The organism is Streptosporangium heterodermiicola (genome assembly GCF_051390675.1).
Lineage (GTDB): Bacteria > Actinomycetota > Actinomycetes > Streptosporangiales > Streptosporangiaceae > Streptosporangium.
Genome location: NZ_JBPJSR010000037.1, coordinates 1 through 55470, shown reverse-complemented (window position 1 = coordinate 55470; position 55470 = coordinate 1). Strand labels below are relative to the sequence as shown.

The following is a 55470-nucleotide window of genomic DNA, read 5'->3' as shown; positions in this document are numbered from 1 at the left end:
CTCGTTCCCGGCCGTCCCGCGATCCTTGCTCCTCGTGTCACCCGCCCGTCTCGCGACCCTCGACCGGTTACCTGCCTTTTCCGGTCATTCCGCGATCCCCGCCCGGTTTCCGGCGATTCCGCGAACGGCCCGCACGACACCCGCCCCACCCGTGAATCCGCCCTGACCTCTCCCTTCGAAGGCTCCCGCCCAGGTCCGCGCGGTGCCCCGGTCACCGGATCTTCCGGAAACCACCCCCCGCCCGCCGTATCCGGTGAAGAATCCGCCATGCCGTACCCGCCGACTCGGCACGATCATCGTCCGGGATCTGGTGGAATGGCGAGTTGTGAGTGGTCAGGACTGGCGGCTGATACGTCGTGAGGGTGCGGGGAGAGCTGTTGCCCCTGTGCTCGACGAGCACCAGCGGGCGGTGGTGGCCCATGAGAGCGGCCCGCTCCTCGTGCTCGCGGGGCCAGGCACCGGCAAGACCACCACGATCGTCGAGACCGTCGTCGACAGGATCGAGCGCCGGGGCGTCGACCCCGAGCGGGTGCTCGTCCTCACCTTCGGCCGCAAGGCCGCCGAGGAGCTGCGCGAGCGCATCACCGCCCGGATGCGCCGTACCACCCGCACCCCCCTCGCCCTCACCTTCCACAGCTACGCCTACGCGCTGCTGCGCCGCGAGGCCGTGCTCGCCGGAGGGCTGCCGCCACGGCTGCTGACCGGCCCCGAGCAGCTCCTGGAGATCCGCCGCCTGCTCCACGGCGAGCTGGAGGACGGCGCCGCGCACTGGCCCGACGACATGCACGAGGCGCTCAAGACGCGCGGCTTCGCCCAGGAGCTCCGCGACTTCCTGGCCCGCGCAGCCGAGCGCGGCCTCGACGGCCCCGAGCTGAGGGAGCTGGGCCGCAGCCACGGACGTCCGGACTGGACGGCCGCGGGGGCGTTCGCCGACCGCTACCAGGCCAGGTTCGACCTCGACCTCGAACCGGTCCTCGACTACGCGGAGCTGATCCGCGCGGCCGGGGCCCTGCTCTCAGACCCCGAGGTGCGGACCCGCGAGCGGTCGGCGTACGACGCCGTCTTCGTCGACGAGTACCAGGACACCGACCCCGCGCAGGAGTTCCTGCTGCAGCAGCTGGCGGGGGAGGGGCGCGACCTGGTCGCGGTCGGCGACCCCGACCAGTCGATCTACGGTTTCCGTGGCGCCGACGTCCGAGGGATCATGAACTTCCCCGACCGGTTCCGCGACGCCGGAGGCGCGAAGGCGCCCGTCGTCGCGCTGCGCGTCTGCCGCCGCAGCGGCCGTGACCTGCTGCGGGCCACCCGCCGCGTCACCGCCCGGCTGCCCGCCACCCCCGGCGGCGCCGCCCACCGCGACCTGCGCGCCCTGCCGGACGCCGAGCCCGGCGACGTACGGGTGCTGGTGGCCGACGGCGCCACCCAGGAGGCGGCGATCGTGGCCGACACGCTCCGCAGGGCGCACCTGCTGGACGGCGTCCCCTGGTCGCGGATGGCCGTGCTGGTGCGGTCGGCGACGCGCCAGGTGCCGCTGCTGCGCCGCGCCCTGGTCACCGCCGGGGTGCCGGTCGTGGTCGGCGGCGGCGAGGTGCCGCTGTTCCAGGAGCCGGGCGTACGGCCGCTGATCAGGCTCATCCAGGTGGCGCTGCACCCGGAGACCCTCGACGAGGGGGTCGCGGAGGAGCTGCTGACCGGGGCGCTCGGCGGCACCGACATGATCGGGGTGCGCCGCCTGCGCCGCGCCCTGCGGATCGCCGAGCACGAGGCACTCGCCAACCCCGGCGAGCACGACACAGACGGCACAGACGGCACAGACGGCGCGGACGGCGAGCACGACGAGGCCGAGACGGTGGACCGCGTCGCCGAGCGCGAGACCCCCGGCCCGCGGTCCTCGGGCGAGCTGATGGTCGCGGCGCTGAAGGACGCGCGGGAGCTGGTGAGGGTGGAGGAGCACGTCGCGAAGCCCGCCGAGCGGCTCGCCGGTCTCATCTCCGCCGCCACCGAGGCCGTACGGCAGGGCGGCACCGCCGAGGACGTGCTGTGGGCCGTCTGGCAGGCCACCGGCCTGGCCAGGAAGTGGACCGACGTCAGCCTCAGGGGCGGCGTCAGGGGCACCATGGCCGACCGCGACCTCGACGCCGTCGTGGCGCTGTTCGACCACACGGCCAGGTTCGTCGACCGGCTCCCGCACGCCGGGGTGGACGTGTTCGTCGAGGACCTGGTCGCCCAGGAGATCCCCGGCGACTCCCTCGCCGACCGTGCCCCCGACGGCGACACGGTCCGCATCCTCACCGCGCACCGCTCCAAGGGCCTGGAGTGGGACGTGGTGATCGTCGCGGGGGTCCAGGAGGGTGCCTGGCCGGACCTGCGGCTGCGCGGGTCCATCCTGAGCACCGACGACATGGTCGCCAGGGCCGAGGGCTCCGAGCACGAGAACCCGGCGGCCGTCTCCGCCGCACTCGCCTCCCAGCTGCTGGCCGAGGAGCGCCGCCTGTTCTACGTGGCCGCGACCAGGGCGAGGAAGAGGCTCATCGTCACCGCCGTGGGCGGCGACGACACCGAGGAGCGGCCCTCCCGCTTCCTCACCGAGCTCGTCCCCGGCTCGGCAGAGGACGCGGGCGTCGACGAGCGTTCCCGCTGGCTCAGCATGTCCGCGCTCGTCGCCGACCTGCGCTCGGCGGTCGCCGACTCCACCAGGCCGGAGCCGCTGCGCAGGTCCGCGGCCGAGCACCTGGCCAGGCTCGCCGCCTCCGGGGTGCCCGGCGCCCACCCCAACGAGTGGTACGCCCTCACCCCCATCTCCGACGACCGCCCGCTGAGCTGGCCCGACGACATCGTGCGCGTCTCGCCCTCGGCGGTGGAGAGCTTCAGCAAGTGCGGCCTGCGCTGGCTGCTGGAGACCTCCGTGGGCGCGGGCGGCACCGACGTGGCCCGGGGCCTCGGCACGGTCGTGCACGCGCTCGCCGTCCTCGCCGCGACGGGCATGCCCACCGAGGAGACCCTCGGCAAGCGCCTGGACGACGTCTGGCACGAGCTCGACTTCGGCGGCGTCTGGTACAACCGCAAGCAGCGCAGGGTCGCCGAGGAGATGATCTCCAAGTTCGTCCGCTGGCACGAGGAGAACCCCCGGGAGCTGGTCGGCCTGGAGGAGGCGTTCACGGCCATGGTCTCCGAGGGCGTGCAGATCAAGGGCAGGGTCGACCGGGTCGAGCGCGACGGCGACGGCCGGGCCGTGATCATCGACATCAAGACCGGCAAGAACGGTCCCAAGGACGCCGATCTCGAACGCCACCCCCAGCTCGGCGTCTACCAGCTCGCCGCGCTGCTGGGCGCCTTCCAGCGGCACGGCATGACCGAGCCGGGCGGCGCGGCCCTGGTCCAGGTGGGAGACGCGGCGGGCAAGAAGGCCGCCAAGGAGCAGACACAACCTCCCCTGGCGGACGACTCCGATCCCGGCTGGGCCCGCGACATGGTCGACACCGTCGCCATCGGCATGTCGGGCCCGTTCTTCCAGGCCAAGGTGAACGACGGCTGCCGCACCTGCGCCGTGCGGGCGAGCTGCCCGGTCAGCAAGAACGGAGATCAGGTGTGCTGAGCCGCACGACCCCGGGGGACACCCCGTGCTGAACCGCGTCACGCGTACGGGGAGCCCGCGCCCCGCGCCCGGCCGTGTCGCGCGTACGGGGGGCCGGAGTCCAGCGCGCGGTTGTGTCGTGCGTAGGGGAAACCTGAGCCCGGTGCCAGGTCGTGTCGTGTGCGCGGGGGGGCCGGGTCCGCGCCGCGCGGTCCGGCACGGGGGCGCCACGTGCTGAGCCCGGTCCAGCTCGCCGCCAAGCTGGGCATCCTGCCGCCGACCCCCGAACAGGCCGCCGTGATCGAGGCCGGTCTCGAACCGATGGTGGTGATGGCCGGAGCCGGTTCCGGCAAGAGCGAGACCATGGCCGGGCGCGTCGTCTGGCTGGTCGCCAACGGCCTGGTCCGCCCCGAGCAGGTGCTCGGCCTCACCTTCACCAGGAAGGCCGCCGGAGAGCTCGCCGCCCGCGTGCGCGAGCGGCTCAACGGCCTGGTCGAGACCAAACAGGTGCCCGCCGACCTGATGGAGGGCGAGCCGACCATCTCGACGTACCACTCCTACGCGGCCCGCCTGGTCACCGACCACGCCCTGCGCGAGGCGCTGGAGCCGACCATGCGCCTGGTCTCGCCTGCCGTCTCCTGGCAGCTCGCGGGGCGGGTGGTCAGCGCGTACGACGGGCCGATGGAGCAGGTCGAGTGGAGCCCGGCGACCGTCACCCGGGCGGTGCTTGAGCTGGCCGGTGAGCTGGCCGAGCACCTGCGCACCCCGCGGGACGTGCGCGACGTCGGCACCTGGCTCACCCAGCGGTACGCCCGGCTGCCCGGCACGCCCGTCAAGGACCAGCGCAGGCCGCTGGTCGTCCAGCGGGCGAGGGAGCAGCTGCTGCCGCTGGTCGAGGCGTACGACCGGCTCAAGCGCGGCAGGGAGGTCGTCGACCACGGCGACCAGATGGCGCTCGCCGCCCGGATCGCCGCCAAGCACGCCGACGTCGGCGAGATCGAGCGCGGGCGGTTCGCCGTGGTCCTCCTGGACGAGTACCAGGACACCAGCCACGCCCAGCTCGTCCTGCTGCGCGCCCTGTTCGGCGGTGGTCACCCGGTGACGGCCGTGGGCGACCCCTGCCAGTCCATCTACGGCTGGCGCGGCGCCTCCGCGGGCAACCTGACCCGCTTCCCCCGCGACTTCAGGACCGCGTCAGGAGAGCTCGCCCCGATCAACCGCCTGTCGGTCAGCTTCCGCAACGGCGACGCCGTGCTCGACGTCGCCGCCCGGCTCCAGCTGCCGCTGCGGATGGAGGCGAGGGAGGTGCCGGTCCTGGTGCCCGGCGGCAACCGGGTCGACCGCGGCCGGGTGGTGTGCGCCTTCCACGAGACCGCCGACGACGAGGCGGAGTGGATCGCCTCGGGCATCGCCAGGGTGCTGGGCGCGGAGAGCGCGCCCGACGGCATGCCCTGGGGAGAGGGCGAGCGCAAGCGGGCCAAGCAGAGCGCCTGGGGCGGCCCGCAGTGTCTCCAGCCGCACGACGTGGCGATCCTGGCGCGCAAGCGCTCGCAGTTCCCCGCGCTGCGCAGGGCGCTGGAGGCGCGCGGCATCCCGGTCGAGATCGTCGGACTGGGCGGCCTGCTCACCGTGCCCGAGGTGGCCGACATCGTCTCCACCCTGCGCGTCGTCTACGACCCGGGCGCCGGGGACGCCCTGGTGCGGCTGCTGTCCGGTCCCCGCTGGCGGATCGGCCCCGCCGACCTCAAGGAGCTGGGCGAGCGGGCCCGCGAGCTGAACCGGGAGACCCGCGAGGGCTCCTCGCCGGTGGCCGACCCGCTGGACCAGGTCGTGGCGGACATGGCCGAGGAACGCGGCAGCCTGGTCGACGCCCTCGACGAGCTGCCCGACCGCGCCGCGTGGCAGGACCTGTTCTCTCCCCTGGCCGCGGTGCGTCTGGTGGCGATGGCCCAGGAGCTGCGCGTGCTGCGCGCCCACACCGGCCAGCCGCTGCCCGACCTGATCCTGGAGATCGAGCGCACGCTCGGCCTGGACATCGAGGTGGCGGCCAGGGGGACCGCCGTCGGCCCGTTCGCCGCCCGCGCCGACCTCGACGCCTTCCTGGACGCCGCGGCCCGGTTCGCCGGGGACTCCGAGGACCCGACGCTGGGCGCGTTCCTCGCGTTCCTGAAGGCGGCCGACGAGGAGGAGAACGGGCTGGACGCCGGGCGGGTGGGCGAGAGCAACAGCGTGAAGCTGATGACCGTGCACGCCTCCAAGGGCCTGGAGTGGCCGGTCGTCGTGGTGCCCGGCCTGTCCCAGGCGCTGTCCAAGGCCGGGACGCTCACCGTCGGCACGATGTTCCCCGCCCGCGCAACGACCAGCCCGAAGTGGACGGAGAACCCCCGCAAGCTGCCCTACCCGCTGCGCGGCGACGCCTCGGACCTGCCGGAGCTGGCCGGGCTTACCAAGGAGGAGCTCGCCGACTTCGACGAGCGCTGCCGCGACCGCGACCTGCTGGAGGAGCGCCGCCTGGCGTACGTCGCCGTCACCCGCGCCCACTACCTCCTGATCGCCTCCGGCTACCGCTGGGGGACCGCGGCCAAGCCGCTGGAGCCGTCCGACTTCCTGGTGGAGATTCGCGAGACCTGCGGCCGGGTGGCCTTCTGGGCCCCGGAGGTGGAGGAGGGGGCGACCAACCCGCTCCTCGCCGAGCCCGCCGAGTCGGTCTGGCCGATCGCCCCGGAGGACGTCCGCTACGCGGCGGTCCTCGACGGCGCCACCATGGTCGAGGCGGCCCTGGCCGCCCTGGCGGGGGGCGGCGCGGCTCCCGCTCCCGCTCCCGCGACCGGGGGCGGGTCCGTGTATGAGGATGTCCCCTTCCCCGAGTTCCCCGGGGCCACGGAGGAACCCGACGAGGCGGACGTGCCCTTCCCGGACGACGAGAGTGCGCCTTTCCCCGGTGACCCGTGGGACGAGTCCTTCCCGGCGGACCTGGAGGACGAGGACGTGACTTTTCCGGCCGATACGCAGGAAGCGGGTGCTTTTCCCGGGGCGTCCGGAGCCGTGCCCACCCGGCGGAACGAACCGGCCGGGGCCGGCCCGGGAGCGGTGCCCGAGACGCTGCCCGAGACCGGGGCCGGGCCGGAGACGGTGTCCGAGACGCTGCCCGGGGAGGCCGGGGGGTCCGGGGCGGGGGCGGCGTTCGCGGAACCCGAGTCCGAGACCGAGCCCGGATCCGAGCTCGGAACCGAGCCCGAAGCCGGGTCCGGGTCCGGGTCCGGGTCCGGGTCCGAAACCGAAACCGAGCCCTGGGCCGGGTTCGAGGCCGAGGCCGGGGAGTCGCCCGAGCGGTGGCCGGTTCCCGTGGCCGACCTGCGGGGATGGGACCGGGAGCGGGCGAAGGCGTGGGAGCGCGACATCGAGCTCCTGCTCAGGGAGCGGGAGCTGAACCGGCGGCGCGGCAGCGGCCGGGTGGAGCTGCCCACCCACCTGACCGTGTCCTCCCTCGTCACCCTCGCCTCCGACGCCAAGGCGCTGGCCCGGCAGATCCGCCGCCCGGTGCCCAAGAAGCCCGCCCCGCTGGCCCGCAGGGGCACCTCCTTCCACCGCTGGCTGGAGGGGCGCTGGGGCCAGCAGCGGCTGATGGACGAGTTCGAGCTGCCCGGCGCGTCCGACGACTTCGAGGAGACCGACGCCCACCTCGACGAGCTGCGCGCCCGCTTCGAGGAGAGCGAGTGGGCGGGCAGGGAACCTTTCGACGTCGAGGTCCCCTTCGAGACCATGATCGCCGACCGGGTGGTCCGCGGCCGGATGGACGCGGTCTTCCAGGTCTCCGACGACCGCTACGAGGTCGTCGACTGGAAGACCGGCCGCCGCCCCAACGGCAAGAAGGCCGAGGCCGCCGCCTCCGTCCAGCTCGCCGCCTACCGGCTGGCCTGGTCCCACCTGGCCGCCGTCCCTCTCGACCGGGTGAGCGCGGCCTTCCACTACGTCCTGCTCAACGAGACGGTCCGCCCCGTCAACCTCCTCGACGAGCGCGGCCTCGTCACCCTCGTCGAGTCGGTCCCGGCCCTCCGCTGATCCGGTGCACCGCTCTTGGGCCGTGGATCAGCCCAGGGGCAGGGGGCGGCGCGGCACGGGCGCGGTGTGGATGAGGGACGTGGTCGTGTGGCCGTACGGGGTGAACAGGTCGAGGATCGGTTCGAGCTCCGCGACCGTCCGCAGGTGCATCGTGAAGTAGAAGCAGTCGTCGCCCGTCATCCGGTAGCACTCGACGATCTGGGGGATCTCCTTGGCGATCTTGGTGACGCGTTGCAGCTCGCGGACCGCCGGGCGGATCCTGACCATCACCGTGACGGGGAAGCCCACAGCCCGCGGGTCGATCTCGGCGCGATAGCCGGTGATCACGCCTGACTCCTCCAGCTGCCGCACCCGGTCGGTCACCGCGGGCGCCGACAGGCCGACCCGGCGGCCCAGCTCGGCGAAGCTCACCCTGGCGTCGACCTGCAGCTCGGTGAGAATACGAAGGTCGAGGGCGTCGATTCCCCTGGGTTCGTACGTCCGCTCGGGTCTGACCCTTCGATTCGCCATTCTCCTAAATTAGGGGCTGCTCGACGATGGGGCCATGCCGCTCAGGGGGCCTCGCGCCCTTCTCTCCGCGGTGCCCCCGTGGTCCTATTTCATGGGGAGCGCCGTCTTCCACTATCTCGGCCCGGCCTTCGCCGTGCTCCTGTTCGCGAGGCTCGCGCCGCTCGGGGTGGCGGGCCTGCGGATCTGGAGCGCCGCGCTCGTCCTCGCGCTCTGGCGCCGGCCCTGGCGGGTCCTCGCCCGCCTCGACACCGAGGGCCGGTACACGATCGTCGCCTGGGGCGCGGTGCTCGCGGGCATGAACGTCTGTTTCTACCTCGCGATAGCCCGTCTTCCGCTCGGTACCGTCGCCGCCATCGAGTTCCTGCCCGTCATCGCGCTGGCCGCGCTCGGCGCCCGTACGGTCCGCAACCTCGCGGCGCTCGTGGCGGCCGTCGGCGGCGTCCACGTGCTTGCCGACGTCCGGCTGGCCGGGGAACCGCTGGGTTTCGTGTTCGCCTTCGCCAACGCGGCGCTGTTCGCCGCGTACATCGTGCTGGCCCACCGCACGGCCCGGTCCCCGCGCGGCGTCGGCGGCGTCGACGGGCTCGCCGCCGCCATGCTCGTCGCCTCGGTGTTCGTCACGCCGATGGCCCTCCGGCAGGCCGCCCCCGCGCTGACCGACCCGGTCGCGCTCGCCGCCGGGATCGGGGTCGGGATCTGCTCGTCGGTGGTCCCGTACGTCTTCGACCAGCTCGCCATGGCCCGCATGGCCCGCTCCACGTACGCGCTGCTGGTGGCGCTGCTTCCCGCCACGGCCACGGTGATCGGCGTCGCGGTGCTCGGGCAGTTCCCCACGCCCGCCGAACTCGCCGGGGTCGCACTCGTCGTGCTGGCGGTCGTCCTCCACCGCGAGCGCCGAACCGACTCCTCCGAGGAGACCGCGTCCCCTGAGGAGACCGGGTTCCCCGAAGAGACCGGGTTCCCCGACGAGACCGGGTCCCCGGAGAAGGCCGGGTCTCCCGAGGGCGTGAGGCGAGACGCGAGCCGTGGAGCCGGGGGCGCCGGGAACGAAGGTCTCCCGGACCCGCTCCGGCACGACCCGCCCTGACCCGCCCTGACCCGCCACGGCCCGCTGCCCGTACCGGCGGTGGCCCGATCCCGTACGAGACGAGATCCCGAATTCCGACGACGACACCCGAGTCGAGGATTGTCCACGCCCGGAAGGAGGTTTACTCTCTGACTTGTTGACCAGATTTCGTAATTGGTCATCAAGTCACGGCGAGAGGTTCGAGGGTGGGGGAACGAACAGGGCAGGCCGACGGGCGCGCCGACCGGATTCTCGACGCGGCCGCCGAGCTGCTCGTGCGCCTCGGCTACCGGAAGGTGACGATCGAGGACATCGCCCAGCGGGCGGGCATCGGCAAGGGCACGGTCTACCTGCACTGGCGCACCAAGCAGCAGCTGTTCGAGGCCGTGCTCCTGCGCGAGTCCATCTCGTACGTCGAGGAGCTCCTCGACGGGCTGCGCCGGGATCCGGCGATGCTGCTGCCGCACCGTTTCGTGTCGGAGTCCTTCCTCATGGTCGGCGACCGGTCGGTGCTGCGGGCGTTGTCCGAGGCATACCTGCAGCAGAGGCAGCACAGGTTCGCCGACGCGTTCCTGCACAGCCAGGAGCTACTCGCCTCCGAGCGGTTCTACGGCCTGATGATCCGGCACGGCCTGTTCCGCGACGACGTGCCCAACCTGTCGTACACGCTGAGCGCGATGATGATGGGGTTCCACCTCAACGACGCCGCGGACCTGATGGGCGTCGAGGTGGACACGCGTGCCAGGGCCGAGTCGATCTCGTTCATCGTCAGGCACGCCTTCGAGCCGCCGGAGCCGCCGGACCCCGAGGAGCTGGCCAAGGCCGCCTCCGAGGTCATCGACGTCTTCGAGGCCCTGATCCCGCCCTACCGCACCTGGATCTACGCGTACGAACGCACGAACGAGCCCGGCTGATCCCGGACCCGTCCCGAAGAGAAAGGCAGACCATGACCACAATCGCCGACACATGGGGCCTGCACGAGGGGCACTTCTGGCTGCGCGGACGTCACCCGGACCAGCCGGTGGGCTTCGACGCCGCCACCGGGATGTGGAACGTCTTCGGCTACTCCGAGGCGTTGCGGATCCTCGGCGACCCGAAGACGTTCTCCTCCGACACCGGCCGCCTGCTGCCCAGCCTGGAGATGACCAGCGAGGGCATGCTGACGCAGATGGACCCGCCCGCGCACGGCAAGCTGCGCAAGCTCGTCAGCCACGCGTTCACCCCGAAGGTCGTCGCGGACCTCGAACCGCGGATCGCCGAGCTGACGCGCGAGCTGCTCGACGAGGTGGCCGACCCCGACCGCCTGGAGCTGGTGACCGACCTCGCCTACCCGCTGCCGGTCATCGTCATCGCGGAGCTCCTGGGGGTGCCCGGCAGCGACCGCCACCTGTTCAAGCAGTGGGTGGACAGGATGTTCGAGAACACCCAGCAGTTCTCCCTCGTCAACCAGAGCGAGGAGCAGGAACGCGGCATCACGGTCGCCATGGAGCAGTTCAAGCACCTCGCCGACTACATCGGCGAGCACGCCGACGACCGCAGGCGCCACCCGCGCGCCGACCTGCTCACCAAACTCGTCGAGGCGGAGGTCGACGGCGAGCGGCTCACCCAGGCCGAGGTGGTGAACTTCGCGAACATCCTGCTCGTGGCCGGGCACATCACCACGACCATGCTGCTGGGCAACACCGTGCTGTGCCTGGACACCCATCCCGAGCAGCTCGCCAGGACCCGCGAGGACCGGTCGACGATCCCCGCCGTGATCGAGGAGTCCCTGCGCTTCTTCAGCCCGTTCGCGACCCTCGGCCGGGTCACCAACGTCGACGTCGAGCTCGGCGGGCAGCACATTCCCGCCGACAAGCTGCTCATGGTGTGGGTCGCGGCGGCCAACCGCGACCCGAGGGAGTTCGCCGACCCCGACGTGTTCGACCCCTCCCGGACCCCCAACCACCACCTCGGCTTCGGCAGGGGCATCCACTTCTGCATCGGCGCGCCGCTGGCACGCCTGGAGGGCAAGGTCGCGCTCGACATCCTGCTCGACCGCTTCCCCCACCTGCGCACCGACCCGGACGAGCCGCCGAGGTTCATCCCGAGCCCGAGCATGACCGGGGTACGGCGGCTGCCGCTGCTCACCTCCGGTTCCTGAAAAAGCCTGTAGCGGGCTTTAGCGGGTCTTGACGGGCCCTGCGCTGCCCACAGGGACGCGTGCGGTCGTCGTGAGGGGCTCCCGTTCCTCACGGCGACCGTCGCCGTATCAGGCCAATGAGCGGTCATCCGTTACTCTGAGGGGCAATTCGGTACGAAACTATCCTGGGAAGCGGACGCACCATACCGGCGAACCCCTTATGTTGTGCAGTAATTGATCACAACAGAAGAGAACGCCACATGACCGACATCTCTGGCATCAATCCCAACGTGCCGCACCAGGCCAGGGTGTGGGACTACCTGGGCGGCGGCAAGAACAACTACGAGGCCGACAGGATCGCCGCGGAGTACATCCTGCAGAGCTATCCGCAGATGGAGAGCGTCGTGCGGCAGGCGCGCGCCTTCCAGGGCCGCGCCGTCCGGTTCCTCGTGAAGGAGGCCGGGATCCGGCAGTTCCTCGACGTCGGCACCGGGCTTCCCACCCTCGACCACACCCACGACGTCGCGCAGCGGGCGGACCCGACGTGCCGCATCGTCTACGTGGACAACGACCCGCTGGTGCTCACGCACGCCCAGGCGCTGCTCTCCAGCAGCCCCGAGGGGAGGTGCGACTACATCGAGGCCGACGCCCGCGATCCGGAGGCGATCCTGCGTGCCGCGGCCGGAACCCTCGACTTCGGCGAGCCGATCGCGTTGATGCTGTTCGGGGTGATGGGCACCATCTACGACAACGACGAGGCACGGGCCCTCGTCCGCCGGTTCCTGGACGCGCTGCCCTCGGGGAGTTACCTGGTGTTCGAGGACGGTACGAACGTGGTGATCCCGGACGCGGCCAAGGAGGTCGAGCAGCTCGTGGAGGAGGGCCGCACCTACGACTACCGGCTGCGGACCCCCGAGCAGATCGCCTGGTTCTTCGAGGGCCTGGAGGTGCTGGACCCCGGCGTGGTGTCGGTCTCGCGGTGGCGTCCCGAGCACAGCACGTGGGGGGCGCCGGACGAGGTGGACGCGTTCGGCGGAGTCGGCCGCAAGGCCTGACCGGTCTCGTACGCCCCGAGGGCACCGGCCGGGCACGCGCTGCCACGGCGCGAACGAAGACGTCCCGCGCCCGTGCCCACGCCCACGCTCGTGCCTGTGCCCGTGCCCGTGCCCACGCTCGTGCCTGTGCCCGTGCCCGTGCCCACGCTCGTGCCTGTGCCCGCGTCCGTGCCCGCGCTCGCGCCCCGTGCCCGCGCGGGCGTCACCCCCGTGGCGGCAGCTCTCCCGAACCGCGGACGACGAGCTCGACCGGCACGGTCACCCGCTGCCCCGGGCGCGCGGGATCCCGCAGCCGGGCGAGCAGGAGCTCCACCGCCGCGCCGCCGAGACGGCCGACGTCGTAGCGGACCACGGTGATCCCCGGGTTGAACACCCCCGCCATCTCGAAGTCGTCGAAGCCGACGAGGGCCGGGCGGGGGCCCGGGTGGTCGCGCAAGGCCTGGACGAGGCCGAGCGCGGCGCGGTTGTTGGTCGCGAAGAAGGCGGTCGGCGGATCGGGCAGCGCGAGCAGCCGCCGTACCTCCTGTTCGACCCGCCAGGGTTCGAACACGCCGGTCACGCACAGCGCCGGGTCCACGGCGACCCCGGCCGCGCCCAGTGCCGCGCGGTGCCCCTCGGCCCGTGCGCGCACCGAGCTCAGCGGGTCGTCGTCGGAGATCAGGGCGATCCGCCGGTGGCCGTACGCGAGCAGGTGCTCGGTGGCGATCCGGCCGCCCGCGCCGGCGTCGAGGAGGACGGCGTCCGTCTCCGGCATCCCCTCGGGCACGCGGTCGACGAAGACCGCGGTGAGCCCGCTCGCGACGTACTCCGCCAGCCAGGCGTGGTCACCGGCGGTCGGGACGATGACCATGGCGTCCACGCCCCGCCCGTACATCGTCTCGACGATCATGACCTCGCGGTCGGCCCGCTCCTCGTAGCTGCCGAACACCACCAGGGCCGCGTGCGCCGAGGCGGCCGACTCCACGGCCTTGGCGAGCCGCGAGTAGAACTCGTTGGAGATGTTCTCGATCACCAGGCCCAGGGTGAGGACGGAGCCGCCCCTGGCCAGCCGGCTGGCGGCCTCGTTGCGCCGGAAACCCAGCGTCGTGATCGCGTCCTGGACGCGCCGGACCACGTCCGGCCGTACGTGGGGCTCCTGGTTCACCACCCGGGAGACCGTCTTGAGGCTGACCCCCGCGTGGCGTGCGACGTCAGCCATCGTGGTCCTGCGAGGGCTCATCCCCATCCTTCTTCCGGACTGGTCGCGCTGATCTTCCGCACCATGTTGTACCTTGCGCAGTCATGTACGAACATGTCGACGACGACTGGATCTGCGGCCGGTACGGCGAGGACGAGCCCTGGACGCTCGGCGCGGTCAACCCGCCGGTCTTCGAGAGCTCCCTGTTCACCTTCCCGACGGCCGGGGCGCTGTCCGGGAGCCTCGCGGCCGAGGACGAGAACTACGTCTACTCGCGCGGCACGAACCCCACGGTGGACCTGCTCCAGCGCAAGCTCGCCGCGCTGGAGCGGGCGGAGCGGGCCAAGTGTTTCGGCTCCGGCATGGGCGCCATCGCCGCGACGATCTCCTCGCTGGTCTCCGCGGGCGACCACGTGATCGTGCTCGGGGCGGTCTACGGTCCGACCACCCAGTTCCTCCGCTATCTGGAGAAGTTCGGGGTGTCGCATACGACGGTGCACACCGATGATCCTGCCGCCCTTGATAGCGCTGTCAAGCCGAGCAGCCGGATGCTCTATCTGGAGTCGCCCTCGTACATGCGCTACGGGGTCATCGACATCCGCGCCTTCGCCGGGTGGGCGCGCGAGCGCGGCCTGACCACCGTGATGGACAACACCTGGGCGACGCCGATCTTCCAGAAACCCCTCACGATGGGGGTCGACCTGGTCGTGCACTCGCTGTCGAAGTACATCGGCGGCCACAGCGACCTCGTCGGCGGCGTCGTGGCGGGCCCCGCGCGCCTGGTCAGGCCGCTGGCGCTGACCGAGTACCAGCTGTACGGCGCCGTGCTGCCGGCCCACGAGGCGAGCAAGGCGATCAAGGGGCTGCGGACCCTGCCGATCCGGATGGCGGCACACCAGGAACGCGGGCTGCGGGTCGCGGAGTTCCTGGCCGAGCACCCCGCAGTCCGGGCGGTCAACCACCCGGGCCTGCCGGACCACCCCGGGCACGAGCTCGCGAGCGCCCAGATGACGGGCTTCTCCAGTGTCTTCAGCGTCGAGCTGGACACCGAGGACGTCGCCGGGGTGGGCCGGTTCGTGGACGCGCTGCGGCACTTCCGCATCGGTGTCTCGTGGGGCGGCTACGAGAGCCTGGTGAACGCCCCGGCGCTCACCACCCTGGACTCCGTGCGCGCGACCATGGAGATCCCGGTGGGACTGGTCCGTCTCTCGGTGGGCCTGGAGGACCCCGCCGCACTGATCGCCGATCTCGCGAACGCCCTGGAGAAGTCCTGACGGACCACCGGGGCTCCGTGGCATCCCCGTCGCCCAGGGCGGTGACAGCGTTGTCAGAAGCGAGACCGTGGTTTCGGTCTCGCCAGGACTCCCGGCAGGCGATCCGGTTCACCGGTGACGCCCGATCCACGGTCGCGGCGAGCGGTCGCGGCGACCGGGAGACTCCGCCCTCCATGGCGCGGAGGATGCCGGATCGTGGAGGGCCTGACGCCTCGGCGCGCGGGTCAGGGTGGGTCAGAGCAGGTCAGAGCGGGTCAGAGCTTTCGGCCCACTCCGACGTAGCCGATCGGGGCGCCCCGCTCGCCGAACAGGGGCGGCTCGGTGGAACGCCAGTCCTGGGGGAACACCAGGCCGGGCTCGGCCAGTTCGTAGCCGTCGAAGAAGCGGGTGATCTCGTCGTGCGTGCGCAGGCTCAGCGCCTCGGTGGCCCGCTTGTAGATCTCCAGCGCCTCCGGCGTGCTGTCGGGGCGGGCGTCGATCGCGTGGCTGAGAACGAGGTGACTGCCCGGCGCGCTCACCTCGCGCAGCCGCTGGATGATCTGGTACGCGCCCGCGCCGTCGGGGTTCTCGTCCGGGACGAAGTGCAGGATGGCGAGCAGCAGGAACGCCACGGGCCGGTCGAAGTCGACGTGCTCGCGCAACTGGGCCAGCAGCGTCTCCGGGTCGCGCACGTCGGCCTGCTCGACGGTGACGTTCTCGCCCTTCCCCAGGATCGCCCGGCTGTGCGCGCACACGACGGGGTCGTAGTCCACGTAGACCACGCGTGTGTCGGGCGCGACCTCGTGCGCGATCTCGTGCGTGTTGCCCCGCGTGGGCAGCCCGGAGCCCAGGTCCACGATCTGCCGGACACCCGACTCGACGACATGGCGTACGGCACGTGCGAGGAACGCCCGGTTCTCCTTCGCGGAGTCGCGGGTGTCGGGGAAGAGCTTCAGGATCTGCTCGGCCGCGGCCCGGTCGGCGGCGAAGTTGTCCTTGCCGTCCAGGTAGTAGTCGTACATCCGAGCGACATTGGGCACGTTCGGGTCGACCCCGGCCGGCGAAGCCTGATCATCCACAGTTTCTCCAGACTCTCCAGCATTTGTCTGGGTTTGATCTTAGAGAACCTTTCACATTTTGGCAGCGAGATGCGTGATGGCGGACCCGGCGAGCCGTCACCCGGCGGAGGGGGCGAGATGTGCGCACGGGGGTTCGCCGAACCGGTCGCGTACGGCGCCCCTCGCGGGGACGAGCGCTCCGCTGCCTGATCGTCCCTCCGAAGTACGGGACAGCAATGATGAAATGGGCCTTCCATGCTTTTTGGGCAAGGGAGGACCATGGAGACCCAGGGCTGGGAATCGATCGGCTCCGAGGCGGAGTTGCGGGAGCTGCTCGGCGCCCCCAAACCGGCCGTGCTCGCGAAGGAGCGGAGGACCCTGCACGAGCTGGACCGGGCCTGGCTGGCCGCCTCGCCGTTCTGCCTCGTCGCGACCTCGGACACCGACGGCCGCTGCGACGTCTCACCCAAGGGTGACCCGCCCGGATTCACGCTGGTCCTGGACGACTCGACGATCGCGGTCCCCGAACGGCCCGGCAACCGCAGGGCGGACGGATTCCACAACATCCTGCGCAACCCGCACGTCGGCCTGATCTACTTCGTTCCCGGTCGCGGCGACACCCTCCGCGTCAACGGCAGGGCACGCCTGGTACGCGAGGCCCCCTTCTTTGACCGGATGGTGGTCAAGGGGCACCGTCCGCAACTCGCGATCGTGGTCGAGATCGAGCAGATCTTCCACCACTGCGCCAAGGCGTTCCTCCGCTCGGAACTCTGGCGCCCGGAGAGCTGGAACCCGGACGCCCTGCCCTCGCGGGCGCGCATCGCCCAGGCACTGGAACGCCCGGAGGACCCGATCGAGGAACTGGAGCGTTACTACGGTCCTTCTTACGCGGAGGGCATGTACGGCTGACAGGGCGGGCCGGTGGTGAACGCCGTGCCAGAGGATGCCAGAGGATGAGAGCGTCGCGTGGTCACCGGGATCAGCCGATCCGGTACTCCACCCAGTCACGGCCCGCCGCGGCTGCACGCGCCCGCGAGGCGCGGATGCGCTCGGGGCCGTTGCGGGAGACGAACTCCCGGAACAGCGACCACACCGCGGCCAGTCCGGTCACCGTGGCCTCGGGGGCTGTCTTCCACGCGGGCACCTGTCCGGCGGCCTGCTCGGCCTGCTCCGGTGTATGGCCGGAGAGAATGAACCGAGGGATCAGCAGGGCGGTCTCCACCCATGCGGCGCCCTGACAGGCCAGCCCCCAGTCGATGAGCCGGACGCCGTCCACGCCGACGAGGAGGTTGTCCTCGTGCAGGTCGGCGTGGAGCAGTGTGGTCCCGGCGATCGCGTCCCAGTCCAGGCGGGCGCGAGCGCTGCGATAGGCAGGGAGGCTCCGCAGGTCAGCGGGCGGATCCGCCAACAGGCTGTCGGCGCGGCGTGTCAGGAACTCCACGTTGTCGGCGACGGATGGCACAGCGGCGCCCGGGTTGGGAGTGAGTCTCTCGCCCAGCGCGCGGACGACATCGAGCACGTCAGGCAGGTCGGGTGATCCCGGGGTGAAGTCAACGGTCCGCCGAACGTCGACGTACTCGAACATCAACATGATCCATCCGGCAGTGTGCCCACTCCACACCATGCGCGGAGCGGGCATGCTCTCGGGCATGACGGTGCCGACAAGGCGTTCACGTTGGTAAAGCCGCATGGATGGCGAATCCTCGGGTATCGCCTTGACGAACATTCGCCCGGCGGGCGTGTCCAGACGCGCGGCGAGCCCGGCGGTGAGACCGCCCGGCAGCGAGGTCGTGCGCTCGATCGGCCCGCAAACGACCTCGGCCGCGTCACGGGCCTCCACGGGGAGGTCCCCCCATTCATGTCCGGCCACATGCCGCACTGTACGCCGCCCCTGCTCCGTTGACGGGCTACTTGTTGCTGTCGGTGCATCCCTGGTGACACTGGCTGCATTTGCCGGTGCCGCTACCGCTGCAACTGGCCGGATCCTGTCGCCCGGGTTCGTCGACGACGTGGTCCTGGTGGTCGGTGAGCTGGTGGCGAACGCCACGGTGTGCGGCGAGGAGCCGATCCGGTTGCCGCTGTGGAGCATGGTCCGGGGCGTCTGCGTACGGGTGACCGATCACGGCTCCGAACGACCCCGCAAGCTCAGTCTGGGGGAGGACGCCTCCCACGGCAGGGGGCTCGCGATCGTCGAGGCGCTGGCCGACCGGTGGGGTGTCGTTCCCCTCAAAGCTGACGGAGACGGCAAGACGGTGTGGGCCGCGTGGGAGGTCTCCCGCCCCGGGGCCGCCGTCGGTTGTGCGGACCTGACCCCGGGTTCCCGGCTCCGCGAGAGGGTCGACCGGTCCTTCTGACAGCGAGTCATATGCGGTACGGCCGATTATCACAGTGGCCATTGATGAACGTATGTTCCTCTCACCATCCGAGTAAGACTCATGTTTAGGGGACCCTCCCAATGCATGCACGTCTCCGGCGGGTGATCACGGCGGCCTCCGGGTTGTCGCTGGTCCTCGCGCTGGCATCCCCCGTCGTGCCCGCATCAGCCACCGCGTCCGAAACCGTGGCCGAAACCACCTCCAGAACCACGGCCGCGGCCGTTCTCCCTCCCGACGACTACTGCCTCGGCGAGTGCGCCGACATCCTGCCCCCGGGGCAGAACGGCAACGCCACCCTGGCCGGGATCCTCGCCCACCAGACGCTGGGCACCAAGCCGAAGCACAGCGACGACCAGCTCGGCAAGTACGCGAACCTCCTCTCCGGCTACACCGGCCTGACCAACGACCAGATCGCCGACTTCTTCAACGACGCCTCGTTCGGCGTCCCCGCGGGACAGGTGGAGAGCACCACGAGCCCGCGAGCGGACGTGACGATCGTCCGCGACAGGGCGACCGGTACCCCGCACATCACCGGGACCACCCGCGAGGGCACGATGTTCGGCGCCGGGTACGCGGGCGCGCAGGACCGCCTGTGGGTGATGGACCTGATGCGGCACGTGGGCCGTGGCGAGCTGACCCCGTTCGCCGGAGGCGCGCCGGGCAACCGGGCGCTGGAGCAGAGCGCGTGGCGCAACTCCCCCTACACCGAGGCGGACCTCCAGGCGCAGATCAACAGGGTCAGGGACTCCGGCCCCCGGGGCGCCCAGCTCTACACCGACGTGCAGAACTACATCGCCGGTGTCAACGCCTACATCGACCGCTGCATGGCGGACCGCAACTGCCCCGGCGAGTACGTCCTGACCGGGCACCTCGACGCGATCACCAACGCGGGCGGCCCGGTGGACTTCACCATGACCGACCTGGTGTCGATCTCCGGCGTGATCGGCGGCCTGTTCGGCGGCGGTGGCGGCGCGGAGATGCAGTCCGCGCTGGTGCGGGTCGCGGCCCGCGCCAAGTACGGCACCGCGGTCGGCGACCAGGTCTGGTCGGCGTTCCGGGCGCAGAACGACCCGGAGACGACGCTCACCCTGCACAACGGCCAGAGCTTCCCGTTCGGCAACGCGCCCGCCGGGGCCACCGGGGTCGTCCTACCCGACCCGTCGACGGCGCCCGTCGACATCACCGCGAACGAGACCGGCTCCGCCACTTCCTCGGTATCGGCCACCGCGCAGAAGGGCGTTCTCGACGGGCTGCTCGTCGACAACTCCAAGCCCGGCATGTCCAACGCCGTGGTGGTGTCGGCGGCCAAGTCGTCAACCGGGAACCCGGTCGCGGTGTTCGGCCCGCAGACGGGCTACTTCGCCCCCCAGCTGCTCATGCTGCAGGAGCTCTCCGGACCCGGCATCCGGGCGCGCGGCGCCGCCTTCGCCGGGCTCAACCTCTACGTGCTGCTCGGCCGGGGCACCGACTACGCCTGGAGCGCGACCTCCAGCGGCCAGGACATCACCGACACGTACGCCCTCCAGCTCTGCGCGCCCGGCGGCGGCCCGGTCACCACCGCGTCCAACCACTACCTGTACCGGGGCGTCTGCACGGAGATGGAGACACTGCGGAAGACCAACAGGTGGAAGCCCACCGTCGCCGACCCCACCGCGGTCGGCTCCTACGATCTCGTCATCCAGCGCACGAAGTACGGCCTGGTGAGCTGGCGCGGCACCGTCGGCGGGCAGCCCACCGCCTTCGCCACGCTGCGGTCGACGTACCACCACGAGGTCGACTCGGCGATCGGCTTCCAGATGTTCAACGACCCGGCGGCGATGGGCGACCCGGCGGCGTTCACCAACTCGGCCTCCACCATCGGCTTCGCGTTCAACTGGTTCTACGTCAACTCCAGGGACTCGGCGTACTTCATGTCGGGCAACACCCCGGTCAGGTCCGCGGTGTCCGACCCGAACCTGCCGATGACGGCCGACGCGGCGCACGAGTGGGCGGGCTACGACCCGGCCGCCAACACCGCGGCCTACACCGCTCCCGCCACCCACCCGCAGGCGGTCAACCAGGACTACTTCGTCAGCTGGAACAACAAGCAGGCCAAGGACTACGGCGCCGCGGACGGCAACTTCAGCTTCGGCCCCGTGCACCGCGTCGACCTGCTGGACGCACCGATCAAGGCGGCCCTGTCGGGAAGCGGCAAGCTCGACCGGGCGGGCACCACGAAGATCGTTGCCGATGCCGCGGTGACCGACCTGCGCGGCAGGAAGGTCCTGCCCGACCTGCTCAGGGTGATCAACAGCGCGGCGGTGACCGACCCGGCCCTCGCCTCGGCGGTCTCCAAGCTGTCGGCCTGGACGTCGTCGGGCTCCCGGAGGCTGGAGACCGCGCCGGGCAGCAAGGCGTACGCCCACGCCGAGGCGATCCGCGCGTTCGACTCGTGGTGGCCCAAGCTCGTCCGCGCGCAGTTCAGGCCGGGGCTGGGTGACGGCCTCTACCAGTCGGTGGTCAACGCCATCCAGATCAACGAGTCACCCTCCGGCCACCAGCAGGGCGACCTGTCCACCCTGCCCACCTCCGCGAACGAGGCCCAGGCGCACAAGGGGTCGGCGTTCCAGTACGGCTGGTGGGGCTACGTGAGCAAGGACGTCAGGAGCGTCCTCGGCGACCCGGTCTCCGGGCCGCTGCCCGCCAAGTACTGCGGGAACGGCACGGTGGCCGGCTGCCGTACCGTCCTGCTGGAGAGCCTGGCGGCGGCGCTCGCCGAGCCCGCGACCACGACCTACCCGGCGGACGACGTGTGCTCGGCGGGCGACCAGTGGTGCTCCGACGCCGTCGAGCAGTCGCCGCTCGGCGGGATCACGCACTCGCTGATCTCCTGGCAGAACCGGCCGACCTACCAGCAGGTCCTGTCGTTCCCCGCCCACCGGGGCGACGCGATCGCCAACGTGGCGGAGGGGAAGAGCGCCAGGGCGTCGAGCACCCAGCTCTTCTACCCGGCGAGCAGGGCCGTCGACGGCGACCCGACCACCCGGTGGGGGAGCTCGTCCAGCGACAACCAGTATCTCCAGGTCGACCTCGGGGCGCCCACCACCGTGGCCAGGGCACTGCTGCGCTGGGAGGCGGCCTACGGGGCCGCGTACTCGATCCAGACCTCGACCGACGGCTCCACCTGGACCACCGTCTACTCCACCACCACCGGGAACGGCGGGGTGGACAACGTGAGGTTCGCCCCGACCACCGCCCGCTACGTCCGCATGCAGGGTGTCACGCGCGGGACGTCATACGGCTACTCCCTCTACGAACTGGAGGTCTATCCCCGGTGACGAACCTCTGACGTATTTGAAGTATCTGACGTATCTGACGTAGGGAGACGGCGGTGACCATCACCGCCGTCTCTCGCCGTCAGGTCAGAAGCCGCTGCCAGGTCGGGAGCCGTCGCTCACGCTCAGGCCGTGGCCAGCGGGTTGGCGACCGCCACGTACCCCGCCGAGCGGTCCGCCGAGCGCGCCCACCGGACCGACAGGTTGGCCTTGGCCGGGAGTGGCTCTCCCGACAGCAGCTCCGAGAGCGGCCGGGGCCACCCGCGCGACGCCGCGTACTCCGTCAGGACCTCCCCGGCCACCGCCCACAGCTCCCGCGTGGACCCGTTCCCCGCCAGGGAGGCGGCTATCTCGGCGAGGTGGTTGACCATCAGGCAGTAGACCACCCGGTTCCAGCCGGAGGCCGCGTCGTAGGTGAGCGCCTCGGCGACCCGGCCGGGCAGCCCGGACAGGTCGTGCCGCCCGGCGACGAGCTTCGTGCCCTCCAGGTCGCGGAAGACGGCCTCCACGGGCAGCCCTTCCGAGTCCACGCCGATCAGGACGTTCTGCAGGTGGGGTTCGAGCACCACGCCGTGGCCGAGGTAGGCGTCGAGCACCGGCGGCGCCACGCGTTCCACGTACGCCCGCCACCAGCGCGCCGGATCGGCCACCGGCCACCCGGCCCCTCCCGGCGACGGATCGGTCACCGGCCATCCGGCCATTCCCGGTATGTCGCCCGGTGCCGGATTCGTCAGGCCCGGTATGCCACCCGGCACCGCTCCGGCCCCCTGCCGCCCGGCGGCGAGCGCGCCGCTCAGCAGGGGGGTCACCCCCGGCCTGCAGACCGACCACGGGCCCATCCGGACGATCACACTGAGCCCCTCCAGCAGCCGGGTTCCCAGCTCCGCGGACCGGTAGCCCGGTTCGGGCAGCCAGCGGGTGCCGGGGAAGGCCGCCGCCAGGTCGAGGAACACCGGTTCGAGGCGACGGCTCAGCTCGACCGCACCCGCCAGCTCGTACCAGGAGTTCTTCCGCACGCAGTTGGTGATCCGCACGTCCAGGCTGAACTTCAGGCACCGGTCGATCAGCGGCTCGTAGACCGTGCGGACCGACGACGTGGGAACCGCCGGACGGGAGCTTTCGCCCAGGTCGATCAGGCGGCCGTCGGCCAGCGGCGCGGCCAGGTCCGCCGCGAGCAGTTCCAGCTGCCACGGGTGCGCGGGCAGCAGCGAGTAACCGGACGGCGCCTGGCCGAGCTCGTCGAGCACGCCGGTGTCACCCGCCTCGGCCAGTACGTCGTCCCGCACCCCGAGCAGCCGCAGCGGGAAACTCGCGTGCGCCTCGGGCGCGTAGCGCAGCCAGCCCTCACCGCCGCGCGCCTTCGGGCTGGGATGGAACGGGTGCCCGAAGACCAGCGCCTGCTCCGAGGCCAGCCACGGGTCGGCGGGCGGCGGGACCTCCCGCCGGGCCGCGATCAGCGTCGCCAGGGCGTCCCTGCTCGCGGCCACCTGACTCGCGAACTCCTCGTTGCCCCCGCCCCCGCCCTTGCCCTCGCCGTCGCCGAGCTCGGCCTCCACCAGCCGGACGAGCAGGTTCGCCGAGAGCGGCTGCCAGGAGCCGTTCTCCAGCCACTCGGGCCGCCCTTCGAAGCGCAGCGCGAGCCCGCCGTGCGCTCGCGCCCGCAGGTGGGTGCCCGCGACGCGCAGCAGCACGTACGGCTCCTCGTGCCTGACCTGCCCGCGAGGCCCCGCGATCTCCCTCACGCAGCAGCGCAGCAGCGCCGACACGGAGGCATCCTCGGCGAGGGCGATGGCGACGGCGGCGGGGGAGTCGAGGGCGAGGCTCGTCATGTCGTCCTTTGCGTGATCTGAGAGGGGTGGCGGAGATAGTTCGGACCGCTCGTGCCGTAGAACTTGTTCACGTCCCGCGCACCGGTGCGTGCCTTGTCCACCAGGGTTCCGGCGGTGATCATCGATTTTCCGACGAGCCGGGCGGCGTCCAGGGTCCTGGCCCGCAGCAGCCTGGCCATCGGATCCTCCCCGTACTCGTCGAGCGCCTCGGCGAGCGTGCCCCGGACCAGCTCGAAGGCCGTCGGCGGCGGCAGCGCGCCGAACGTCACGGCCGCGGCGGCCAGGTGCAGGGTGATGGTCACGAACACGTCGGCGAGCGCGTGCGGGTCGTCGGTGAACATCCGCGCGTCGGCGAAGGCGGGCACCGCGAGTCCCGCGTCTCTCAGCCGGTCGGGCGAGGTCAGCAGGCCGTCGTTGTCCTTGACGAGCAGCCGCACGGCATCCTCACCCGCGCCACCGCCACCCGTGGCGTCCCCGTTCGTGGCCTCCTCCGCGCCGAACACCAGCGAGAGGTTCTGCTGGTGGGCCTCAAGCGCCGTGCCGTACCTGACGAAGAGCCGCACGTGGAAGCGGAACAGCACCCGCAGGTACCGGCCGAGCAGCCGGGCGGCGTCCCCGCCGGACCACCTCTCGGCGAGCTCCTCCACGACCAGCCCGCCCCCCGGCAGCGGTGCCGCCAGCGCCGCGACCGGGACGACCTCCCCCGCCGGGTGCCGGCGCAGGAGCCAGCCCAGGTACTCGTGCCCGGCGTGCCCGTACGTCTGCTCGTCGGCCAGGAGCACCTCCGGGTCGGGCATGGCCCGCAGGAGCAGTTCGGCCCGCGCCCCGTCGGCGAGCGTGTCCGGCTTGAGGGACCTCCGGTTGCGCAGCCCGAGGGTGCTGGTGGTCAGCGGCAGCTTCAGGTGCGTGCCCGGGGCGATCTCGACCGTGCGCATCGACAGGGTGGGCCTCACCCGCAGGTGCGCCAGCGGTGCCACGACCGTCCACGGGATCTCCTCGACCGCGGGGACCGTCAGCGGGTGCACGGGGAACAGCGTGTGGGTCTCCGCGAGACCCGCGGCCAGGCCGACGTCGGGGAACCCGGGCACCCCTGGCATCCCGGACACCCCCGGCAGCTCCACCCCGGTGAGCCGCTCCCGTGGCACCGCGGCCCAGCGCAGCTCGAAGGCGGGCGCGAACTCCGGCGCGTACGCGACCAGATCCTCGTCGGACAGGCCGATCCGGCACCGGGCCGTCGGGTAGACGGGATGATCGACGAACGCGGCCAGCGTCTCGTACCACATGCCGTCACGCCCGCCCCCACCCGCTGCGCGCGCGGTCCCGTTCCCCGAGGCGGCCCCGTTCCCCGAGGCGGGTCCGCCCCCGCCGCCCGCTGTGCGCGCGGTCCCGTTTCCCGCCGCCCGCCCGCTCCCGCCGCCCGCGGCGGGCCCGATTCCGTTTCCGCTTTCCGCCGTACGCCCGTTCTCGTGGTCCGGTGTACGCGTGAAACCGGAGCGAATGGCGGGGCCGGTGATTGGGCGCCCGGTGGTGATGGTCGCGTCCAGCCTGGCGAGCACCTCCTCGCGGTGGACGTCGTGAAGATCGAGGGCGCGCAGCGCCTCGCGGCACTCCGTGACGAACGACTCGACCCCGGCGGCGTCGGCGGGAGCGGAGATCTCCCGCAGGGCGCTCAGCACCTCCTCCAGGCGGAGCGCCTCCTCCGGGGCCGCCACGAAGTCCTGGAACAGCGAGCCGGGGGTCAGCCGGACCCGCCTGCCCCTGGGCAGGACCAGCGCGACACCGTCCTTGCTGCGGGTCACCCGCCCGGCCAGGCCGCCGTAATCCTCGCGCAGGAGCGCGTTAAGCACCCGGGTGGCGAGATATCGTTCCCGCCCGCTCACGGAACCCCCGCCGATCGCACGACCACTCGCGGCCCCCCGGCTCCCGCGGTCTCCCGTGGATCCCCGGCGCACGTGACCACTCGCGGATCCCCGGCCCACACGATCGCCCGTGGACTCCCGGCTCACGCGATCACCCACGGGTTCTCCGCGGTGAAGGCCGCGACGGCCGCGTCCACGCGTGCCCGGTCGGGGCCGATCGCGCGGACGATGCCCATGTAGTCGCGGTTGGTGTTGCTCAGGTCGATCCGGTCTCCAACGGCGCGCAGCGGCCGGTGCCAGATCCGGACCGGATCGCCGGGCGCGGGAACGACCGTCCCGGGAGAGCTCACCACGGTCCCCGGACGGTCGGCGACCAGGCTCAGCGCGGTCGCGTGTCCCTCCGCCCGGCCGGGGAGTCCCGGTTCCGCGCCGAGGTGCGCCTTGAGCACGAGTTCGAACAGGGGCGCGTCCAGCATGCTCGCCAGAAGGAAGTCGCAGTGGTCGCCGATCACCCGGTAGTTGACCTCGACGATCCGCGGCCCGGCCGGAGTCATCACGTACTCGGTGTGGCAGGCCCCGAACCCCACCCGCAACGCCTCCAGCGCCCGCAGCACGTGGTCGCGGCCGGGAGGCGGCTCCCAGTCGAGCCGTTCCTCCACGAAGTGCGGCAGCGGCCCGAGGGTGGTGCGGAAACCGCCGAGCACCCTGATCCGCTCGCCGTCGCCGAGCGTCTCCATCGTGTGCAGCGGCCCGTCGAGATACTCCTCCACGACCAGCGTCTCTCCCGGCCGCCTGTCCCGGATGGCCGCGACGGCCTTCGCGAGCTCGCCCGCGTCGCGGACCAGCACCACGTCCTCGCTGGCCACGCCCTCGCGCGGCTTCACGACCGCGGGGAACGGCATGTCGGCGGGCGGCGGGTCGGCCGGTGCCAGCCGCGCGGAACGGACGGTCTCGACCCCGGCGGCGGCCAGTCGCCGCCGGGTGAGCGCCTTGTTCTTGGTGTCGACGCAGGCTCGCCAGTCCTTGCCGGGGAGGCCGAAGTAGGCGGCGGCGAGCGCGGTCTCCGCCTGGATGTGGTCGGAGTTGGAGAAGATCGCGTCAGGGACGCGATGGTGCGCGACGGTGTCGATCACGGCCCGCGCGTCGCGTACGTCGCAGCGGAGCACCTCCGCCCCTGAGTCGCGGTACCGTTCGGGGCGGTCGGTGAGGATCGTGACCTCACAGCCGAGCGCGCGTGCCGCGGGGAGGAAGCCGTCGCTGACCGAGTCGGTCGGTTTGAGCGCGGTGAGGTACAGCCGCAATGCAGGGACCCCCGATATCAGGCAAGGCTAACCTAACTCGGTGATCCTAGCCTGAGGCTGATCAGCACGCGGAGGTGATCGGCCTATTGACAGTACATGTCCGTGTCGTCCGATGATGAGAGTCTTCTCATCTCCATCCCAGCCTGATCTCCTGTTACGGCACCTAGCGTGGACGCCATGAGCCGCAGGACGTCAACCGTCAGCATGGTGATCGGGATACTCGTCACCGCCGTCGCCATGTTCGCGGTCGTGGTGCTGGTCCAGGGCGATCCGGGCAGCCTCGGGGAGGCCGTCGTGGTCGACCGGGACCGGGGGAAGGAGACGGCCGAGACGGCCACCGCGCAGCCGCGGCCCTCCGGAGACCCCACGACACCGGCACCGGCCGGCTCCCGAGCCTCGGACGGTTCCGGGGCCCCCGGCGACGCGCGGGCGCGGGACGACCGGACGCCTCCGGGGTCCGCGACCTCCGGCGAGCCCGACGAGTCCGGTGAGCCCGGAGCGTCCCGCGTGACCGGCAAGGAGCGGGCCGAACGGGTGCAGCCCCCGCCACCACCGCGAGGCGGAGGAGACGACGACGATGACGGCGGCGATGACGGCGACGACTGAGACTGAGACGACCGCGACGGTGATGACCGCCACGGCAACGACTGAGACGGCAACAACCGCGACGGTGATGACCGAGATGGTGACGGCCGAGACAGCGATGACCGCGATGGTGACGGCCGAGAGGGCGACGACTGAGACGGTGACGGTGACGGCCGGAGCGGTGACGGCAGAGGCGACGGCCGGGCGGTGAGCGCACGGGCCCGCATCGTGGGTTGGACGCTCGCGGTCGTCGCCCTCGCCCTGAGCGTCTCGGTGTTCGCCACCTGGACCATCCTGCTGGTCAGGCTCGAAGACCGGGTGAACGCCGAGCTCGCCAACGAGGTGGAGAAACTCCACTGGTACGCGAAGAACTCGACCGCCTCCCCGCCGGAGCTGCTCCAGGAGTACCTGAAGGTCAACGCGCCCGACCGCCACGAGACCTTCTTCGTGATCCTGGACGGGAAGGTCCGCTGGCGCACGTACGCCGAACCCCCGGCCGTGCTGGACACCGACCGGGCGCTGGTGGCGCGGATGGCCGCCGCGACCGAACCCGAGTGGGACTGGGCCCCCAGCACGGCCGGGGTCGTCCGCTGGGTGGTCGCACCCGTGATCGCCGACGGCGAGGTCGAGGGCGCCTTCGTGGCCATCGTCTTCTACGACCTCGAACGCCGCGAGGTCGACGAGGCGGTACGCGTGCTGGGCCTCACCGCGCTGGCGGCGCTGCTCCTGGCCGGGGCGGGCGGGTGGTTCGTCGCGGGAAGGGTCCTCGCCCCCGTGCGGCTGGTCCGCCGGACGGCGGAGCGGATCGGCGGTTCCAGTGACCTCAGCCGACGCCTCACCGTCTCCGGCGACGACGACGTCTCCGCGCTGGCCGCGACCTTCAACCACATGCTCGACCGGCTGGAACGCGCGTTCGCCGTGCAGCGCGACTTCCTCGACGACGCCGGGCACGAGCTGCGTACCCCTATCACGGTCGTCCGCGGCCACCTCGAACTCATGGGCGACGATCCCGAGGAGCGGGCCGCCACCCTCGCCCTGGTCACCGACGAGCTGGGGCGGATGAACAGGCTCGTCGACGATCTGATCATGCTCGCCAGGTCGGAGCAGCCGGGCTTCCTCACCCTCGGCGAGGTCGAGCTCGCCGACCTCACCGTCGAGGTCGTGGCCAAGGCCCGTGCCCTGGGAGAGCGCCGCTGGCGGGTGGACGAGGTGGCCGAGGAACAGGTCACGGCCGACCGGCAGCGCCTCACCCAGGCGCTGATCCAGCTCGTGGCCAACGCCGTGCGGCACACCGGTCCCGGCGACCTGATCGCGGTCGGTTCCGCCGTACGGGAGGGCCGGGTGGAGCTGTGGGTGCGCGACACCGGTCCCGGTGTGCCCGCCCAGGACCGCGAACGGATCTTCAACCGCTTCGTCCGGGGCGCGGGCCGTACCGGGTCGCACGACGGCGCGGGGCTCGGCCTCGCCATCGTCCGTTCCATCGCCGAGGCGCACCGGGGCACCGCGCGGGTCCGCGAGGCCGACGGCGGCGGGGCGCTCTTCCTGATCTCCTTCCCGTACGAGGAGATCCCCATGACGCTCTCGTACGAGTGACGTCCTTCCGCACCGTGCGGCGTGGAAGGCACGACCGTGACAGTCCCCGAGGGAGGAGCCGAGGGTGAACCGCATCCTGATAGCCGAGGACGAGGGCCGGATCGCGTCCTTCCTGGAGAAGGGCCTGAGAGGCAACGGGTTCACGACCACCGTCGTCGCGGACGGGGTCGCGGCGTACGAGTACGCCCGCGCCGGTCGCTTCGACCTGATGATCCTGGACATCGGGCTTCCGCTGAGTGACGGCTTCACCGTCCTGCGGCGGCTCCGGCAGGAGATGGCGACCATCCCCGTGATCATCCTCACCGCCCGCGACAGCGTCGCCGACACCGTCGCGGGTCTTGAGGGCGGGGCCGACGACTACCTCGCCAAGCCTTTCTCCTTCGAGGAACTGCTGGCGCGGGTACGGCTCCGCCTGCGCCCGGAACGCGTCCCGGAGACGACCGTCCTGCGCGTCGGCGACCTCGCCCTGGACCTGCGGACCCGGCGGGCCCACGTGGGCGAGCGCTCCGTCGACCTGTCCACTCGCGAGTTCGCCCTCGCGGAGATCTTCTGCCGCCACCCCGACCAGGTTCTCACCCGCCAGCAGCTGCTCAGCCACGTGTGGGGGTTCGACTTCGACCCCGGCTCGAACGTGGTGGACGTCTACGTCCGCTACCTGCGCCGCAAGCTGGGGAACCAGCGGATCGAGACCGTCAGGGGGTCCGGCTACCGCCTGCGGGTCTGGTGAGAGTCCTCTCATCCCGCGCTCATGATGAGTCCACCGGCCCCCGGAAATCTGGAGTCATCCGCACAGAAGGTGCGGAACGACCTTCAGGAGGGCCAGATGAGCCTGGTACTACGGCGGACCCTGCTCGCCATCGCGATCACCCTCGGACTCGGGACCACCGGCGTCCTCGCCGGTATCCCGGCGGCCCAGGCCTCCACGTTCCCGGCTACGCCCACGGCGGTGATCAACCTCGCGGACGACGATGACGATGACGATGACGACGACGGGGGCGGGGGCGGGGGCGGTGATGACGACGACCGCGACGACCGCGACGACGATCTCCCCCGGGGCGGCGTGGAAACCGGCCAGGGCAGCACGTCGCGCGATGACGACGATGACGACCGCGCTCCGGCCGGTGGCGTGGACACGGGTCAGGGCGGCGTCTCCCGCGACGACGATGACGACGATGACCGCGCCCCTGCCGGCGGGATGGACACCGGTCAGGGGGGCACGTCGCGTGATGACGACGATGACGACGACCGCGCTCCGGCCGGTGGTGTGGAGACCGGGTTCGGCGGGATGGCGGAGAAGGAGGGCGTGCCGCTCTGGGTGCCGGTGGGACTGGCCGGTGCCGGGCTGCTGGCGGGTGGCGGTTTCTGGTTCAGCCGCCGATTCACCTCGGGGAGCTGACCGTGCGAACCCCCGGTACCCTCGTGGCCGCTCTCTCCACCCTTTCCGCCCTCATGGCCATGACCGCCTGCTCCACCGAGGTCGCCGCGCACAGCGCTTCCACGGCCCACGAAGCCTCCACGACTTCCGGAACCTCCACGACCTCCGAAACCGCTAAGGCCTCCACGGCCGCCCAGGTCGTACGACCTCCGGCCAGGGGTGAGGTCGCCAACCCCGTGCGGCTCCGCGTCCCGGCGATCGGGGTCTCCACCGCGGTGATCGCGTTGAGGCTGGACGCGAGGAACAAGCTGGTCGCTCCGGTGCGCTTCGACAGGGTGGGCTGGAACAAGGCCGGTCCCGAACCCGGCGAGGCCGGTGCGGCGGTCATCGCCGGGCACGTGGACTCCAGGACGGGCCCCGCCGTCTTCCACCGGCTCGGGAAACTCCGTCCGGGACACCGTGTCCACGTCGACAGGGCCGACGGAAGCACGGTCACGTTCACCGTCCGGCGCCTGGCCCGCTTCCCGAAGAGCAGGATCCCCGACAGGCAGGTGTACGGCTCCGCCAAGGGAGCCGAGCTGCGGCTCATCACCTGCGGCGGGACCTTCGACCGCAAGCGGCGCGGTTACCGTGACAACGTGATCGTGTTCGCGAGCTGACGCCTCGGCACCACGAAGGCACCGAAGCCTCCGGAGGCACCGGAGGCACCGAAGGCACCACAAAAACAGTGCCAGGAAAGCTCAAAGAAAACGGGTGGGACGCGCCACGAGAGGCGCGGGTACCGGGAGAAGCCCCGATACCCGCGCCTCTGTCCGTGTCCCCGGGTCCCGGCCGCACCTCGGCCCGTAGGGGAAGGGCGGAGAGGCCCCCCTCCGGAGACGTAGTATGTGCACTCGGTTGGGGAGGCGGAACAGCGTGGAGATCACGGCACAAGAAGGACTTCTGGGACCGCTGCTGCTCGCGCGCAGTGCCATCGACCGATCGGCGATGCTTCGCGGCGACGCCGAATGGCTCAAGAAGACCTGGGCGGACGCCGCGACCAGGGTCGTGGTCGTCGACGACGGGCAGGCACTGGTCCGGCGCAGCGGCGGAGAGGTCGGGCTGGTCCTGCTGCCCACGGCCGACGCGCCGGAGGGGGAGCGCTACCTGCTCGGCGTCGACGCCGAGGGCATCGCCTACTTCGCCGTGGCGGCGCCGCTGGCCGGCAGTACCCACAACGGTTCTCTCAACCGGATCCTCTCCCCGCTGGCCCCCTCGGAGCCGGCGGAGGGCCAGACGATCACGGCGGGGCTCCGCCAAGTGGGGTCGTTGCTGGGTGACCTGGACGCCGGGCTGCTGGTGTACGCGGTCGCCCTGGACGCCTGGCACTCCACCCACGAGTTCTGCCCCCGGTGCGGGAGCGGCACCGAGGTGCGCGCGGGCGGGCACGTGCGCGTCTGCCCCAAGGACGGCAGCCAGCACTTCCCCCGGGTCGACCCCGCGGTGATCATGCTGATCCACGACGACGATGACAGGTGCCTGCTGGCCAGGGGGCCGCAGTGGCCGGAGGGGCGGCTGTCGGTGCTGGCCGGGTTCGTCGAGCCAGGCGAGTCGCTGGAGCACGCCGTGGCGCGCGAGGTGGCCGAGGAGGTCGGCGTGCGCATAGCCGAGCCGCGCTACATGGGCAGCCAGCCCTGGCCGTTCCCGCGCAGCCTGATGCTCGGCTTCTTCGCGCGGGCCACGTCCACGGAGTTCGTCCTCGACCCCGAGGAGATCGCCGAGGCCCACTGGTTCAGCCGCGCCGAGCTGCTGGCCGCCACGGAGAGCGGCGAGGTGCGCCTGCCGTCCGAGGTGTCGATCGCCCGCAGGCTCATCGAGGCCTGGTACGGCGAACCGCTGCCCGGCGGCTGGTGACCCCGGTTCTCCTTTCACGGAAAGCCCCGGTCTCCCGTGGACGGGAGACCGGGGCTTCCGTCCGCCGCGAGGGCGGCTACGCGCTCGCGCCCGCCAGGATGCGCTTGACCTCGATCACCGAGGGGTTGGTCCTGACGACCCGGCCGGTGGGGGAGTCGACCACGACGGTGGGTACGACCTGGTTACCGTTGTTGACGCTCATGACGAACGTGGCGGCGTCCGGGTCGCTCTCGATGTCGATCTCGTTGTAGGAGATCCCCTCGCGGCTCAGCTGGCTCTTCAGTCGCTTGCAGGGGCCGCACCAGGTCGTGGTGTACACAGTCAGCGCCATGTCGTGAGAAATCCCCTCATGTGATGTCCGGCGCCATTGGCAACAAAGCGAGGGCCGTTCATCTTCCCGGTGACCGACGGGACTTCATCTTCCCGGTGAGAGCAGCTTCTCCGCGACCCACTGCTGAACCCGCTCCGCCACGCCGGGCAGCCGGTAAAGAGGCGCGCTGTGCTCGATGCCGGGCTCGCTGACGATCGTCACCGGCACGCCGACCTGGCGCAGGTGCTCCTTGAGCTGCTTGCCGTGCTCCGCCGACACGAACTCGTCCTCCGAGTGCACGACCAGCATGGGCGCGTCCCCGCGGCTCGCGTGCCACGGGACCTCCATGCTCGCCCAGATCCTGGCGCACTTGCCGGTCGGCTCACAGCCCCCGGCGAGCCTGATGGCCGACTCGCGCAGCTTGCGCTTCTCCAGGTCGAAGGTGTCGGTGCCCTCGGTGTACGCCGTGAGCGGGGAGATCACCGGGGAGATGCCGACCACGCCGCGCAGGCCGGGCAGGCCGTTCTTGTAGGTGCCCGCGGCCCCGGCCAGGTGGCCTCCCGCGGAGAAGCCGACGATGACGTAGTTGTTCGGGTCGAAGGACCACAGCGCCGCGTGCCGCCGCGCGGTGGCGATGGCGTCGAGGGTGTCGGTGCGCTGGGCCGGCCAGGAGGCGTCGGTGGAGAGGCGGTAGTTGATGTTGAAGACGACGTAGCCCTGCTCGGCGTAACTCCGGCTGATCTCGGTCATGTACTTCTTGTCACCCGACGACCACCAGCCGCCGTGGATCAGGAAGACACCGGGCCGCTTCAGCTCGTCGGTCTGGTACCAGACGTCCATGCGCTGGCGGACGTACGGGCCGTACGCGACGGTGTTGACGACGGTGCCCTGGGTCAGCGGTTCGGGCTCCGCCGTCGGAGGGGGTGTCGGGTCGCCCCCGCCGGACTTTCCCGTGCCGCTCTTCGGAGTGCCGGGCTTCCTCGCGCCGGTCGTCCCCGTGCCCGTCGTGCCGGTGCCGGTGCCGGTCGTCCTCGTACCGGCCTGCGCGGCGTCGGTCTTCCGCGCGCCGGCCGTGCCGGTGCCGGTCTTCGCTCCGACTCCGGTCTTGACCGCGTCCGTGCCGGCCCTGCCGACGTTGGCCACTCCCACGCTGGCCCTCGCCGTGCCGTACGTGCCGGTGTCCGCCTCGTCCGCTCCGGATTCCGCCGTGCCGGAGGCCCTCTCGCCACCGGTCGCGGCCGTGCGGGCGCTCCCCCCGCTACCGGCCTTCGCCGGGCCTGGTGTGCCGCTGGGCTGGGCCGAATCCGAGATCACGTGAGCGTGCGCGGTTGTGTACACCACCGCGGGCCCGACCATCGCCGCCGCCAGGGCGAGCGCGCCCACGGTTACCCCAGTTCGCACGGGCCTCTTCCTTCCCCGGAATCGTTCGGCCCCCATTGTGGAGTAAAAAGGCCTCTTTGTGCATCTCGGCGAACCACATAGGTTGACGGCGGCGAGTTGCCAGAATGACTGATGCTTGGCCTGTGACTGGGAGGATGTTGCCGCCCGGTCCGTTCGACCGCGTGTGTTCGACTGCGTGTAAGGAGGCTCCGTGGAGCCCGACAACGTTCTGGCGGCACTGGACCCCGAGCAGCGTGAGGTGGCCGAAGCCGTCCGGGGGCCGGTCTGCGTCCTCGCCGGAGCCGGGACGGGCAAGACCCGTGCCATCACCCACCGCATCGCGCACGCGGTCCACAGCGGGGTGGTCGACGCCCAGGGCGTGCTGGCGGTGACGTTCACCACACGCGCGGCCGGTGAGCTCAGGCAGCGGCTGCGTCAGCTCGGCACGCCGGGTGTGCAGGCGCGCACCTTCCACGCCGCCGCGCTGCGCCAGCTCACCTACTTCTGGCCGCGCGTCATCGGCGGCGACCCGCCCAGGGTGATCGAGTCGAAGCTGCCGCTGCTGATCGACGCCTGCCGCTCCCTGCGCAAGAACCAGGACCGTTCCGAACTGCGCGACATCGCCTCCGAGATCGAGTGGGCCAAGGTCACCCAGATCGCCCCCGAGGACTACGCGGAGGCCGCCAAGAAGGCGGGCCGCACCTCGCCCGTGGCCCCCGAGGAGGTCTTCCGGCTCTACGAGGCCTACGAGAACCTCCGCCGCGAGCGGCACCTGGTCGACTTCGAGACCATCCTGGAACTCACCGCGGCCGTGATGACCGAGCACCGCGAGGTGGCCTCCCAGATCCGCCAGCAGTACCGCTACTTCGTGGTCGACGAGTACCAGGACGTCAACCCGCTGCAGAAGCTGCTGCTCGACACCTGGCTCGGCGGGCGCGACGACCTGTGCGTGGTCGGCGACCCCAACCAGACGATCTACTCCTTCACCGGCGCCACCCCCCGCTACCTGACCGGCTTCTCGGTCGAGCACCCCAACGCCACCGTGATCAAGCTGGTCCGCGACTACCGCTCCACCCCGCAGGTCGTCTCCCTGGCCAACCGCGTGCTCGACAGGGCGCGGACCCCGCACAAGCTCGCCCTGATCGCCCAGCGCCCGGACGGCCCCGAACCGGTCTTCACCGAGTACGACGACGAGACCGCCGAGGCCGAGGGCGTGGCGCGGGCGGTCAAGAAGCTCGTCGGCGGCGGCGTGCCGACCCGCGAGATCGCCGTGCTGTTCCGGGTCAACGCCCAGTCCGAGGCGTACGAGCAGGCCTTCGCCAAGGCCGGCCTGCCGTACGTGCTGCGCGGCGCCGACCGCTTCTTCGAGCGTCCCGAGGTCCGCCAGGCTGTCGTGCTGCTGCGCGGTGCCGCCCGCTCGGCCGAACCCGGCGACACGCTCGCCACGACCGTGCACCACATCCTGTCCGGCATCGGGCTCACCCCCGAGGCGCCCGGCGGTGGCAAGGCCCGCGAGAAGTGGGAGTCGCTGAAGGCCCTCGCCGACCTCGCCGAGGACCTCGCCGCCACCGGCGCCGACCTGCCCGCCTTCGTCGCCGAGCTGGAGCGCCGGGCCGGGGAGCAGCACGCGCCGCCGGTCGAGGGCGTCACCCTGGCCTCGCTGCACGCCGCCAAGGGCCTGGAGTGGGACGCGGTCTTCCTCGTCGGCGTCACCGAGGGCATGCTGCCGATCATCTACGCGGAGACGCTCGACCAGATCGAGGAGGAGCGCCGCCTCCTGTACGTCGGCGTCACCCGCGCCCGCGCCCACCTCGGGCTGTCGTGGGCGCTGGCGCGCTCGCCCGGCGGGCGGCGTTCCCGCAAACCCTCCCGCTTCCTGGACGGGCTCACCGGCCGCTCCGCGCAGAAGAGCCGCGCCGCCGCCCCGGCCTCGGCGGCCTCGGTGGCCGACCGCCGCCAGGTCGCCGCCCCGATCAGCTGCCGGGTCTGCGGCAAGACCCTCGCCGCCGCCGCCGAGCAGAAGCTCGGCAGGTGCGCCGGCTGCCCCGCCGACTACGACGAGGCGCTGCTCGGGGCGCTCAAGTCCTGGCGTACGGGAGTGGCGAAGCACGAGAAGATCCCCCAGTGGGCGATCTTCACCGACGTCACCCTCCAGGCCATCGCCGAACGGGCGCCGCTCTCCGAACAGGACCTGCTGGCGATCACCGGAATCGGACGCGTCAAACTGGATCGTTATGGCGAGGCGGTGGTCGAACTGTGCCGTATCGCCGCGAACCGGACGGAGGGCGCGTGAACGAGGCGTTAAAGGAGCTCCTGGACCTGCTCGACCTGGAGCAGATCGAGCTCGACATCTTCAGAGGGCGTAGCCCGGAGGAGCGCATCCAGCGTGTCTTCGGTGGCCAGGTGGCCGCCCAGGCGCTGGTCGCCGCGGGACGGACGGTGCCCGACGACCGCGACGTCCACTCGCTGCACGCCTACTTCATCCGGCCCGGCGACCCGGCCATCCCGATCGTCTACAACGTCGAGCGGGTCCGCGACGGCCGGTCCTTCACCACCCGGCGGGTGGTGGCCGTCCAGCACGGCAAGGCGATATTCACGATGTCGGCCTCCTTCCACGTGACGGAGACCGGTGTCGAGCACCAGGCGACCTCGATGCCCCAGGTGGTCGCTCCCGAGGGCCTGCCGCTCTTCCAGGACCGGATGCTCCAGGCCGTAGGGGAGGAGTCCCCGCTGCGCGAGTGGCTGGCCAAGCCGAGGCCGGTGGACGTCCGTTACGTGACCCCCCTCACCTGGGAGGCCTACCGCGACCCGGAGCTGCGCGGTTCAAACACCAACGTGTGGTTCCGCTACGACGCGGAACTGCCCGACGATCCGCTGCTGCACGTGGTGCTCGCCGCCTACGCCTCGGATTTCACCCTGGTCGACACGGTGCTGCTCACTCACGGCCTGGCGTGGGGCGCGTCCAACCTCTCCGGCGCCTCGCTGGACCACGCGATGTGGTTCCACCGTCCCTTCCGCGTGAACGAGTGGATGCTCTACGCCCAGGAGTCGCCGTGGTCGGGGGCGGCCCGAGGACTCGCCAAGGGCGAGATGTTCACCCGGTCCGGAGAACTGGCCGTGTCGGTAGTGCAGGAGGCGATGATCCGCGTGAGATAGTCGCAAAGTCGCAGGTAGAAAATATGTTGCCCCCTCCCCGGGCCGGGGTTTAGGGTCATGCTCAAGCGAGTCGGACACCACTGTCCGACGATCAACGAATGGAGGTGAGTCCGCTGTGAGGAACATTCCGATGACGTCCCAGCCGGGACTCACTTCCGCGCGCCTTAACACCGTTCTGTCTTGCGGCAGTCAGATCATCCTCGCCGGCGGCGCGGCAGCTCTGGCTCAGCAGGCCAACCCTGCCCATCTCCAGGTCGAAACCGGCCGTTGGTTCGCTCCGATCGCCTTCCCGGCGACGGACGTCCCGGCTGCTCGTAACCGAGTGGGCGACAGCTACGCAGCAACGACCAAGCACATCGGAAACGGTGGACTGCGCGGTCCGCAACCCTGGGGGCATCCTCCGGTCATAACCTGACCGAGGAAAAAGCCTTCAGGCCGCGGATCCGCATCCAGGATCCGCGGCCTTCTTGTTTGTCCGCGTCATTCCTGACCCCCACCCCAAGAGGTAACCGAAGATCAACACCTAGCTGAGAGGTGAAGCAGATGGGGGCCCAGACGGTCATGGACCTGATCGACGAAGCCACAATCCCCTGTCGTACCGACCCCGACCTGTGGTTCGCCGAGTCTCCGGAGGACGTGGAGTTCGCCAAGGCGCTCTGCGGAGGCTGCCCGATCCGTGAGGCCTGCCTGGCCCGCGCGCTGGAGCGCGAGGAGCCGTGGGGCGTCTGGGGCGGCGAGCTCGTCCTGCGGGGGGCGATCGTCCCCCGGAAGCGTCCGCGCGGGCGTCCCCGCAAGAACCCGGTCGCTGCCTGAACAACCCGGTCGCTGACCGAACCACCGAGAATCCGAACATCGAGAATCCGAACATCGAGAACCCGAACCACCGAGAACCCGAACCACCGAGAACCCGAACCACCACGAGCCGCACGTTTCCGAAAGGACCATTCCGATGAGCTACTTCACCGCCAGAGGCCTCGACCTGCCGTCTATGCAAGAAGAACTGGTCCGTGACCGAATACGGACCCTCCACCGCGAGGCGGAGGAGCATCGCAGGGCCGCCGGCCTTCAGCGCCTCCAGCGCGCGGAGCGCGACGCCGAGCGTGCCACCGCACGCCTGCGGAGCGCGATCCTGCGCCTCGTCTGATCTGTCTTGTCTGTTCGGTAAGAACCGGCGGCGACGTGTAGGAGACGCACGAGAGACACCCGGAGCCGCACGGGAGACGGACCGAGGAGCGAGACGGACGAGAGAAGCGAGACGAACGAACGAGGGGTGACCCGCTCCGGCGGGCCACCCCTCAAACGTCTTACCGAACCCACCACGTCACGGGGTGCCGTAGTGCGCCCGGAATGCCGTGGGGATGCCGCCGGACGCCCCCGAAGATCACAGAACATCACAAAACATCGCAGGACATCGCGGAGCATCGGGGAACTCAGGGCGAAGGAGAACATCCCTCAGGCGCTGGTGAGGGTGGGTTCTCCCGAATCCTCGTCGGTGAATCCGGGGACCCAGCGGATGACCTCCTCGCGGAAGCGGGCGGTGGCGCCGAGCTGGCAGAGGACGCCGACCCCCGCCGCGTGCACGCGGTGGATGAGGACGTACGAGGCGGGCAGGTTGAGCTGGCGCACCACGTTGCCGGGACGCAGGTCGGTGGCCGTGGCGGCCTGTCGCTGGAGCCACTCCCTGCTGAACGAGAATTCCTCCACGGCGGTCGGCTCGACATAGGGAGCCAGGAACGCCCGCAGGGCTTCGGGGTCGATCTCGATGTGCGGCTGGATGAAGCCCTCGTCACGCAGGCCCTGCACCACGGTCGACATGTCGCCGTTGTTGAAGATGCGGGTCAGCTTTCCGAAGACCGGTGGGTATCCGTCGGGCATCCGGTTGACCGCGCCGAAGTCGAGCACGCACATCCGGCCGTCCTTGACGATCCGGAAGTTACCCGGATGGGGGTCGGCGTGGAGCATGCCCAACCGCGCGGGCGAGGAGAACAGGAAACGGACGAGCTGGAGCCCGGCCCGGTCGCGCTCCTCCTGGGTGCCGTCGGTGATGATCCGCGACAGCGGGGTGCCGTCGACCCATTCGGAGACGAGCACCTGCTCGTTGGCGGCGATCACGTCCGGGATCAGGAAGTCGGGGTCGTCCTTGTACTCCAGGGCGAAGGCGTGCTGGGCCTCGGCCTCGTGGAGATAGTCGAGCTCCTCGACCACCCGCTCGCGCAACTCGCTCAGGACGGCCTTGATGTCGAGGCCGGGCAGCAACACCCCGAAGAGCTTGCCGAGCCGCGACAGCTGGGTGAAGTCGGAGAGCAGGGCCTTTCCCGCCCCTGGATACTGGATCTTGACCGCGACCGTCCGGCCGTCGTGCCAGACCGCCTTGTGCACCTGCCCGATCGACGCGGCGGCGGTGGGCCTGTCGTCGAACGACAGGAAGTTCTCCCGCCAGTCGTCACCCAGCTGCTCGACGAGGACCTTGTGCACGGTCGCCGCCGGGAGCGGCGGAGCCGCGTCCTGGAGTTTGGTCAGGGTGGCGCGGTAGGGGCCGGCGATCTCGGAGGGCAGCGCCGCCTCGAAGATGGACAGCGCCTGGCCGAGCTTCATCGCCCCGCCCTTGAGCTCTCCGAGAACCTTGAAGATCTGCTCGGCGGTGCGTTCCTGGATTTCCTGGGCGACGATCTCGGCGGACTTGCCCCCGATCCGTTTTCCGAGACCGAGAGCGGTGCGGCCGGCGAACCCGATCGGCAGGGCCGCCAGCTTGGCGGAGCGCGCAACGGCGCGGCGCGGAAGGTCACTCACCTTGGTTGGCGGCGCATCCGCTGGCACAGCGAGACGCCGCTCCCTCCCTTCGCTGTGTGTCCGTCAGCGGCAGGTAGCCGACGCGACCATTGTTAGCGAACCCAACTCGTTTCGGAAGCAACGACATTGAGGATGAACACTCCAGGATCGCCTCTTCCAGCTCCAATCTGGCAATACTTCCATTGTGCTGTTTGTCACAGCGGGCTCACGGCCGTCGACCACAGCGAGTGCGTGACCTGCCGCCGACGCCGCCACCAGCGTCGACAGGGCCGTGCCACACGCGATTTCTCCCGCGGGGAAGCCACCCAGCCGGGCGCTGACGACGGGCCATCCGGGGTCGCGGTCTCGTCGGGTCAAATCTAAACAGTGCAGGCAGGTGCTCCGACCGGGCAGCACCAGGGGGCCGACCGACCCGGAGCCCTCGAACGCGGTGACCAGCAGATGCGGGATCTCCCACTCGACGAGCTCCCTGACCAGGAGACCGTCCAGCGGCACCACCGGCGCGAGCACCGCCAGGTCCGGGGGCCTGGCCCCGTCGGCCAGCTGGGCCGCCCCGTCGCCGGTCCACGCCGTGAGACCGGGCGCCATTCTCCTGGCCACCGCGACCGCGCCGTCCTGCCTGCTCATCCCCACCTCCGTCCAGCCGAGGCCGCCGGGGACGACATCCCGCCGCCGTGCCGTACCGGGGTCGATGACGCAGATCCGGCCGACCCCGGAGGCGGCGAGCAGGCAGGCGACCTGCGCGCCCACCCGGCCCGCGCCGTAGACCCGCACCTGGGCCGCTCGCCGGCGCTCCAGCGCGGCGAGCCCGCCGTCGATCGTGCCCGGGGTGAGGGAGAGCGCGTCGAGATCCGGCTGGAGCCGATCGCGCTCGGCCATCGCGAGCGCGCGCAGCGGACCTGGACCCGCACTCGCGTCGTCCACCACGCCACGGCTGACCAGCAGGTCGAGCAGGGTCCGGCCGTGCTCCTCGCCGAGACCCGCCTCGGCGGCACCGGCCAGCACGCCCGCGAGATCCCGTACGCCGTCGAGGCTCTCCACCCAGCGGCGGACCTCGGGCTCCAGATCGGTCAGCACCACCGCGTGACGGGGATGCAGCCCGAACTGCAGGGTGCGCCCGTCGCGGGCGACGCGGCGCAGAGCGGGCTTCAGACGTGGTCGCATCGGAGAGCCTTTCTTCGGGGCGGCCCGCGGGCGAGCCGGTAAGCGGGGGAAGGGCCAGGAGAGCCGGTGAGCCGGTGAGCAGGGGAAGGACAGGGGTGAGCGGGAGAAACGCAGGCAGGGGGTGGCCGGGTGTGCCAGCGTGGCATGGCCTCACAAGGTCCCGGACGCCTTTTCCTCCGCCTGTGGATAACTCGACCCGCGAACAACCCCCTGTGGATAACCCGCCTGGGGCACCCCGCCCTGAGAGCAACGAGGACTGGATCTTCCACCTCACCCGCCTGCCCCTGAGGAGACACCCGTCTGGGAAGACAACCGTCTGGGAAGACGACGCCTGTCTGAGGAGGCACCCGTCTGGAAGACACTCCGTATGGGGGGACCTCCTCTGGAGATGCGCCCGTCCTGGGCGGTATGCCCAGACTTCCGCCCCCCCGGGGCGAGGAATATCCGTTTCCCTCGCCAGGTCAGGGAATCCGTCTCGCCTTCCGGGATGGGAGATCTCCGGAGGAGACGGATCAAGGAGAGACGAGCCGAGAGATCAGAGAGGGGCGAGCCGAGAGACGGCGAGCTGGAAAGTGGTGAGCCTGGAGGCGGTAAAGGCAGGCAGGGCAGGCAGGGCAGGCAGGGCAGGCAGGGATGGGAGGGGAGAGGGTGGGTTACGCTCCCCGGCATGGACGAGCTCTTGATCGACCGGCGTGACGACGGTGTCGCGGTGCTCACTCTGAACCGCCCCGATCGGCGCAACGCGATGACCGACGGAATGACCGCCCGGTGGCGGCTCGCCATCGCCGATCTCGCGGCGGATCGCGACCTCCGATGCGTCGTCGTCACCGGGGCGGGAAACGCGTTCTGTTCAGGGGGAGACCTGTCCTGGCTCGCCGAACGGGCCGCCGAGGGAGTGCCCGCGCTGCGCGATCGGATGCTCGGCTTCTACCGGACCTGGCTGGCGATCGCCGACCTTGAGGTGCCGACCATCGCCGCCGTCAACGGCGCGGCCGTCGGGGCCGGGTTGTGCCTCGCCCTCGCCTGCGACCTGGTCTACGCCGCCGAGGAGGCCAAGCTGCTCGTCCCCTTCACCTCGCTCGGCCTGCACCCCGGCATGGCGGCCACCTACCTGCTGCCCAGGGTCGCGGGGGTGGGCGTGGCCAGGGAGATGTTGCTCACAGGACGGACGATGACGGGCGCGGAGGCGGCGCCCGCGGGGTTGGTGACCAGGGCGTTCCCCCGGGAGGCGCTGATGGCCGAGGTGATGGGGATCGCGTCGCGTACGGCGGCCAACGCGCCGATCGCCACCAGGCTCACCAAAATCGCCCTGGCGGGCGGCGGGCACGCCGACCTCGACGCCGCGCTGCGCTGGGAATCCCTCGCCCAGCCGGTCACGATGATCTCCGCCGACATGCTTGAAGGGCTGGCGGCCCAGAGAGAACGGCGGCCCCCGCGATTCGGCAACGCATGAGACGGCTGATATCCAGGTTAATTAGATAAGTCGCGGTCATAGTTGATCACCCGTGTTGAACAATCGACGAACGGGGATTGACCAGCGGGAACGTGTTCTACCCCCTGGTGTGAATTCGTCATTCTCGGCTACCGTTCATATGTGCCCCCCGAGACAGTCGAGGTCCGCCGCAGTTCTCGCCGCCGGCGGACGGTTTCTGCGTACCGCGACGGCGAGAAAACGATCGTGCTCCTCCCCGCCGGTCTGAGTAGCACCGATGAGGAACAATGGGTGCGCCGTATGCTCGATCGCCTCGCGGCCAAGGAGCAGCGCAGACGTCCCTCCGACGACGATCTCCTCGATCGGGCCGTCGACCTGTCGGCCCGCTATCTGAGCGGGGAGGCGAAACCGTCGAGCGTGCGCTGGGTGGAGAACCAGCAGCACCGCTGGGGCTCGTGCACCCCTGATCACGGCACCATCAGGATCTCCACGCGGCTGCGGGGCATGCCGTCGTGGGTGGTCGACTATGTGATCATGCATGAGCTCGTCCACCTGCTGGTGCCGAGTCACGGCTCGCGCTTCTGGGCGCTTGTGGAACGCTATCCCAAGGCCGAGCGGGCGCGGGGCTTCCTGGAGGGATTCTCCACGGCGGCTCACGGTTCCGCGGAGGAATGTTGACGGAAGATCGAGTGGTGGCCGTTCTCGTCACGCCCTCCACCGCGGACGCCGCTCCCCCGGGAGTCGACGCCACCGACTTTCTCACGGCCGTCGCCGAAGACGCCTACGAGCTCGTCGCCGGCCTGGACTTCGTCTCTCCCGTCGTGGTGACGAGCGTCTCCGGCATGGAGGAGATCGTCTGGCCGGGCACCCCGGTCGTCGAGATCCCCGATCTTTCCGGCAGCGCCCTCGTCGAGGCCGCCTTCGCCGCCCTGCCGTACGGCGAGCAGGCGGTCCTGCTGAGCGCCGACGCGCCCGACCTGCCCCCGCTGCTCATCGGCAAGCTCTTCCGCGAGCTCGGCAGGGCCAGGATCGCCGTCTGCCCGGACGCCGGGGGCGGCACGGTCGCGTTCGCCGCCCACCTGCCCTATCCCGGCTGGGCCGCGGTGGGCTTCGACGACCTCGATCCGATCAAGGCGCTCCGGGCCTCCGCGCCCGGCAGCCGCATGGTCGCGAGGGGGCCCGGCTGGCACCGCCTGCGCACTCCCGGCGACATCCGCCTCCTCGACCCGGGCCTGGAAGGCTGGGACAACACCCGGGCACTGCTCTCGTCCTGAGTCCTGAGCCCTGAATTCCAGAATCCCTGAGTCCTGAATCCCCGAGTCCTCAGGCGATCGAGTGGCCTGATCACCCGGCCCGAGCCCCCCTGATCCCGCAACCGGCCAAGTGTCCGGGAGGTCGAGTACCCGGATGGCCCAGGATGGCCTGGGCGGCCCGAGTGAGACCGATCAGGGTGGGGGCAGGCGCAGGTCGGCGAAGACGGCCCGGTGGTCGGTGCCGGGAACGGTGTGCACGCTCACCGCGTTCACCCCCACCCGCTGGTCCGCCACGACGTGGTCGATCGTGATCAGCGGGGGGACGCGCTTGTTGACCGGCCACGTGGGCGTGAGGCCCTCCCCCGCGCTGTCGGCCGCGTCCAGATAGCCGCGGTCCAGGAAACGGCGCATGGCCGCGTGGTCGAGGCTGGCGTTGAAGTCGCCCGCGAGGATGCGGATCGTGTCGGGCGCGGCGGAGGGCAGCGCGTCCAGCGCAGCCGTCCAGTCGTACACCTGCCTGCCCAGTGGCGGGAAGGGATGCACGTCGACGATCTCGACGGGCTTGGCGCCGGGCACGGTCATCGACGCGGCGGGCATGTTGTGCCCGATCGCCTCGAACAGGTTCTTCCTCGGGGTCAGCGGATACCGCGCGTATAGGCCGCTGCCTCCGGCGCTCCACTCGGGCTCCAGCACCTGGTACGGCATGACCTTCCCCAGCCCGGCCGCCTCCAGCTTCTCGACCATCCCGGGTGTCAGCTCCTGGGTGCTGAGCACGTCCGGGTTCAGCCGCCGGACCAGATCCATCACGGCGTCGGGTTCGGCGTGCCCGAACAGCGTGTTGAGCGTCAGCACCCGCAGGGGCGTTCCCGTCACGGGATCCCCGGAGCGGAAGGCCCTGGGGAGCACGCTGAGGCCGAGTGCCGCGGTGGTGACCAGCGCCACGGCGGTCGCGGCCCGGTTGCGGGTCAGCGCGGACAGCAGCACCGGCACGAGCGAGGCCGCGGCCACGTACGGGGTACCGGTCATGAGCTGGGTGGTCAGCGAGTCGCGTTCGAGCCCGGCCACCCGGGCCACCGCCCAGGCGGCGAACGGGGTCACCGCGGCCCAGGCGAGGGTTCTGGGAATCCTCCAACGGCGACGGCGCGACGGCTGCACGACCGCGCCTCCGACACCTTCGGCGCTCCTGCCGGCCACGATGTCCACGCTCACAGTGCCCCGATCCGTTCCGTACAGCCCGATGAGCCCGATGGTCCCAATGAGAACGAAGATATCCGGGGAAAGGTGAGACAAGCGTAAAACGGTCCAACGCCCCCGGGACACGCTCCAGGCAGGCCGGAACCGGCCGCCGAACCAGCCGCCGGACCGATCTCCGGACCGTCGTACGAAGCCGGGCGTCCGGCGATCACCCGGAGCGCAGGACCTCGCGGGCGCGGCGGGCCAGGCGGCGGGTCGCCTCGTCGGAGAGTTCGGGGATCCCCTCCACCGGGAACCAGCGCAGGTCGAGCGACTCGGCGCTGATCACGGCCTCGACACCGGCGGGGGCGACGGCGCCGTACTCGATGTCGAGGTGGCTGGTGTACGGCGGGTGGCACCAGACCTTGTGCCGGTCGAGCGCCAGCGGGCCCGGCAGCAGCCGCAGGCCCGGGATGCCGGACTCCTCGGTGGCCTCACGCAGCGCCACCGCCTCCAGGGAGGCGTCGCCGCGCTCGCAGTGCCCTCCCATGGGCAGCCACATCCCGGCCTTGGGGTGCAGCGTCAGCAGCACCCGCTCGCCGTCGTGGGAGAGCACCGCGGTCGTGGCCGTCAGGTGGCCCGCGACGCATTCGCGCCACATCGCGTCGTCGTTGGCGTGGACGTGCTCCAGGAACTCCTTGCGGAGGATCTCCTCCTCCGCCGAGGGCGCGGTCCACCCCGTGAGCACGTCCTCCGCGTCGGCGCGCAGGCTCACGCGCCGCCGTTCCCGCCGCCGTCGTCCTTGCGGCCCTTCTCGTCGTCGCCGTCCTCACCCGAGGCGGCCGGAGTGCCGGGACCGCCCGAAGAACCCGAGGTGTCCGGAGACTCCCGGAGCGTCCCCTCCAGCGACGACAGGTCGAGCTCGGGCTCGCCCCGTACGAACCTCTCGGGGTCGTCGAGGTCGTCGGCGGTGGGCATCAGGTCGGGGTGGTCCCAGATCGCGTCGCGGCCGTCGACACCCCGGTCGGCCTCCAGGGCCTGCCACAGCGCGGCGGCCTCACGCAGGCGGCGGGGCCTGAGTTCGAGGCCGACAAGTGTGGCGAAGGTCTGCTCGGCGGGGCCGCCGGTCGCCCTGCGGCGCCGTACGGTCTCCGACAGCGCGGTCGCAGAGGGGAGCTTGCCGTCCGCGGCGCCGTCCACGACGGTGCCGACCCAGCCCTCGACCAGGGCGAGCATGGTCTCCAGCCGGGACAGGGCGGCCTTCTGCCGCTCGGTCTCCTCGGGCTTGAGCAGGTTGCCGCCGCTCAGCGCCTGCTGGAGCTGCTCGGGATTGTTGATGTCGAGCCCGCGGAGCTGCTCCTCCAGCGCGGACGCGTCCACCGTGATGCCCCTGGCGTACTCCTCGACGGCTCCGAGCAGGTTCGCGCGCAGCCACGGCACGTGCTGGAACAGCCGGTGGTGGGCCGCCTCGCGCAGGGCGAGATAGAGCCGGATCTCCTCGGCGGGGGTCTCCAGACCCTGGCTGAACGCCGCGACGCCGCCGGGCAGCAGGGCGGCGCTGTCCGACAACGGCAGGCCGATGTCGGTGGAGCCGATCACTTCGAGGGCGAGCGAGCCGACGGCCTGGCCGATCTGCTGGCCGACCATCATGCCGCCCATCTGCTTCATCATCCCCATCAGCGGCCCGGCCATGGCCTGTGCCTCGGGGGGCAGACCGGTGGCGCCGAGCGTGCCGCTCATGGTCTCGACCATGCGGGCGGCGATCGGGTCGCAGAGTTTCTGCCAGACCGGGACGGTCTTCTCGATCCACTCGGAACGGCTCCACGCCTGGGGATTGCTCACCCCGCTCGGCAGGGAGGTGGCCTCGTTGAGCCATAGATCGGCCAGATTCAGGGCGTCGACGATCTGGCGCCGCTCGCCCTCCATGACACTGGGATCGCCCTCGGCGACCACGACGTGCCGTGCGATGTTCTTCGCCATGTCCCAGTTGACGGGACCTGAGGTCGGCGGAGCGGAGAGCATGTCGGCGAACTGGCGCATTGCCGCTGCGATCTGCTCCGGGTTGCCGAACATGGCGAACGGATTCTCGTTGGGGTCGTTTTCCCGACCTGGCAAGTCAGTCACCGCTCTACCTCGTGCAGGATGGAGGAGTCCACATCCGCCACGTTATCCGTCGCATGGCGGGTCAGTGCAAAGTGAGGACCTGGTGCCTACCTCGAAACGCTCCCGGCCCCCCGTCGTCGCCGTCACCGGCGCCGCCTCGGGCATAGGCCGTGCCTTCCTCGCGAAGGTCGCCTCCTCCGCGGATTTCCGCAGGGTAGTGGCCATCGACGAGCAGCGTGGTGATGTTCCCGACGTCACCTGGCGGGTCCTCGATGTCCGAGATCCGCTCTTGGCGAACCGCATATCCGATATTGACGTGCTCGTACACCTGGCGGCCGACTACGCGCTCGACGTCAACCCAGCGGAGCGGCGCGCCTACAATCTGCGAGCGGCCCAGACTGTGCTCACCGCCAGCGCCGCCGCCCGGGTGCGGCGGGTCGTGCTCCTCACCAGCGCCATGGTGTACGGCGCCGTCCCCGAGAACCCCGTCCCGCTGCCGGAGGACTCCGCGGTCGCCGCCGAGCCCGACACCGGCATGGTCGGCGACCACCTGGAGATCGAGGCACTGGCCCGGCGCTCCCTGCGCAGCCATCCCGGCCTCGGCGTGACCGTGGTCCGGCCCGCCGCGGTGGTCGGTCCCGGCGTCGACAGCGTGGTGACCCGGCACTTCGAGGCGCCCAGGCTGCTCACCGTCAAGGGGTGCAGCCCCCGCTGGCAGTTCTGTCACGTGGACGATCTCGTCTCGGCCCTTGAAATGGCGGCGCTGGGCACGGTCACGGGGGTCGTCGCCGTCGGCGGCGAGGGCTGGCTGGAGCAGGAGCAGGTGGAGGAGATCTCCGGGCTGCGCAGGCTGGAGCTGCCAGCCGGGCTCACCTTCGGGACCGCCCAGCGCCTGCACCGCCTCGGCGTCACCCCGGCCCCGGCCACCGACCTGCACTACGTCGTCTACCCCTGGGTGGTCGACTGCGCCGCGCTGCGCGAGGCCGGATGGAAGCCCCAGTGGACCAACGAGGCCGCGTTCGAGCAGCTCCTGGAGTTGCGTGAGGGCAGGCACGCCGTCGTGGGCCGCCGCCTGTCCGGCAAGGAGGCCACGCTCACCGCGGCCGGCGCCACCGTCGCCGTCCTCGGCACCGCGGCGATCGTCCGCGCCGCCCGCAAGAAGCGCCGCACCTGACGACCGCACCTGACGGCCGCATCTGACGTTCGCGCGGGGCGAACGTCCCGCGGGTGGCGCATGACCTCGTACGGGCTCGCGCGGCCGGTGAGGGGCGCGGAGGGCGGCCCTCCGGGAGGGAGCGCGGCCGAAGGCCGTTTTTCCCGGGCGGTACGCTTTGCGGCGTGGATGTCATCCGGTTGCTCGATATTCGCGACAGCGCGCTCTCCGTCGACGAGGTCCTCGCCGCCGTCGGCGACCACGCCGCGGGCGGCACGACCGTCTTCGTCGGCACGGTGCGTGAGCAGGACCACGGAAAGCCGGTCACGAGCCTGTCCTACTCGGCTCACCCGAGCGCCGTGGACGAGCTCCGCCGGGTGGCCGAGAAGATCGCCGCGGACTTCCCCGTGACCGCCCTGGCCGCCGTCCACCGGGTCGGCGACCTGGAGCTCGGCGACGTCGCGGTCGTCGTGGCGGTCGCCGCGCCACACCGGGGCGAGGCGTTCGAGGCCTCCCGCAGACTGATCGACGATCTCAAGAGCCAGGTCCCCATCTGGAAGAACCAGCTGTTCACCGACGGCTCCTCCGAGTGGGTCGGAGCCTGCGAGTGAGCTCGCCCGGCGGGTACGCGGCCGTCGGCGCGGCGGCGTCCGGGTGCGGTTTCATGACCTGTCGTACGGCATAGGCTTTGTCCATGTCCCGACGAGCGCTGACCCTCATGGTGGCGGGCTTCCTCACGCTCATGCTCGCGCTGGTCGGCGCCGTGCTGCCGGTGCCCTACGTCGTGCTTAGCCCCGGACCGACCGAGAACACGATCGGCGACGTCGACGGCAAGCCGGTGATCAGCGTCGAGGGGCGCCAGACGTATCCGACCGAGGGCAAGCTCAGCCTCGTCACCGTCGCCTACCAGGGCGGGCCCGGCACCAGGATCGACCTGTTCAGCGCGCTCAGGGGATGGATCGATCCCACCATCGCGGTCGTGCCCGAGGAGACGATCTTCCCTCCGACGACCACCGCCAAAGAGGTCGAGCAGCAGAACACCCAGGAGATGACCAACTCCCAGGACGACGCGACCGCGGCGGCGCTGACGGAGTTGAAGATCCCCTACAGCTCGGTCGTGACCGTGGCCTCCACCGAGAAGGGCCTGCCGGCCGACGGGAAGTTCAAGGTCGGCGACGAGATCGTCTCGGTGGACGGCACGCCCGTGTCCGACCGCGAGACCGTCTCCGCCTCCGTCCGCAGCCACAAGCCGGGCGAGCAGGTCAGTTTCGTCGTCAACCGGGGCACCCAGAGCGTGACCGTCGCCGTCCCGACCGTCGCGGGCAGGGACGGCGCCCCCATCGTGGGCATCACCATGCGGGTCGGCTACAAGTTCCCCTTCCAGGTCAAGATCAACGTCGGTGACGTCGGCGGGCCGAGCGCGGGGATGATGTTCTCCCTCGGCATCCTCGACAAGCTCACCCCAGGGGCGTTGACCGGCGGCAAGTCCATCGCCGGGACCGGGACGATCACCGCGGAGGGCCAGGTCGGCCCGATCGGCGGCATCCAGCAGAAGATGGTCGGCGCCAGGAAGGCGGGGGCGACGGTCTTCCTGACCCCCGCCGAGAACTGCGCCGAGGCGGTCAAGGCGATCCCGGCCGGCCTCAGGCTGATCAGGGTCTCGACCCTGCACGAGGCCGTCCAGGCGGTCGACGCGCTCCGCACCGGCTCGGGCCCCGTGCCGAGCTGCCCGGCCGGCTGACCCCCGGACCGGAAGGGGCCGGCCGGTCCCCGGAAACGAGCAGCAAGAGAGGCCCGGAAAGCGGGCCGCCACGCCCGATCCACGAAAAGATCAGGTTTTCCGGTCCCTGACCTCGTCGCGGGGCACTCATCGGGCTTCTCGTACGTTGGACCTGTGGACCCGAGACCAGCGGGCGTTGTGGCCGGACCGTGCCCGAAAGGCTGAACGCGACCCAACTCCCGCCGGTGTAGGTTGCCAGACACGGACCGTGCTCTTACGACAAGGGGTTGGCCTTGAGCTTCCGGACCCCCGGAGCCGGCAGGGCAATGCGCTTGCCCCGCCGGCCACGACTGCTAGTTCCCGTCGCGATCGCGCTGGTCGCGATAGTCGCGTTGTTCTTTCTCTTCGCCAGTATTTTCACTGATTACCTCTGGTACGACTCGGTCGACTACACGGCGGTCTTCTCCGGTGTGGTCGTCACGCAGATCCTGCTGTTCGTCGTGGGCGCGCTGCTGATGGTGGGCATCGTCGGCGGCAACATGCTGATGGCGTACCGGATGCGGCCGATGTTCGGCCCGGGGATGTTCGGCGGCGCCAGCGGCGCCGACCGGTATCGGATGGCCCTCGACCCGCACCGCAAGCTGATCTTCCTGGTCGGCGTGGCGGTGCTCGGCCTGTTCTCGGGATCGTCCTTCTCCGGCCAGTGGAAGACCTGGCTGGAGTTCATCAACGCGACGCCGTTCGGCGAGGTCGACCCGCAGTTCAAAATCGACATCTCCTTCTTCATGTTCACCTATCCGTTCATCCGGATGGTGCTGAACTTCCTGTTCGTCGCGGTGGTGCTCTCCGCCCTGCTCTCGGCGATCGTGCACTACCTGTACGGCGGGTTCCGCCTCCAGTCACCCGGCGTGCACGCCTCGCGCGGCGCCAGGGCGCACCTGTCGGTGCTGCTCGGCGTCTTCGTGCTGCTGAAGGCGATCGCCTACTGGGTCGACCGGTACGGTCTGGTCTTCTCCGACCGGGGATTCCGGCACGGCGCCTCGTACACCGACGTCAACGCGGTGCTGCCCGCCAAGAGCATCCTGGCGGTCATCGCCCTGATCTGCGCGGTCCTGTTCTTCGCGGGGGTCGTGCGATCCGGCGGGATGCTGCCCGGCGTCGGCTTCGGGCTCCTGGTGCTCTCGGCCATCCTGATCGGCGGGGTCTACCCGGCCCTGGTCGAGCAGTTCCAGGTCAAGCCGAACCAGCAGGGCAAGGAGCAGGAGTACATCAAGCGCAACATCGACGCGACCCGAAAAGCCTACGGCGTCAACGACGCCGAGGTGATCGACTACACGGCTCAGGGAGACCCGAGCAAGGTCAACGTCACCGCCGACAGCTCCATCTCCGGCGTGCGCCTGCTCGACCCGAGCCTGGTCGCCAAGACCTACCAGCAGAAGCAGCGGATCCGCGGTTACTACGACTTCCACGAGCCGCTCGACGTCGACCGCTACCCCGACGCCAACGGCACGATGCGCGACACCGTCGTGGCCGTGCGAGAGCTCACCGGACCGCCGGCGGAGCAGAACAACTGGATCAACCGGCACCTCGTCTACACCCACGGCAACGGCTTCGTGGCCGCGCCCGGCAACGAGGTCGACTCCGAGGGCCTGCCCAACTTCGACGCCAAGGACATGCCGGTCACCGGCGCCCTGGTGGACCGGACGAAGCTCAAGGAGTCGCGGATCTACTTCGGCGAGGCTCCCGGCTCGACCGAGTACGTCGTCGTCGGCGGCACCGGCCAGCAGAAGCAGGAGCTCGACTACCCCGAGAGCGGCGGCACCGGCCAGAAGAACACCACCTACGACGGCAAGGGCGGCGTCCCGGTCGGGTCCTTCCTCAACCGGATGCTCTACGCCGCCAAGTACGGCGAGATCAACCTGCTGCTGTCGGGTGACGTCAACGCGAACTCCAAGATCCTCTACGAGCGCAACCCGCAGGAGCGGATCGCCAAGGTGGCGCCCTTCCTGAGCCTCGACGACAACCCCTACCCGGCCATCGTCGGCGGCAGGGTGGTCTGGATCGCCGACGCGTACACCACGTCCAACGCCTACCCGTACTCCCAGAGCAAGAGCCTGGAGGCGATGACGCGCGACACCATCACCGACCCGCGCCTGGTGGTCCCGCAGCCGCGCGACCAGATCAACTACATGCGCAACTCGGTGAAGGCCATGGTCGACGCCTACGACGGCACCGTCAGCCTGTACGCCTGGGACGAGAAGGACCCCATCCTGCAGACCTGGCGCAAGGCCTTCCCCGGCGTCATCAAGCCGCAGACGGAGATGTCGACCGAGCTCAAGCAGCACCTCCGCTACCCGGAGGCGCTGTTCAAGGTCCAGCGTGACGTGCTCTCCCAGTACCACATCTCCGACCCGAACGCCTTCTACAGCGGCCAGGACTTCTGGAACGTCCCGAACGACCCGTCCTCGGGCGAGCGCGACATCAAGCAGCCGCCGTACTACCTGTCGGTCAAGATGCCGAAGACCGAGACGCCGTCGTTCTCGCTGACCACCACGTTCGTGCCGCGCCAGGGACCCAACCTGGCCGCGTTCATGGCCGTGGACGCCACCCCGGGAACCGACTACGGAAAGCTGCGCATCCTGCGCATGCCGTCCAACACCACGATCCCCGGGCCCGGCCAGGTACAGAACAACTTCCAGAACAAGTTCTCCGGCGAGCTCAACCTGCTCGGACTCGGCCAGGCGAAGGTCCGCTACGGCAACCTGCTGACCCTGCCGTTCGCCGACGGCCTGGTCTACGTCGAACCGGTCTACGTGGAGATCGCGGCCGCCTCCGGCCAGGAGCCGTACCCGATCCTCCGCCGCGTCCTGGTGGCCTACGGCAGCAAGGTCGGTTCGGCCGACACGCTCAAGGGCGCGCTGGAGCAGGTCTTCGGCACCGGCACCCAGGCGGCGCCGCAGGAGGAGGCCAAGCCGGGCGAGGCCAAGCCGGCGGAGGAGGCCAAACCCGCCACCGCGCTGACCCAGGCCATCGACGAGGCGCAGGCGGCGTACGACAAGGCGCAGAAGGCCCTCCAGGAGAACCCGCCCAACTGGGTCGACTACGGCAACGCCCAGAAGGAGCTCCAGGCGGCGCTGTCGAAGCTGAAGGGCACCGAGGCGACGCCGGGCGCCACCCCCACCCCGTCACCCTCGGCGTCGGGAACCCCGGCGCCGTCGGCGACACCGTCCGCCACTCCGGTTCCGTCGGCCACCCCGTCGCCCGCACCGAGTCCATAGGAGACACCTGAGGGCCCAGCGCCGTTCGATTCGCGTCCACCACCAAAGCCGGGTATGGTTAAGACATACACCGACGCGGGGTGGAGCAGCTCGGTAGCTCGCTGGGCTCATAACCCAGAGGTCGCAGGTTCAAATCCTGTCCCCGCTACAAAAGAAGGCCCCGGTCGCCGGAAACGGCGACCGGGGCCTTTGTTTTTCCCCTCCTTCGCAAAGACCGGCTTTTCCCCTGAAAATCCCCCTTCCCCAAAGCCCGCTCCCCTCGAAGACCGGGGGCGTCTCGCGAACACGCCCACACCGGCGGGTGTACGAGGTTCATGACAGGGCCGTACGCGGGGTTGTCCAGGCCTCGCAGGGCCTGCCATCGTCCTGTGGAGGCTGACCGCCGGGCAGTTCCTCGGCGGCGCCAGGGGCCTCCTGAGCCCTGGTGTCGCCACGGCACCCCAGGCGGGGCTCTGGCCGACCAGGACCGGGTGACCTCGTCCCTGATGGCTTTGTCCCGGTGGCCTCGCGCAGCCGGCGGCCGGCGGGACGGGAGGCACTGTCGTGCACGTACCCTGCCCTTTGGGCTCAGCACCCTCACCGTGGCCATGCCGACCTGCGTGATCACCCCGCGGCCCGCCCCTTCGCGAGCTGGACGACGTGAGGCGCGCCACCCCGCGTTCCCATACTGATTTGCAGCCGGAGGGGGAATCCGGATATTGTTCAAACACACACCGACGCGGGGTGGAGCAGCTCGGTAGCTCGCTGGGCTCATAACCCAGAGGTCGCAGGTTCAAATCCTGTCCCCGCTACCAATGCGAAAGGCCCTGATCTTCTAGAAGATCAGGGCCTTTCGCATTTCCGGTGACCAGGCACCCTTCTTCCCGCACCGGAGCATCACATCGCCGTAAGCGCGAGGAGGGCCGGCCACAGACGTGCCGGGCGGCCGAAAGGCGCTCGAAGAGGTGCTTCGAAAGATGTCGAGTCCGAGAGGTAGCGTGCCGCTGTGGCCGAAACGTCCGAACCCGTCCTGCGCTGGCGCGTGCGCCGCGACCTCCTCATCATGAAGATCGTCGCCGCGCTCGCCCTCGCGGTGCTCACGGTGCTGACCCTCGGCGACCCCCGAGGCGCGATCCTGGCGGGCGCCGCGTCCGTGGTCCTGGCGGCGCTGGCGGTGCGTGACGTCCTCGCTCCGGTACGGCTGACCGCCGACGGCGAGGGTCTCGTCGTGGTGAAGGGCTTCGCCGGATCCGAACGGGTGCCGTGGAGAGCCGTCGAACGCATCCGGGTGGACACGCGGACCCGTTTCACCTCGCGTACGGAACTGCTGGAGATCGACACGGGGGAGAGCATCCACCTCTTCAGCCAATTCGACCTGGGAGTGCCGTGCCGGCAGGTGGCCGACGAGCTCCGCTCGTTCCGGACGGGGTCTTAGCCTCTCCGGTGTCCGGTGTCCGGTGTCCGGTGTCCGGTGCCCGGGAGGCCCGGCTCCGGGGGCGCAGCTCCCGGCCGTTGTGCTTTTGGGGTGTCGCTGCGAGCCGAGAGCCGGGACCCGGCACCGGTTGTGGGTGGCGCCGGGCCTCGGCTCGCGATGGCGTTCGTCAGGCTCTGACCCTCACCCGGCGATGTCTCGGGACGAAGCCGGGCTTGGTGCGGCGTACCAGCAGGCTCGCCTTGTAGAGAGCCCAGCAGGTGAGGAAGGCTCCGAAGGAGACCTGCCCGATCCACGTCCACGCCGGCGTCTCGACGACCGCGAACATCACTACACCGGTCCAGACAAAGCCGAAGACGCCCACGAGGGTCGCCGCAGCCCAATTCAGCCCTCGCTGCAACATGCCTGGAGTCTTACAGATCTTGGTTCAAGACCAGGTCAATGACGCGGAACGCCTCATCGTGGGAGGCTACGGCTTGTGCCGGCACACCTCCGCGCGCGAGACCCGCCGGTGCTCATCGGGGTCGTTCCGAGCGGATTCTCTTCAAGACAGGCCAGCAACGTCGCGGCGGTATGGGCGTCGGCGAGGATCCGGTTCACCTCGTCCTCGGATGTCGGGAGCTGGCCGCGCTTGGCGAGCTCGTCGGTGAGGAAGGTCAGCGGCTCTGGGTAGCCGGCCGCCTCCGCGGCGACCGTCGCTCGAGCCGCAGTAAGGAGACGCAGATAGTAGGCGCGGAGGGTCGCCTCTCTCATGCGTGCGTCTTCAAGGTCGTTCAGCAGAGACCTGGCAACCCTCAGTAGGTCACCTGGATGGTCGGCCTCCGCGTCGATGTGCGCGCGGATGTCGTCGAACTCCGAGCGGGTCATGGTGCTCACCTCCACGGCGGAGTCAGGATCCTGACCCTCGCGCCTACTTCGTATCCAGAGTCGATTGCGAATGGCTTGACGTCTGGTTGCGCGCTTCGACTTCCTATGACTGTTTGGGACGCGCGAGTCTCCGGGATGGTTGGCAAGTTGTCTCTGTGACGTGAGAGTCCTGGTAGTGTTCTTTCCGCAGGGCAACGAACTCCCAGGTTTAAACCTCCTGAGGCGGACGAACTGCCCAGCAAAACCCTCTCTGATCCCGGCAAATCGGGCGTGTCCGCACGA

45 protein-coding genes and 2 tRNA genes are annotated in these 55470 nt (G+C 70.7%); 31 read left to right on the top strand and 16 right to left on the bottom strand.

Annotated elements, in window-relative coordinates; all coding sequences use genetic code 11:
- Positions 1-385: 385 nt before the first annotated feature.
- Complete coding sequence (locus ACSC1Q_RS40735) at positions 386-3595, top strand: ATP-dependent helicase (protein ID WP_436764092.1); 3210 nt, start codon at positions 386-388, stop codon at positions 3593-3595.
- 210 nt (positions 3596-3805) lie between these two features.
- Positions 3806-7636: an ATP-dependent helicase gene (locus ACSC1Q_RS40730; protein WP_436764091.1), complete on the top strand. Its 3831-nt coding sequence runs from the start codon at positions 3806-3808 to the stop codon at positions 7634-7636.
- Positions 7637-7663: 27 nt separating this feature from the next.
- Here the strand turns inward: ACSC1Q_RS40730 and ACSC1Q_RS40725 are convergent, their stop codons facing one another.
- Positions 7664-8146, bottom strand: a complete 483-nt coding sequence (locus ACSC1Q_RS40725) for an Lrp/AsnC family transcriptional regulator (protein WP_436764090.1) — start codon at positions 8144-8146, stop codon at positions 7664-7666.
- A gap of 91 nt (positions 8147-8237) precedes the next feature.
- On the opposite strand from ACSC1Q_RS40725, the gene ACSC1Q_RS40720 reads away from it, so the two are divergent.
- The 4 genes from ACSC1Q_RS40720 to ACSC1Q_RS40705 all read left to right on the top strand — a co-directional run bounded on the left by ACSC1Q_RS40720 (position 8238) and on the right by ACSC1Q_RS40705 (position 12386).
- On the top strand, positions 8238-9233 hold the full coding sequence (locus tag ACSC1Q_RS40720; protein ID WP_436764089.1) for an EamA family transporter: 996 nt from the start codon (positions 8238-8240) through the stop codon (positions 9231-9233).
- A gap of 185 nt (positions 9234-9418) precedes the next feature.
- Entirely contained in the window at positions 9419-10126 is a 708-nt protein-coding gene (locus ACSC1Q_RS40715; RefSeq protein ID WP_436764088.1) for a TetR/AcrR family transcriptional regulator, read from the top strand.
- Positions 10127-10158: 32 nt separating this feature from the next.
- Positions 10159-11352: a cytochrome P450 gene (locus ACSC1Q_RS40710; RefSeq protein ID WP_436764087.1), complete on the top strand. Its 1194-nt coding sequence runs from the start codon at positions 10159-10161 to the stop codon at positions 11350-11352.
- A gap of 239 nt (positions 11353-11591) precedes the next feature.
- Positions 11592-12386 carry an SAM-dependent methyltransferase gene (locus ACSC1Q_RS40705; protein WP_436764086.1) on the top strand — a complete coding sequence of 265 codons (795 nt, stop codon included), beginning with the start codon at positions 11592-11594 and terminating at the stop codon, positions 12384-12386.
- Positions 12387-12588: 202 nt separating this feature from the next.
- Here the strand turns inward: ACSC1Q_RS40705 and ACSC1Q_RS40700 are convergent, their stop codons facing one another.
- Positions 12589-13584 (bottom strand): LacI family DNA-binding transcriptional regulator, encoded by a 996-nt coding sequence (locus tag ACSC1Q_RS40700; protein ID WP_436764085.1) that lies wholly within the window; start codon positions 13582-13584, stop codon positions 12589-12591.
- An 83-nt stretch (positions 13585-13667) separates the two neighbouring features.
- Between ACSC1Q_RS40700 and ACSC1Q_RS40695 the strand changes: the two genes are divergently transcribed.
- Positions 13668-14837, top strand: a complete 1170-nt coding sequence (locus ACSC1Q_RS40695) for a trans-sulfuration enzyme family protein (RefSeq protein ID WP_436764084.1) — start codon at positions 13668-13670, stop codon at positions 14835-14837.
- 254 nt (positions 14838-15091) lie between these two features.
- On the opposite strand, the gene ACSC1Q_RS40690 is transcribed toward ACSC1Q_RS40695, so the two are convergent.
- Positions 15092-15895 carry an SAM-dependent methyltransferase gene (locus tag ACSC1Q_RS40690; RefSeq protein ID WP_436764083.1) on the bottom strand — a complete coding sequence of 268 codons (804 nt, stop codon included), beginning with the start codon at positions 15893-15895 and terminating at the stop codon, positions 15092-15094.
- Between the two features lie 258 nt (positions 15896-16153).
- On the opposite strand from ACSC1Q_RS40690, the gene ACSC1Q_RS40685 reads away from it, so the two are divergent.
- The gene (locus tag ACSC1Q_RS40685) at positions 16154-16783 is read left to right on the top strand and encodes a pyridoxamine 5'-phosphate oxidase family protein (protein ID WP_436764082.1); all 630 of its coding nucleotides are present in this window, start codon (positions 16154-16156) and stop codon (positions 16781-16783) included.
- A gap of 70 nt (positions 16784-16853) precedes the next feature.
- Here ACSC1Q_RS40685 and ACSC1Q_RS40680 read toward each other — a convergent pair whose 3' ends face one another.
- On the bottom strand, positions 16854-17714 hold the full coding sequence (locus ACSC1Q_RS40680; RefSeq protein WP_436764081.1) for a phosphotransferase: 861 nt from the start codon (positions 17712-17714) through the stop codon (positions 16854-16856).
- A 94-nt stretch (positions 17715-17808) separates the two neighbouring features.
- On the opposite strand from ACSC1Q_RS40680, the gene ACSC1Q_RS40675 reads away from it, so the two are divergent.
- Complete coding sequence (locus ACSC1Q_RS40675; protein ID WP_436764080.1) at positions 17809-18228, top strand: ATP-binding protein; 420 nt, start codon at positions 17809-17811, stop codon at positions 18226-18228.
- 101 nt (positions 18229-18329) lie between these two features.
- Positions 18330-21566 (top strand): penicillin acylase family protein, encoded by a 3237-nt coding sequence (locus ACSC1Q_RS40670; protein ID WP_436764079.1) that lies wholly within the window; start codon positions 18330-18332, stop codon positions 21564-21566.
- Positions 21567-21688: 122 nt separating this feature from the next.
- On the opposite strand, the gene ACSC1Q_RS40665 is transcribed toward ACSC1Q_RS40670, so the two are convergent.
- The 3 genes from ACSC1Q_RS40665 to ACSC1Q_RS40655 all read right to left on the bottom strand — a co-directional run bounded on the left by ACSC1Q_RS40665 (position 21689) and on the right by ACSC1Q_RS40655 (position 26552).
- Positions 21689-23392 (bottom strand): IucA/IucC family protein, encoded by a 1704-nt coding sequence (locus ACSC1Q_RS40665; RefSeq protein ID WP_436764078.1) that lies wholly within the window; start codon positions 23390-23392, stop codon positions 21689-21691.
- On the bottom strand, positions 23389-25239 hold the full coding sequence (locus ACSC1Q_RS40660) for an IucA/IucC family protein (protein WP_436764077.1): 1851 nt from the start codon (positions 25237-25239) through the stop codon (positions 23389-23391). The genes ACSC1Q_RS40665 and ACSC1Q_RS40660 overlap by 4 nt, the downstream gene beginning before the upstream one ends.
- A 155-nt stretch (positions 25240-25394) precedes the next feature.
- A complete protein-coding gene (locus ACSC1Q_RS40655; protein WP_436764076.1) occupies positions 25395-26552 on the bottom strand; it encodes an ATP-grasp domain-containing protein in 1158 nt (385 codons plus the stop codon).
- A gap of 177 nt (positions 26553-26729) precedes the next feature.
- Here ACSC1Q_RS40655 and ACSC1Q_RS40650 point away from each other — a divergent pair, with 177 nt between their 5' ends.
- The 7 genes from ACSC1Q_RS40650 to nudC all read left to right on the top strand — a co-directional run bounded on the left by ACSC1Q_RS40650 (position 26730) and on the right by nudC (position 31998).
- Entirely contained in the window at positions 26730-27158 is a 429-nt protein-coding gene (locus tag ACSC1Q_RS40650; protein WP_436764075.1) for a hypothetical protein, read from the top strand.
- A complete protein-coding gene (locus ACSC1Q_RS40645) occupies positions 27130-27348 on the top strand; it encodes a hypothetical protein (protein WP_436764074.1) in 219 nt (72 codons plus the stop codon). The genes ACSC1Q_RS40650 and ACSC1Q_RS40645 overlap by 29 nt, the downstream gene beginning before the upstream one ends.
- A complete protein-coding gene (locus ACSC1Q_RS40640; protein ID WP_436764073.1) occupies positions 27345-28730 on the top strand; it encodes a sensor histidine kinase in 1386 nt (461 codons plus the stop codon). Before ACSC1Q_RS40645 ends, ACSC1Q_RS40640 begins: the two co-directional genes overlap by 4 nt.
- Before the next feature lie 64 nt (positions 28731-28794).
- Entirely contained in the window at positions 28795-29457 is a 663-nt protein-coding gene (locus tag ACSC1Q_RS40635) for a response regulator transcription factor (RefSeq protein ID WP_436764072.1), read from the top strand.
- A 96-nt stretch (positions 29458-29553) separates the two neighbouring features.
- On the top strand, positions 29554-30126 hold the full coding sequence (locus ACSC1Q_RS40630; protein ID WP_436764071.1) for a GVDTG sorting domain-containing protein: 573 nt from the start codon (positions 29554-29556) through the stop codon (positions 30124-30126).
- 2 nt (positions 30127-30128) lie between these two features.
- Positions 30129-30764: a class F sortase gene (locus tag ACSC1Q_RS40625; protein WP_436764070.1), complete on the top strand. Its 636-nt coding sequence runs from the start codon at positions 30129-30131 to the stop codon at positions 30762-30764.
- Between the two features lie 256 nt (positions 30765-31020).
- Positions 31021-31998, top strand: a complete 978-nt coding sequence (nudC, locus tag ACSC1Q_RS40620; RefSeq protein WP_436764069.1) for an NAD(+) diphosphatase — start codon at positions 31021-31023, stop codon at positions 31996-31998.
- A 76-nt stretch (positions 31999-32074) separates the two neighbouring features.
- Here nudC and ACSC1Q_RS40615 read toward each other — a convergent pair whose 3' ends face one another.
- Together ACSC1Q_RS40615 and ACSC1Q_RS40610 are read right to left on the bottom strand one after the other, a co-directional pair.
- Positions 32075-32329, bottom strand: coding sequence for a mycoredoxin (locus tag ACSC1Q_RS40615; RefSeq protein ID WP_436764068.1), 255 nt, complete (start codon positions 32327-32329; stop codon positions 32075-32077).
- An 84-nt stretch (positions 32330-32413) separates the two neighbouring features.
- Entirely contained in the window at positions 32414-33709 is a 1296-nt protein-coding gene (locus ACSC1Q_RS40610; RefSeq protein ID WP_436764067.1) for an alpha/beta hydrolase, read from the bottom strand.
- Positions 33710-33899: 190 nt separating this feature from the next.
- Between ACSC1Q_RS40610 and ACSC1Q_RS40605 the strand changes: the two genes are divergently transcribed.
- The 4 genes from ACSC1Q_RS40605 to ACSC1Q_RS40590 all read left to right on the top strand — a co-directional run bounded on the left by ACSC1Q_RS40605 (position 33900) and on the right by ACSC1Q_RS40590 (position 37988).
- Positions 33900-35981 (top strand): ATP-dependent DNA helicase UvrD2, encoded by a 2082-nt coding sequence (locus ACSC1Q_RS40605; RefSeq protein ID WP_436764066.1) that lies wholly within the window; start codon positions 33900-33902, stop codon positions 35979-35981.
- Complete coding sequence (gene tesB / locus ACSC1Q_RS40600; protein WP_436764065.1) at positions 35978-36844, top strand: acyl-CoA thioesterase II; 867 nt, start codon at positions 35978-35980, stop codon at positions 36842-36844. The genes ACSC1Q_RS40605 and tesB overlap by 4 nt, the downstream gene beginning before the upstream one ends.
- A 543-nt stretch (positions 36845-37387) precedes the next feature.
- Positions 37388-37657, top strand: coding sequence for a WhiB family transcriptional regulator (locus ACSC1Q_RS40595; RefSeq protein WP_329085648.1), 270 nt, complete (start codon positions 37388-37390; stop codon positions 37655-37657).
- Between the two features lie 136 nt (positions 37658-37793).
- Positions 37794-37988 carry a hypothetical protein gene (locus ACSC1Q_RS40590; protein WP_436764064.1) on the top strand — a complete coding sequence of 65 codons (195 nt, stop codon included), beginning with the start codon at positions 37794-37796 and terminating at the stop codon, positions 37986-37988.
- Between the two features lie 308 nt (positions 37989-38296).
- On the opposite strand, the gene ACSC1Q_RS40585 is transcribed toward ACSC1Q_RS40590, so the two are convergent.
- Both ACSC1Q_RS40585 and ACSC1Q_RS40580 read right to left on the bottom strand, forming a co-directional pair.
- The gene (locus ACSC1Q_RS40585; protein WP_436764063.1) at positions 38297-39634 is read right to left on the bottom strand and encodes an ABC1 kinase family protein; all 1338 of its coding nucleotides are present in this window, start codon (positions 39632-39634) and stop codon (positions 38297-38299) included.
- Between the two features lie 63 nt (positions 39635-39697).
- Positions 39698-40798: a ThiF family adenylyltransferase gene (locus ACSC1Q_RS40580; protein ID WP_436764062.1), complete on the bottom strand. Its 1101-nt coding sequence runs from the start codon at positions 40796-40798 to the stop codon at positions 39698-39700.
- A 667-nt stretch (positions 40799-41465) separates the two neighbouring features.
- Here ACSC1Q_RS40580 and ACSC1Q_RS40575 point away from each other — a divergent pair.
- The 3 genes from ACSC1Q_RS40575 to ACSC1Q_RS40565 all read left to right on the top strand — a co-directional run bounded on the left by ACSC1Q_RS40575 (position 41466) and on the right by ACSC1Q_RS40565 (position 43504).
- Positions 41466-42251 carry an enoyl-CoA hydratase/isomerase family protein gene (locus ACSC1Q_RS40575; RefSeq protein WP_436764061.1) on the top strand — a complete coding sequence of 262 codons (786 nt, stop codon included), beginning with the start codon at positions 41466-41468 and terminating at the stop codon, positions 42249-42251.
- 141 nt (positions 42252-42392) lie between these two features.
- Positions 42393-42908 carry a M48 metallopeptidase family protein gene (locus tag ACSC1Q_RS40570; RefSeq protein ID WP_389927387.1) on the top strand — a complete coding sequence of 172 codons (516 nt, stop codon included), beginning with the start codon at positions 42393-42395 and terminating at the stop codon, positions 42906-42908.
- A gap of 14 nt (positions 42909-42922) precedes the next feature.
- Entirely contained in the window at positions 42923-43504 is a 582-nt protein-coding gene (locus tag ACSC1Q_RS40565) for a glycosyltransferase family protein (RefSeq protein ID WP_436764060.1), read from the top strand.
- A gap of 171 nt (positions 43505-43675) precedes the next feature.
- Here the strand turns inward: ACSC1Q_RS40565 and ACSC1Q_RS40560 are convergent, their stop codons facing one another.
- The 3 genes from ACSC1Q_RS40560 to ACSC1Q_RS40550 all read right to left on the bottom strand — a co-directional run bounded on the left by ACSC1Q_RS40560 (position 43676) and on the right by ACSC1Q_RS40550 (position 46780).
- Positions 43676-44692 carry an endonuclease/exonuclease/phosphatase family protein gene (locus ACSC1Q_RS40560; protein WP_436764059.1) on the bottom strand — a complete coding sequence of 339 codons (1017 nt, stop codon included), beginning with the start codon at positions 44690-44692 and terminating at the stop codon, positions 43676-43678.
- Positions 44693-44885: 193 nt separating this feature from the next.
- Complete coding sequence (locus ACSC1Q_RS40555) at positions 44886-45431, bottom strand: NUDIX hydrolase (protein WP_436764058.1); 546 nt, start codon at positions 45429-45431, stop codon at positions 44886-44888.
- Complete coding sequence (locus ACSC1Q_RS40550; RefSeq protein ID WP_436764057.1) at positions 45428-46780, bottom strand: zinc-dependent metalloprotease; 1353 nt, start codon at positions 46778-46780, stop codon at positions 45428-45430. The genes ACSC1Q_RS40555 and ACSC1Q_RS40550 overlap by 4 nt, the downstream gene beginning before the upstream one ends.
- A 79-nt stretch (positions 46781-46859) precedes the next feature.
- On the opposite strand from ACSC1Q_RS40550, the gene ACSC1Q_RS40545 reads away from it, so the two are divergent.
- The 7 genes from ACSC1Q_RS40545 to ACSC1Q_RS40515 all read left to right on the top strand — a co-directional run bounded on the left by ACSC1Q_RS40545 (position 46860) and on the right by ACSC1Q_RS40515 (position 54324).
- Positions 46860-47933, top strand: coding sequence for an NAD-dependent epimerase/dehydratase family protein (locus ACSC1Q_RS40545; protein ID WP_436764093.1), 1074 nt, complete (start codon positions 46860-46862; stop codon positions 47931-47933).
- Positions 47934-48097: 164 nt separating this feature from the next.
- Positions 48098-48523 (top strand): molybdenum cofactor biosynthesis protein MoaE, encoded by a 426-nt coding sequence (locus ACSC1Q_RS40540; RefSeq protein WP_350972152.1) that lies wholly within the window; start codon positions 48098-48100, stop codon positions 48521-48523.
- Positions 48524-48606: 83 nt separating this feature from the next.
- Complete coding sequence (locus ACSC1Q_RS40535; RefSeq protein ID WP_436764056.1) at positions 48607-49653, top strand: YlbL family protein; 1047 nt, start codon at positions 48607-48609, stop codon at positions 49651-49653.
- Between the two features lie 305 nt (positions 49654-49958).
- Positions 49959-52910 carry a UPF0182 family membrane protein gene (locus ACSC1Q_RS40530; RefSeq protein ID WP_436764055.1) on the top strand — a complete coding sequence of 984 codons (2952 nt, stop codon included), beginning with the start codon at positions 49959-49961 and terminating at the stop codon, positions 52908-52910.
- A 74-nt stretch (positions 52911-52984) separates the two neighbouring features.
- Positions 52985-53058, top strand: a tRNA-Met gene (locus ACSC1Q_RS40525).
- A gap of 569 nt (positions 53059-53627) precedes the next feature.
- Positions 53628-53704: transfer RNA gene (locus ACSC1Q_RS40520), tRNA-Met, on the top strand.
- 191 nt (positions 53705-53895) lie between these two features.
- Positions 53896-54324, top strand: a complete 429-nt coding sequence (locus ACSC1Q_RS40515) for a PH domain-containing protein (protein WP_436764054.1) — start codon at positions 53896-53898, stop codon at positions 54322-54324.
- 166 nt (positions 54325-54490) lie between these two features.
- On the opposite strand, the gene ACSC1Q_RS40510 is transcribed toward ACSC1Q_RS40515, so the two are convergent.
- On the bottom strand, positions 54491-54724 hold the full coding sequence (locus tag ACSC1Q_RS40510; protein WP_436764053.1) for a hypothetical protein: 234 nt from the start codon (positions 54722-54724) through the stop codon (positions 54491-54493).
- A 53-nt stretch (positions 54725-54777) separates the two neighbouring features.
- Positions 54778-55188 carry a hypothetical protein gene (locus ACSC1Q_RS40505; protein ID WP_436764052.1) on the bottom strand — a complete coding sequence of 137 codons (411 nt, stop codon included), beginning with the start codon at positions 55186-55188 and terminating at the stop codon, positions 54778-54780.
- Positions 55189-55470 lie beyond the last annotated feature (282 nt).

Bases quoted from the DNA above. Each gene is read 5' to 3' on its own strand.
- ACSC1Q_RS40630 (WP_436764071.1), top strand. From the start codon at position 29,554: ATGAGCCTGGTACTACGGCGGACCCTGCTCGCCATCGCGATCACCCTC.
- ACSC1Q_RS40595 (WP_329085648.1), top strand. From the start codon at position 37,388: ATGGGGGCCCAGACGGTCATGGACCTGATCGACGAAGCCACAATCCCC.
- ACSC1Q_RS40650 (WP_436764075.1), top strand. From the start codon at position 26,730: ATGAGCCGCAGGACGTCAACCGTCAGCATGGTGATCGGGATACTCGTC.
- ACSC1Q_RS40575 (WP_436764061.1), top strand. From the start codon at position 41,466: ATGGACGAGCTCTTGATCGACCGGCGTGACGACGGTGTCGCGGTGCTC.
- ACSC1Q_RS40670 (WP_436764079.1), top strand. From the start codon at position 18,330: ATGCATGCACGTCTCCGGCGGGTGATCACGGCGGCCTCCGGGTTGTCG.
- ACSC1Q_RS40700 (WP_436764085.1), bottom strand. From the start codon at position 13,584: ATGGCTGACGTCGCACGCCACGCGGGGGTCAGCCTCAAGACGGTCTCC.
- ACSC1Q_RS40580 (WP_436764062.1), bottom strand. From the start codon at position 40,798: ATGCGACCACGTCTGAAGCCCGCTCTGCGCCGCGTCGCCCGCGACGGG.
- ACSC1Q_RS40535 (WP_436764056.1), top strand. From the start codon at position 48,607: ATGTCCCGACGAGCGCTGACCCTCATGGTGGCGGGCTTCCTCACGCTC.
- ACSC1Q_RS40665 (WP_436764078.1), bottom strand. From the start codon at position 23,392: ATGACGAGCCTCGCCCTCGACTCCCCCGCCGCCGTCGCCATCGCCCTC.
- ACSC1Q_RS40695 (WP_436764084.1), top strand. From the start codon at position 13,668: ATGTACGAACATGTCGACGACGACTGGATCTGCGGCCGGTACGGCGAG.
- ACSC1Q_RS40705 (WP_436764086.1), top strand. From the start codon at position 11,592: ATGACCGACATCTCTGGCATCAATCCCAACGTGCCGCACCAGGCCAGG.
- ACSC1Q_RS40510 (WP_436764053.1), bottom strand. From the start codon at position 54,724: ATGTTGCAGCGAGGGCTGAATTGGGCTGCGGCGACCCTCGTGGGCGTC.
- ACSC1Q_RS40615 (WP_436764068.1), bottom strand. From the start codon at position 32,329: ATGGCGCTGACTGTGTACACCACGACCTGGTGCGGCCCCTGCAAGCGA.
- ACSC1Q_RS40645 (WP_436764074.1), top strand. From the start codon at position 27,130: ATGACGGCGGCGATGACGGCGACGACTGAGACTGAGACGACCGCGACG.
- ACSC1Q_RS40685 (WP_436764082.1), top strand. From the start codon at position 16,154: ATGGAGACCCAGGGCTGGGAATCGATCGGCTCCGAGGCGGAGTTGCGG.
- ACSC1Q_RS40725 (WP_436764090.1), bottom strand. From the start codon at position 8,146: ATGGCGAATCGAAGGGTCAGACCCGAGCGGACGTACGAACCCAGGGGA.
- ACSC1Q_RS40530 (WP_436764055.1), top strand. From the start codon at position 49,959: ATGCGCTTGCCCCGCCGGCCACGACTGCTAGTTCCCGTCGCGATCGCG.
- ACSC1Q_RS40505 (WP_436764052.1), bottom strand. From the start codon at position 55,188: ATGACCCGCTCGGAGTTCGACGACATCCGCGCGCACATCGACGCGGAG.
- ACSC1Q_RS40710 (WP_436764087.1), top strand. From the start codon at position 10,159: ATGACCACAATCGCCGACACATGGGGCCTGCACGAGGGGCACTTCTGG.
- ACSC1Q_RS40590 (WP_436764064.1), top strand. From the start codon at position 37,794: ATGAGCTACTTCACCGCCAGAGGCCTCGACCTGCCGTCTATGCAAGAA.
- ACSC1Q_RS40720 (WP_436764089.1), top strand. From the start codon at position 8,238: ATGGGGAGCGCCGTCTTCCACTATCTCGGCCCGGCCTTCGCCGTGCTC.